This is a genomic window from Gemmatimonadales bacterium (assembly GCA_036279355.1).
Lineage (GTDB): Bacteria > Gemmatimonadota > Gemmatimonadetes > Gemmatimonadales > GWC2-71-9 > DASQPE01.
This window is the reverse complement of sequence record DASUJH010000013.1, coordinates 1-55,716: the sequence shown is the minus strand read 5'-3', so window position 1 is coordinate 55,716 and position 55,716 is coordinate 1. Positions and strand designations below refer to the sequence as shown.

58 protein-coding genes (1 of these 58 only partly in view) are annotated in these 55,716 nt (G+C 70.5%); 30 read left to right on the top strand and 28 right to left on the bottom strand.

What is annotated here, in order from left to right; genetic code table 11:
• Nucleotides 1–1,358, top strand: partial view of a hypothetical protein gene (locus VFW66_03010; GenBank protein ID HEX5385652.1) — the 3' portion only. The gene continues 178 nt to the left of window position 1, outside the view; the window shows 1,358 of its 1,536 coding nt (coding positions 179–1,536); the start codon falls outside the window, past its left edge; the stop codon is at nt 1,356–1,358.
• Here the strand turns inward: VFW66_03010 and VFW66_03005 are convergent.
• The 7 genes from VFW66_03005 to VFW66_02975 form a co-directional block, all read right to left on the bottom strand.
• Entirely contained in the window at nt 1,286–1,573 is a 288-nt protein-coding gene (locus VFW66_03005; protein ID HEX5385651.1) for a cation:dicarboxylase symporter family transporter, read from the bottom strand. The genes VFW66_03010 and VFW66_03005 overlap by 73 nt on opposite strands.
• A 157-nt stretch (nt 1,574–1,730) precedes the next feature.
• A complete protein-coding gene (gene tal / locus VFW66_03000) occupies nt 1,731–2,837 on the bottom strand; it encodes a transaldolase (protein ID HEX5385650.1) in 1,107 nt (368 codons plus the stop codon).
• Nucleotides 2,834–4,969, bottom strand: coding sequence for a transketolase (gene tkt, locus VFW66_02995; GenBank protein HEX5385649.1), 2,136 nt, complete (start codon nt 4,967–4,969; stop codon nt 2,834–2,836). Before tkt ends, tal begins: the two co-directional genes overlap by 4 nt.
• Nucleotides 4,970–5,033: 64 nt before the next feature.
• Nucleotides 5,034–5,762 carry a DUF1499 domain-containing protein gene (locus VFW66_02990; protein HEX5385648.1) on the bottom strand — a complete coding sequence of 243 codons (729 nt, stop codon included), beginning with the start codon at nt 5,760–5,762 and terminating at the stop codon, nt 5,034–5,036.
• A 25-nt stretch (nt 5,763–5,787) separates the two neighbouring features.
• A complete protein-coding gene (locus VFW66_02985) occupies nt 5,788–5,964 on the bottom strand; it encodes a hypothetical protein (protein ID HEX5385647.1) in 177 nt (58 codons plus the stop codon).
• Nucleotides 5,964–6,212 carry a hypothetical protein gene (locus VFW66_02980; protein ID HEX5385646.1) on the bottom strand — a complete coding sequence of 83 codons (249 nt, stop codon included), beginning with the start codon at nt 6,210–6,212 and terminating at the stop codon, nt 5,964–5,966. Before VFW66_02980 ends, VFW66_02985 begins: the two co-directional genes overlap by 1 nt.
• 11 nt (nt 6,213–6,223) lie before the next feature.
• Nucleotides 6,224–6,808 carry a hypothetical protein gene (locus VFW66_02975; protein HEX5385645.1) on the bottom strand — a complete coding sequence of 195 codons (585 nt, stop codon included), beginning with the start codon at nt 6,806–6,808 and terminating at the stop codon, nt 6,224–6,226.
• A 91-nt stretch (nt 6,809–6,899) separates the two neighbouring features.
• On the opposite strand from VFW66_02975, the gene pyrF reads away from it, so the two are divergent.
• The 6 genes from pyrF (at nt 6,900) to VFW66_02945 (ending at nt 12,200) form a co-directional block, all read left to right on the top strand.
• Entirely contained in the window at nt 6,900–7,697 is a 798-nt protein-coding gene (gene pyrF / locus VFW66_02970; protein HEX5385644.1) for an orotidine-5'-phosphate decarboxylase, read from the top strand.
• On the top strand, nt 7,694–8,602 hold the full coding sequence (locus tag VFW66_02965) for a MerR family transcriptional regulator (protein HEX5385643.1): 909 nt from the start codon (nt 7,694–7,696) through the stop codon (nt 8,600–8,602). Before pyrF ends, VFW66_02965 begins: the two co-directional genes overlap by 4 nt.
• Nucleotides 8,599–10,086, top strand: coding sequence for a phytoene desaturase family protein (crtI, locus tag VFW66_02960; GenBank protein HEX5385642.1), 1,488 nt, complete (start codon nt 8,599–8,601; stop codon nt 10,084–10,086). Before VFW66_02965 ends, crtI begins: the two co-directional genes overlap by 4 nt.
• On the top strand, nt 10,083–10,976 hold the full coding sequence (locus VFW66_02955; protein ID HEX5385641.1) for a squalene/phytoene synthase family protein: 894 nt from the start codon (nt 10,083–10,085) through the stop codon (nt 10,974–10,976). Before crtI ends, VFW66_02955 begins: the two co-directional genes overlap by 4 nt.
• 107 nt (nt 10,977–11,083) lie before the next feature.
• The gene (locus VFW66_02950) at nt 11,084–11,761 is read left to right on the top strand and encodes a lysophospholipid acyltransferase family protein (protein ID HEX5385640.1); all 678 of its coding nucleotides are present in this window, start codon (nt 11,084–11,086) and stop codon (nt 11,759–11,761) included.
• Nucleotides 11,754–12,200 (top strand): DUF2269 family protein, encoded by a 447-nt coding sequence (locus VFW66_02945; protein ID HEX5385639.1) that lies wholly within the window; start codon nt 11,754–11,756, stop codon nt 12,198–12,200. Before VFW66_02950 ends, VFW66_02945 begins: the two co-directional genes overlap by 8 nt.
• 40 nt (nt 12,201–12,240) lie before the next feature.
• Here the strand turns inward: VFW66_02945 and VFW66_02940 are convergent, their stop codons facing one another.
• The gene (locus tag VFW66_02940; protein HEX5385638.1) at nt 12,241–12,789 is read right to left on the bottom strand and encodes a nuclear transport factor 2 family protein; all 549 of its coding nucleotides are present in this window, start codon (nt 12,787–12,789) and stop codon (nt 12,241–12,243) included.
• Nucleotides 12,790–12,951: 162 nt separating this feature from the next.
• Between VFW66_02940 and VFW66_02935 the strand changes: the two genes are divergently transcribed.
• On the top strand, nt 12,952–13,272 hold the full coding sequence (locus VFW66_02935) for an HNH endonuclease signature motif containing protein (protein HEX5385637.1): 321 nt from the start codon (nt 12,952–12,954) through the stop codon (nt 13,270–13,272).
• A gap of 15 nt (nt 13,273–13,287) precedes the next feature.
• Here VFW66_02935 and VFW66_02930 read toward each other — a convergent pair whose 3' ends face one another.
• The 4 genes from VFW66_02930 to VFW66_02915 form a co-directional block, all read right to left on the bottom strand.
• Nucleotides 13,288–17,004 (bottom strand): multifunctional oxoglutarate decarboxylase/oxoglutarate dehydrogenase thiamine pyrophosphate-binding subunit/dihydrolipoyllysine-residue succinyltransferase subunit, encoded by a 3,717-nt coding sequence (locus tag VFW66_02930; protein HEX5385636.1) that lies wholly within the window; start codon nt 17,002–17,004, stop codon nt 13,288–13,290.
• Between the two features lie 96 nt (nt 17,005–17,100).
• On the bottom strand, nt 17,101–18,123 hold the full coding sequence (locus VFW66_02925) for a methyltransferase (protein HEX5385635.1): 1,023 nt from the start codon (nt 18,121–18,123) through the stop codon (nt 17,101–17,103).
• A gap of 9 nt (nt 18,124–18,132) precedes the next feature.
• Nucleotides 18,133–19,419, bottom strand: coding sequence for an MFS transporter (locus tag VFW66_02920; GenBank protein ID HEX5385634.1), 1,287 nt, complete (start codon nt 19,417–19,419; stop codon nt 18,133–18,135).
• Nucleotides 19,416–21,149, bottom strand: a complete 1,734-nt coding sequence (locus VFW66_02915; GenBank protein HEX5385633.1) for a glycerol-3-phosphate dehydrogenase/oxidase — start codon at nt 21,147–21,149, stop codon at nt 19,416–19,418. Before VFW66_02915 ends, VFW66_02920 begins: the two co-directional genes overlap by 4 nt.
• Before the next feature lie 15 nt (nt 21,150–21,164).
• On the opposite strand from VFW66_02915, the gene VFW66_02910 reads away from it, so the two are divergent.
• The 11 genes from VFW66_02910 to rsgA all read left to right on the top strand — a co-directional run bounded on the left by VFW66_02910 (nt 21,165) and on the right by rsgA (nt 30,332).
• Nucleotides 21,165–21,635 carry a class I SAM-dependent methyltransferase gene (locus VFW66_02910; protein ID HEX5385632.1) on the top strand — a complete coding sequence of 157 codons (471 nt, stop codon included), beginning with the start codon at nt 21,165–21,167 and terminating at the stop codon, nt 21,633–21,635.
• On the top strand, nt 21,632–22,918 hold the full coding sequence (locus VFW66_02905; protein HEX5385631.1) for an acetyl-CoA C-acyltransferase: 1,287 nt from the start codon (nt 21,632–21,634) through the stop codon (nt 22,916–22,918). The genes VFW66_02910 and VFW66_02905 overlap by 4 nt, the downstream gene beginning before the upstream one ends.
• Nucleotides 22,915–25,089 carry a fatty acid oxidation complex subunit alpha FadJ gene (fadJ, locus tag VFW66_02900; GenBank protein ID HEX5385630.1) on the top strand — a complete coding sequence of 725 codons (2,175 nt, stop codon included), beginning with the start codon at nt 22,915–22,917 and terminating at the stop codon, nt 25,087–25,089. The genes VFW66_02905 and fadJ overlap by 4 nt, the downstream gene beginning before the upstream one ends.
• Nucleotides 25,090–25,112: 23 nt before the next feature.
• Complete coding sequence (locus VFW66_02895; GenBank protein HEX5385629.1) at nt 25,113–25,943, top strand: alpha/beta hydrolase; 831 nt, start codon at nt 25,113–25,115, stop codon at nt 25,941–25,943.
• 25 nt (nt 25,944–25,968) lie between these two features.
• Nucleotides 25,969–26,550: a metal-dependent hydrolase gene (locus tag VFW66_02890; protein HEX5385628.1), complete on the top strand. Its 582-nt coding sequence runs from the start codon at nt 25,969–25,971 to the stop codon at nt 26,548–26,550.
• 95 nt (nt 26,551–26,645) lie between these two features.
• Nucleotides 26,646–27,080 (top strand): Asp23/Gls24 family envelope stress response protein, encoded by a 435-nt coding sequence (locus VFW66_02885; protein HEX5385627.1) that lies wholly within the window; start codon nt 26,646–26,648, stop codon nt 27,078–27,080.
• 10 nt (nt 27,081–27,090) lie between these two features.
• Nucleotides 27,091–27,471, top strand: coding sequence for an Asp23/Gls24 family envelope stress response protein (locus VFW66_02880; protein HEX5385626.1), 381 nt, complete (start codon nt 27,091–27,093; stop codon nt 27,469–27,471).
• A 3-nt stretch (nt 27,472–27,474) separates the two neighbouring features.
• Nucleotides 27,475–28,038 carry an alkaline shock response membrane anchor protein AmaP gene (amaP, locus tag VFW66_02875; GenBank protein HEX5385625.1) on the top strand — a complete coding sequence of 188 codons (564 nt, stop codon included), beginning with the start codon at nt 27,475–27,477 and terminating at the stop codon, nt 28,036–28,038.
• A gap of 102 nt (nt 28,039–28,140) precedes the next feature.
• Nucleotides 28,141–29,070: a proline dehydrogenase family protein gene (locus VFW66_02870; protein HEX5385624.1), complete on the top strand. Its 930-nt coding sequence runs from the start codon at nt 28,141–28,143 to the stop codon at nt 29,068–29,070.
• A gap of 9 nt (nt 29,071–29,079) precedes the next feature.
• Nucleotides 29,080–29,394 (top strand): hypothetical protein, encoded by a 315-nt coding sequence (locus VFW66_02865; GenBank protein HEX5385623.1) that lies wholly within the window; start codon nt 29,080–29,082, stop codon nt 29,392–29,394.
• Nucleotides 29,391–30,332: a ribosome small subunit-dependent GTPase A gene (rsgA, locus tag VFW66_02860; protein ID HEX5385622.1), complete on the top strand. Its 942-nt coding sequence runs from the start codon at nt 29,391–29,393 to the stop codon at nt 30,330–30,332. Before VFW66_02865 ends, rsgA begins: the two co-directional genes overlap by 4 nt.
• A 7-nt stretch (nt 30,333–30,339) precedes the next feature.
• Here the strand turns inward: rsgA and VFW66_02855 are convergent, their stop codons facing one another.
• Together VFW66_02855 and VFW66_02850 are read right to left on the bottom strand one after the other, a co-directional pair.
• Nucleotides 30,340–30,663: a nucleotide pyrophosphohydrolase gene (locus VFW66_02855; protein ID HEX5385621.1), complete on the bottom strand. Its 324-nt coding sequence runs from the start codon at nt 30,661–30,663 to the stop codon at nt 30,340–30,342.
• Nucleotides 30,663–31,226, bottom strand: coding sequence for a type 1 glutamine amidotransferase domain-containing protein (locus VFW66_02850; protein ID HEX5385620.1), 564 nt, complete (start codon nt 31,224–31,226; stop codon nt 30,663–30,665). The genes VFW66_02855 and VFW66_02850 overlap by 1 nt, the downstream gene beginning before the upstream one ends.
• Before the next feature lie 76 nt (nt 31,227–31,302).
• Between VFW66_02850 and VFW66_02845 the strand changes: the two genes are divergently transcribed.
• The 5 genes from VFW66_02845 (at nt 31,303) to VFW66_02825 (ending at nt 34,830) form a co-directional block, all read left to right on the top strand.
• Nucleotides 31,303–31,545, top strand: a complete 243-nt coding sequence (locus VFW66_02845) for a hypothetical protein (protein HEX5385619.1) — start codon at nt 31,303–31,305, stop codon at nt 31,543–31,545.
• Between the two features lie 11 nt (nt 31,546–31,556).
• Nucleotides 31,557–33,686 (top strand): dehydrogenase E1 component subunit alpha/beta, encoded by a 2,130-nt coding sequence (locus tag VFW66_02840; protein ID HEX5385618.1) that lies wholly within the window; start codon nt 31,557–31,559, stop codon nt 33,684–33,686.
• A gap of 72 nt (nt 33,687–33,758) precedes the next feature.
• A complete protein-coding gene (locus VFW66_02835) occupies nt 33,759–34,199 on the top strand; it encodes an antitoxin Xre/MbcA/ParS toxin-binding domain-containing protein (protein HEX5385617.1) in 441 nt (146 codons plus the stop codon).
• A 2-nt stretch (nt 34,200–34,201) separates the two neighbouring features.
• The gene (locus VFW66_02830) at nt 34,202–34,669 is read left to right on the top strand and encodes an RES domain-containing protein (protein HEX5385616.1); all 468 of its coding nucleotides are present in this window, start codon (nt 34,202–34,204) and stop codon (nt 34,667–34,669) included.
• Nucleotides 34,666–34,830 (top strand): hypothetical protein, encoded by a 165-nt coding sequence (locus tag VFW66_02825; protein HEX5385615.1) that lies wholly within the window; start codon nt 34,666–34,668, stop codon nt 34,828–34,830. Before VFW66_02830 ends, VFW66_02825 begins: the two co-directional genes overlap by 4 nt.
• Here the strand turns inward: VFW66_02825 and VFW66_02820 are convergent.
• Nucleotides 34,811–36,700, bottom strand: a complete 1,890-nt coding sequence (locus VFW66_02820; GenBank protein HEX5385614.1) for a protein kinase — start codon at nt 36,698–36,700, stop codon at nt 34,811–34,813. The genes VFW66_02825 and VFW66_02820 overlap by 20 nt on opposite strands.
• A 388-nt stretch (nt 36,701–37,088) precedes the next feature.
• Between VFW66_02820 and lon the strand changes: the two genes are divergently transcribed.
• From lon to VFW66_02805, 3 genes are all read left to right on the top strand, one after another.
• Nucleotides 37,089–39,665 carry an endopeptidase La gene (gene lon / locus VFW66_02815; protein HEX5385613.1) on the top strand — a complete coding sequence of 859 codons (2,577 nt, stop codon included), beginning with the start codon at nt 37,089–37,091 and terminating at the stop codon, nt 39,663–39,665.
• A 150-nt stretch (nt 39,666–39,815) separates the two neighbouring features.
• Complete coding sequence (locus VFW66_02810) at nt 39,816–41,006, top strand: histidine kinase (GenBank protein ID HEX5385612.1); 1,191 nt, start codon at nt 39,816–39,818, stop codon at nt 41,004–41,006.
• Nucleotides 40,987–41,796, top strand: coding sequence for a response regulator (locus tag VFW66_02805; GenBank protein ID HEX5385611.1), 810 nt, complete (start codon nt 40,987–40,989; stop codon nt 41,794–41,796). The genes VFW66_02810 and VFW66_02805 overlap by 20 nt, the downstream gene beginning before the upstream one ends.
• A 6-nt stretch (nt 41,797–41,802) precedes the next feature.
• Here the strand turns inward: VFW66_02805 and VFW66_02800 are convergent, their stop codons facing one another.
• From VFW66_02800 to VFW66_02765, 8 genes are read right to left on the bottom strand one after another with little or no spacing between them, the layout of a single operon-like run.
• Nucleotides 41,803–42,087 carry a metal-sulfur cluster assembly factor gene (locus VFW66_02800; GenBank protein HEX5385610.1) on the bottom strand — a complete coding sequence of 95 codons (285 nt, stop codon included), beginning with the start codon at nt 42,085–42,087 and terminating at the stop codon, nt 41,803–41,805.
• Nucleotides 42,084–42,317 (bottom strand): DUF2249 domain-containing protein, encoded by a 234-nt coding sequence (locus VFW66_02795; GenBank protein HEX5385609.1) that lies wholly within the window; start codon nt 42,315–42,317, stop codon nt 42,084–42,086. The genes VFW66_02800 and VFW66_02795 overlap by 4 nt, the downstream gene beginning before the upstream one ends.
• Before the next feature lie 44 nt (nt 42,318–42,361).
• On the bottom strand, nt 42,362–43,267 hold the full coding sequence (locus tag VFW66_02790) for a DUF2249 domain-containing protein (protein HEX5385608.1): 906 nt from the start codon (nt 43,265–43,267) through the stop codon (nt 42,362–42,364).
• Nucleotides 43,264–44,598: a hypothetical protein gene (locus VFW66_02785; protein HEX5385607.1), complete on the bottom strand. Its 1,335-nt coding sequence runs from the start codon at nt 44,596–44,598 to the stop codon at nt 43,264–43,266. Before VFW66_02785 ends, VFW66_02790 begins: the two co-directional genes overlap by 4 nt.
• Entirely contained in the window at nt 44,595–45,722 is a 1,128-nt protein-coding gene (locus VFW66_02780; GenBank protein HEX5385606.1) for a P-loop NTPase, read from the bottom strand. Before VFW66_02780 ends, VFW66_02785 begins: the two co-directional genes overlap by 4 nt.
• Nucleotides 45,719–46,081, bottom strand: a complete 363-nt coding sequence (locus tag VFW66_02775; protein HEX5385605.1) for a DUF488 domain-containing protein — start codon at nt 46,079–46,081, stop codon at nt 45,719–45,721. Before VFW66_02775 ends, VFW66_02780 begins: the two co-directional genes overlap by 4 nt.
• Nucleotides 46,078–46,284, bottom strand: a complete 207-nt coding sequence (locus VFW66_02770) for a DUF542 domain-containing protein (GenBank protein HEX5385604.1) — start codon at nt 46,282–46,284, stop codon at nt 46,078–46,080. The genes VFW66_02775 and VFW66_02770 overlap by 4 nt, the downstream gene beginning before the upstream one ends.
• Nucleotides 46,281–46,790 carry a heavy metal-responsive transcriptional regulator gene (locus VFW66_02765; protein HEX5385603.1) on the bottom strand — a complete coding sequence of 170 codons (510 nt, stop codon included), beginning with the start codon at nt 46,788–46,790 and terminating at the stop codon, nt 46,281–46,283. Before VFW66_02765 ends, VFW66_02770 begins: the two co-directional genes overlap by 4 nt.
• 173 nt (nt 46,791–46,963) lie before the next feature.
• On the opposite strand from VFW66_02765, the gene VFW66_02760 reads away from it, so the two are divergent.
• A complete protein-coding gene (locus tag VFW66_02760) occupies nt 46,964–49,012 on the top strand; it encodes a pyrroloquinoline quinone-dependent dehydrogenase (protein ID HEX5385602.1) in 2,049 nt (682 codons plus the stop codon).
• A 4-nt stretch (nt 49,013–49,016) separates the two neighbouring features.
• Here the strand turns inward: VFW66_02760 and VFW66_02755 are convergent, their stop codons facing one another.
• Nucleotides 49,017–51,500 (bottom strand): zinc-dependent metalloprotease, encoded by a 2,484-nt coding sequence (locus VFW66_02755; protein ID HEX5385601.1) that lies wholly within the window; start codon nt 51,498–51,500, stop codon nt 49,017–49,019.
• 141 nt (nt 51,501–51,641) lie between these two features.
• On the opposite strand from VFW66_02755, the gene VFW66_02750 reads away from it, so the two are divergent.
• Complete coding sequence (locus tag VFW66_02750; protein ID HEX5385600.1) at nt 51,642–51,971, top strand: EthD family reductase; 330 nt, start codon at nt 51,642–51,644, stop codon at nt 51,969–51,971.
• Here VFW66_02750 and VFW66_02745 read toward each other — a convergent pair.
• From VFW66_02745 to VFW66_02730, 4 genes are all read right to left on the bottom strand, one after another.
• Complete coding sequence (locus tag VFW66_02745; GenBank protein ID HEX5385599.1) at nt 51,964–52,293, bottom strand: hypothetical protein; 330 nt, start codon at nt 52,291–52,293, stop codon at nt 51,964–51,966. The genes VFW66_02750 and VFW66_02745 overlap by 8 nt on opposite strands.
• Before the next feature lie 46 nt (nt 52,294–52,339).
• A complete protein-coding gene (locus VFW66_02740) occupies nt 52,340–53,050 on the bottom strand; it encodes a helix-turn-helix domain-containing protein (protein HEX5385598.1) in 711 nt (236 codons plus the stop codon).
• A 66-nt stretch (nt 53,051–53,116) separates the two neighbouring features.
• Nucleotides 53,117–54,052: a hypothetical protein gene (locus tag VFW66_02735; protein HEX5385597.1), complete on the bottom strand. Its 936-nt coding sequence runs from the start codon at nt 54,050–54,052 to the stop codon at nt 53,117–53,119.
• A gap of 359 nt (nt 54,053–54,411) precedes the next feature.
• The gene (locus VFW66_02730; GenBank protein HEX5385596.1) at nt 54,412–55,299 is read right to left on the bottom strand and encodes a site-specific DNA-methyltransferase; all 888 of its coding nucleotides are present in this window, start codon (nt 55,297–55,299) and stop codon (nt 54,412–54,414) included.
• Between the two features lie 93 nt (nt 55,300–55,392).
• Between VFW66_02730 and VFW66_02725 the strand changes: the two genes are divergently transcribed.
• On the top strand, nt 55,393–55,716 hold a 324-nt coding region (locus tag VFW66_02725; protein ID HEX5385595.1), incomplete at its 3' end, for a hypothetical protein.

Genomic DNA, 55,716 nt, shown 5'->3' with positions numbered 1-55,716 from the left:
CCCGCGGACTCGATGTCGAACAGTACGTCCGCACGCCGCTCCCGGCGACGAGTCCCTTCCGGAATCCGTTCTTCTACCGCCCGGTCACGTACACGCTCTTCCTGCTTCCATTTTCCTTTCCCGCTACGCTCTACGCGGTTCCGCTCGCGCAGGGCCTCATCGTCGCCTTCTCGGTGTTGCTCGCGCTCCGCGCCGCCGGCCTCGCATCCTCCGCGACCGAGCTGGTGCTCCTCTTCCTCGGCCTTTCGCTCTTTACGAGTCTGCCATGGTACTCGGGCCAGCTCATGCCCGACCTCTTCAGCGCCGTGATGGTGCTGCTGCTCTACGCGCTGCTTAGTGGTTGGGATCGTCTCGCCAGATGGGAGCGGATTGCCGCGTGGCTACTGCTCGCCGGCGCCATCGCCGCGCACCTGAGCAACGTGCCGCTCTACGCGGCGCTCGCCGTAACGGCGGCTCTGGGCGTGCGGTTGCTGCGCGGCCGTTGGCCTTGCGCGCGGCGCCTGGCACTATCTGTCGCCGGCCCGTTCGCGCTGGCCGTGTCAGCGCTCGCCGGCTCGAACTATCTCTTCTGCGGGAAGCTCGTGCTCTCGGAGAGCAGCGATCTCTTCTATCTCGCCCGCCTCGTGGGCGACGGCACCGCCCAACGTTATCTCGCGGAGGCGTGCCCCGCCGCCGGCTACCTCCTCTGCGACGATCGCGCGAATCTCCCCGCCGATTCCGATTACTTCCTCTGGTCGCCCACCGGCCCCTGGAGCGCGCACCAGAACGACCCACGCTTTCTCGCCGAGGCGCCGGAGATCATTCGCGGCACTTTGCGGGCGCACGGCGCGCAGGAGCTGGCCGCCGCCGCTCGAAACACCGTGCATCAGTTGGGCATGTTCGGCGCCGATCTCGACCTGCTCCGATCGGATTCGCTGGTGCGCCCCGTGATCGTGCGGTTCGGGGAGACGACGGCTGCCGCGTACGCGCGGTCGCGGCAAGTGACAGGAGGCCTGCCGCTCCGTGCCGTGGGCGCAGTGCAGGTGACGGTGGTGTGGCTGAGTCTCGCGGCGCTCCTGCTGGCGCTCCCCGCCCTCCGGCGCCGCCGCGACGATCGAGTCTTGCTGTTCGCCGGCGTGATCGCCGCCGCCGTCGTGCTCAACGCGCTCGTGTTCGGCGCGCTCTCGGCGTTGCACGACCGATACGAGGCGCGGGTCATCTGGCTGGTGCCGCTCGCCGCGTGGGTCGCCGTGCGCGCATTGCCCGGCCGCCGCGAACTCGACCCCGGTCCGGTGTGCGCGTCGGCTCAGCCCGCGTTGCGCTCGCTCGCCACCGCGCCCACCGCGCCCACGTCGCACGCCGCGCCGACGCCCGCATAGGCCGGCGCCGGCTGCATCACGGGCGCCCCCAGCTCGCCTTCCCACCGCCCCGCCACCGCGCTCGCGAGACAGTTGCCGACCACGTTGACCGTGGTGCGCGCCATGTCCATCAGCGCATCGACGCCAAGGATCATCGCCACCGCCTCGATCGGCAGCCCGAAGCTCGGCAGCACGCCCGAGAGCACCACGAGCGAGGAGCGCGGCACACCGGCCACGCCCTTTGCTCGTAACGAGCAGCGTGAGCAGCACCGCGAGCTGCTGCCCAACCGTGAGCGCCACGCCCGCCGCCTGCGCCGCGAAGAGCGCGGCCACGCCGAGGTAGAGCGTCGAAGAGGAAGATCCGGCCGGTCAGGGAAATGCGGCGGAGCAGGCTCAGCGGACCGCCAGCGCTTCGAGCTTGGTTTCGATGGCCCCGAGCAGCGACGCGTACGACGCGGCGAACTTCCGCACGCCTTCGTCTTCGAGCTCCGCCGCCACCTGGCCGATGTCGATCCCGAGGCTGGCAAGCGCCTCGAGCCGCGCGTCCGCCTCGGCAATGCCGGCCTGGATCCGCACCTCCGGTTTGCCATGGTCCTTGTACGCGGCAAACGTCTCGGGCGGCATGGTGTCGACGGTGCGTGGTGCCACCAGCGGCTCGATGTAGTGCAGGTCGCCGTAGCGCGGGTCCTTGGTGCTGGTCGAAGCCCAGAGCGGCCGCTGCACGTGCGCGCCGTGCGCCGCGAGCAGCTCCCACCGTTTGTCGGCCAGCGCCCCCTCGAAGGTGCGGTACGCCACGCACGCGTTGGCGATGGCGATAGTGCCGCGGAGGCCGGCGGGGTCGCCCGCCTTGTCCAGCATCGGGTCGACCTTGGTGTCCACCCGGCTTACGAAGAAGCTCGCCACCGATGCGATGCGATCGAGGCTCAAGCCGAGCTTGCGCCTCACCTCGAGTCCCGCCTCGAACGCGCCGATTACCTCGCGGTAGCGCTCCACCGAGAAGAGCAGCGTGATATTGATGTTGACGCCGTCGGCGATGCAGCGCGTGATGGCCGGCAGCCCCTCCCGCGTACCGGGGATCTTGATCATCACGTTGGGATGGTCCACCGACTGCCAGAGCCGGTGCGCCTCGGCCACGGTGCCTTCGGTGTCCCTGGCCATCCCGGGCGAGACCTCGATCGAAACGAGGCCGTCCTGGCCGTCCGCACGCTGGTAGGCCGGCCGGAACAGCTCGCACGCCGCGCGCACGTCCGCCACCGCGAGCGCCTCGAAGATCTCGGCCGGCGATTTACCCTCGGCGGCGCCGCGGCGGATGTCGTCATCGTAGTGATCGCTGCCGAGAATCGCCTTCTCGAAGATCGTCGGGTTGGTCGTCATGCCGAGGAGACCGTCCTCGGCGATGAGGCGGGCCAGCTCGCCCGACGTCACGAGATCGCGGGTGATGAAGTCGTACCAGGGGCTCTGGCCGAGCGCGCCTAGCCGCACCAGGGGGTTGCCGCTCATCGCTCGTCACTCCGTCCGAGAAGCTGTCGCACCGTCGCCGCCGCGTACTCCGGCGTCAGCTTGAATTCCTGGAACAGGCGCTCGGCCGGCGCCGAGGCGCCGAAGCCGGGCATCGCGAGCATCACGCCCGCGTCAGTGAGGTACTTGCGCCAGCCGAACGGCGACGCAGCCTCGATGCCGACCCGTGCGCGCACCCCGGCCGGCAGCACCGACTCGCGGTATTCCGCGGGCTGCCCGTCGAACAGTTCCCACGAGGGGAGCGACACGACTCGTGCGCGAATGCCGCCGGCCAACAGCCGGTCCGACGCCGCGAGTGCGATGTGCACCTCGGAGCCGGTTGCGATGAGAATTGCGTCGGGCACGGCACCCGCCTTGCCGCCGGGCGGATCCCAGAGCACGTACCCGCCGCGGCCCACGCCCCCGGCCGGCGCGTACTTCGTGCGGTCGAGCACCGGCACGTTCTGCCGCGTGAGCACCAGCAGCACCGGCCCGTTCCGGTGCTCGACGGCCACGCGCCACGCCTCGACCGTCTCGGTCGCGTCGGCGGGGCGGACGACCGTCATGCCCGGAATGGCGCGCAGCATCGCGAGCTGCTCGACGGGCTGGTGGGTCGGTCCGTCCTCGCCGAGGCCGATCGAGTCGTGGGTGCCGATGTAGATCACCGGCAGCCGCATGAGCGACGCGAGCCGGATGGCCGGCTTCATGTAATCGGTGAAGATGAGGAACGTGCTGCCGAACGGCCTGACACCGCCGTGCGCCGCCATCCCGTTCATCACGGCACCCATGCCGTGCTCGCGCACGCCCCAGTGCACGACGCGGCCGGGGCCCGACGGACCGAACGTTCCACCTTCCTTCAGTGTGACACCGGTGCTGCCGCCCAGATCGGCGGAGCCGCCCACCAACTCGGGCAGGGCGCGCGAGACGACCGGCAGCACCAGCGCCGACGCCTTGCGTGTGGCCATCGGGCGCTCGTTCGCACCGAACGTCGGCAGCTCTCGATCCCAGCCCGGCGGCAGCTCGCCAGCGAGGCGGCGCTTGAATTCCGCGGCGTCGTCCGGAAACTCGGCGGTGTACTCGGCCAGCCGCTCACGCCATGCGGCCTCGGCCCGCTCACCCCGTGCTCGCGCGCCGCGGAATCCCTCGTACGCCTCTGGCGGCACGGAGAACGGCGGCTCGACCGGCCAGCCCATGATCTCCTTGGTGCGGCGGATCTCCTCCGCCCCGAGGGGTGCGCCGTGCGCCTCGGCGGTGTTCCGCTTGGTCGGTGCGGGATCGGCGATGATGCTGCGCAGGATGATGAGGGTGGGGCGCTGGCTCTCGGCGCGCGCCGCCTCGAACGCGCGGGAAATGGCGGCGAGATCGTTTGCATCGTCCACCCGCAGGACGCGCCAGTCATACGCCTCGAACCGGCGCCCCACGTCCTCGGAGAAGGCGAGCGCCGTGTCGCCGTCGATCGTGATGTGGTTGTCGTCGTAAATGATGGTGAGCTTGGCGAGCTTGAGATGGCCGGCGAGGGACGCGGACTCACTCGCCACGCCCTCCATCATGTCGCCGTCGCTCGCGATGGCCCACACCCGGTGGTTCACGACCTCGTGCCCCGGCCGATTGAACCGCTGGGCCAGAAGCCGCTCGGCCATTGCCATGCCGACCGCGTTGCCGACGCCCTGGCCCAGCGGTCCCGTGGTGGTCTCGACGCCCGGCGTGTGCCCACGCTCGGGATGGCCCGGCGTGCGCGAGCTCCACTGGCGGAAGCCGCGGATGTCGTCCAACGTGAGCTCGTACCCCGCGAGATGCAGCAGCGAGTACTGCAGCATCGACGCGTGTCCCGCCGAGAGCAGGAAACGGTCGCGATCGGGCCAAGCGGGGTCCTGCGGATTGTAGGTGAGGAACCGGGTCCAGAGCGTGTACGCCAGCGGCGCGAGCGCCATCGGCGTCCCCGGATGTCCGGACTGCGCCTGTTCGACCGCGTCCATCGCAAGCGCGCGGATGGCGTCGATGCCAACCCAGGGATTGACGGCGGAATCGGGAGCGGCGCCGGGCGCCGCGTCCCGGGCCACGCCGGGAGGAGAAACGTCGGTCTTCAGATCCGGCTCCTTTCCGCCGCCGGGGAAAACGCGGCAGCGGACACTCACGCCCCGCTGCTCGTCCGCAAGTTAACCCCGCGGTCCGGGCAGCGGAGAACGCCGTGGACGCACGTCACGCGGCGGATTTGCTGCCGGCGAGCCTCCCGAGATACTGGCGTATCCGGCGGGCGTTGGTGCCGACGTCGCTCTTGCCTACGCGCGACACCGACCGCACGTCCACCCGACTTCCGCCCGAGTCGGGGCGCACGCGCACCACGACGTCATCCTTGAAGCCGAACCAGCCGGTGGTGGCGGTGGCCTCGATGCGGCCGGCAGCCGAGTCCGTGGCCACGACGTCCCAGCCCGCCGCCCGCGCGGCGGCGAGCGCGCGATCGAAGGCTGCGCCGGGCGGCGCGCTCAACTCGAGCGGGCGAATGTCGGGATAGGCCTGGTGCTGTTGCGCGGCGATTTCCTCGCCCCCGTACGCGGCGGGGTTCGGCGCACTGGCGCGAAGCGGCAGCACTGCCACGAACTCGGGCGGCTGCGCCGTGTCGGTCGTGATGTCGTGAATGGGAGGGACGCTGCGGGCCACGCGCAGCCAGCGCCATGGCACGAACGCGGCGATGCCGCCCAGGATGACCGCGGCGACAAGCGGCCCGGTGAGCCGAGGCCCGCCGCGCGCCGGCAGGAGCAGCAGCGCCACGGCAAGAAGGCCGGCGGCGATCCCGACGTACGCGCCCCAGCGCATGAGCGAAAAGCCGGTGCCGAACCGCCAGAGGCCGAGCCGCGCCCCCGGACCGGAGATGAGCAGCAGCAGCGCGGCGAGCGCCGCGAGCAGTACCACGAGCCAGCGGAGTCTCATGGGTAATCGGACCTCGGTCGGAGTGTCAGAATTCCCGCCGCTTCATTTCCTTGAAGAGCCGGGTGGTCTCCGCGTCCTGCTCGGCGGGGCGTTGCCGCAGCGTGGAATCGAATTGCGCGGCATGGTCCTGCTTGGGGGGAACGATCTTCTTGGCGTTCTTCCGGGCCAGCGCGGCGATGCGCTGGTCTTCACGCTTCGACATCAAGCCTCCGTGGTGGAGTCGGGATCGGCGGGCGGCGCCGCGCGATCGATGGCGCGGCGGAGCGCCTGCTCCTGCTCGTCGCTGAGCGGCGCCGCGCCCGGCCGTCCGGCCTGCAGCAGGGCGCCGAGCACCAGCCCCTGATCGCGCCGGGCGCAGGTGGTGCAGAGGTCCTCGGTGTAGAATCCGTCCCCCTGCTGCTGGGCCAGGAATACTTCGGCTTCGCGTTGGCCGCACCGCTGGCACAACATGTTTCGCATCCTCACGCGCGGCGGAGCGTTCCCGCCGTGTACTCTTGCCGATACGCCCTGAGCGCCGCGCGGAGGTCGTCGGTGGTCGGCGGCCCTCGCATTACGCGCGGCAGGTGGCCCGGGCCAACGATGACGTAGCCGATCGAGCGGTCCGCCACCGGCAGCTCGAAATGGAGCCGCGTCTGCGGATCATAGAGCAGATCCCGGCCACCCACGCGAGAGAAAAACTGGAACCCTTCCCGCTGCGCGACGCCGCGGGCGGCCGGCAGCCCCGATGCGAATGCGCGGCTCGCGTCGGAGTGGGCCGGACCGAACGCGACCACCACGAGCCGCTGCACCACCACCGGCTCGACGAGCAGCCGCAGCGAGTCGCTCAGCCCGCGCAACACCCCGCGGAGCGAATCCGCCTCGGCCCGCGTCGCGGCCACCGCCGAATCGAGCGCCGGCGTCGTGAAGAGGAGCGCTTGCTTGTCGCCGTCGACGATCGTGACACTCCGCGGACGTGCCACAGCGAACGCCGCGCCCGCCGCAACGATCCCGAGCGCGGTCAATCCGAGCGCGTGTCCAAGCGTCACCGGCATGCGCCCCTGCGGCATGTGCCCCCGTGCGGCATGTACCCTCGCGATGTGCTGCAAATTAACCTGCCGATCGCTTGCACGCCCCTTCCTGATACATAGATTGCCGTCCGTGACCGAGCCGCGCCTTCCGCCCGCTCCCGCCGCCGTCGCCGCTCGAGACCGGCTCATCGTCGCCCTCGACCTCGACACCCCGTCCGAAAACGAGGCGCTCGTTCGGCACCTCGGCGCCGCGGCCTCGTTCTACAAGGTGGGCTGGATTTCGCTCGCCGCGGGCGGCTTCGCGCTGGTTCCGGCACTCATCGAGCAGGGCAAGCAGGTCTTTCTCGACCTCAAGATCTTCGACGTGCCCAACACCGTGCGGCAGTCGATCGCCGCGGTGGCGCGGCTCGGCGTGCGGTTCGTCACCGTCCACGGCAACCGCGCCATCGTCGAGGCCGCCGTGTCCGGACGCGGCGGCAGCGCGCTCGAGATCCTCGCAGTCACCGTCCTCACGAGCCTTACGGGCGACGACGCGCGCGAGATGTACGGCCTGCCGGACGGCACCACGCTCGACGATCACGTCGTTTCCGTCACCCGTTCGCTCGTGGCGCTCGGCGCCGACGGCGTCATCGCCTCCGCCGAAGAGGTCGCCCGGCTCCGCGCCGCGGTGCCTGCGCGCACCACCATCGTCACACCCGGCATCCGGCTCGCCGGCGAGGCCACCCACGACCAGCGCCGCGTGGGCGCGCCAGACGACGCGATTGCGGCGGGCGCCGATTATCTCGTCGTCGGCCGCTCGATTTACCGGAATGCGGACCCGATCGCGCAGGTCGAACGCTACGTCGACGCGATCGAGCGCGGGCTCGCCGCGCGCGAGCGTGGCGCGCGTGGCCCCGGCGAGCGCCCCGCCTCCCGACCCCAGCCGTGATCCAGCCGGAACGCACCTATGAGATCAACGAGGTCGCGCGGCTCACCGGCCTCACCCCGGCCCGGCTCCGCGCCTGGGAGCGCCGATACCAGGTCATCCGCCCGCACCGGATGCCGAACGGCTACCGGGCCTACACCGGCGATCAGGTCACACTGCTCCGCGCCTTTGCCCGCCTCACCACCGCGGGCGACCGCATCGGCGAGCTGGCTTTGCGCCCGCGCGACGAGGTGCTCGCCCGCGCCGGCGGCCGCGAGCCCGACGGTTCGGCGCATGGCGCGCTGCTCGACGCCGTAGCGGCGCTCGACCGCGAGCGGCTCGAGGCGCTCATCGCCCAGCAGCTCTCACTCCGCGGCCTCCGCGCGTTTGCCGAGGAGGTCGTGCCGCCGCTTGCCTGCGCCGTCGGCGACCGCTGGGCCGCGGGAACGCTCCCGGTTTCCGCCGAGCACTTGGCGAGCGAGGTAGTGATCCACGCGCTCAAGGCCGGGCTTCGTGCCGGCCGCGCCGATGGTCCGCTCGCGCTCGCGGCCGGCCTTCCCGGCGAGCGCCACGAGTGGGGCTTTCTGAGCGCGCTGACGCTGGTGCAGGCCGAGGGCTGGCGCGTGCAGTACCTAGGGCCGGACTTGCCGCTCGACGACATGGTCGAGGCCGCGTGGAAGCTCCGGCCGGCTGCGGTGGCGCTGAGCGGGAGCACGAGCGGCATCGTCGAGGCCAGCCTCGAAGCGCTCGTGGCTCTGCCACCGCGACTGCCGCCGGGCACCGCGGCCGTGGCCGGCGGCGCTGGCGTCGATGCGCACTCGGCGCTGCTCCGCACCTACGGCTATCGCATCGGGCCTCCGGCCTTTTCCGCCTCGTTCCGCGCGCGCGATCGCGCCGCTGCGGCCGCTCGGGAGCCCGCCTCGGGGTGACCGCCGCTCGACCCACCGCCATCGTCATCGGTGCCGGCATCGGCGGGCTCGCGGCCGCGGCGCGCCTCGCGCACCAGGACTTTTCGGTCACCGTGCTGGAGCGCCACGCCGTGCCCGGCGGCCGCGCCGGCCTCTGGGAATCCCACGGCTTCCGCTTTGACACCGGTCCCTCGTTCGTGCTCATGCTGGAGTACTGGCAGCAGCTCTTCGAGGACACCGGCCGGCGGCTCGAGGACTACGTCTCGTTGGTGAGGCTCGACCCCAACTATCGCATCCACTATCCCGACGGTTCCACGCTCGAGATGACCAGCGCGCTCGACACGCTGGGCGAGAACATGGAGCGCCTGGAGCCCGGCGCGGGTGCGGGGCTCCGGCGCTTTCTCGCCAGGAGCGGCGAGCTGTACCGGAGCGGCCTCGCCTTCGTTTCGCGCAACATGCACACGGCGCGCGCCATGTTCACCCTGGAGCACGGCGCCATGCTCCTCGGCACCGGCGCGCTCGGCGACCTGCGCCGCCTGGTGGGCCGCTACGTGCGTGACGAGCGGCTGGTGCAGGCGCTCACCTTCCAGTCCCTCTATCTCGGGCTCTCGCCCTACGAATCGCTTGGCATCTACAGCCTGCTGCCCTACACCGAAATCGCGGGCGGCCTCTATTACCCGATGGGCGGCATGCACGCGCTCCCCCGCGCGCTGGAGCGCCTCGGGCGCGAGCTCGGCGCCGGGTTCGAGTTCGGCCGGGGCGTGGCGCGGCTCGAGCGATCCGGACGTCGGGTCACGGGCGTAGTGCTCGACGACGGCACCCGGCTCGCCGCGGACCTCGTCGTCGCGAACGCCGACCTGCCGTACGTCTACGAGCGGCTCCTGGGCGAGCCGTATCCCGGCATCGCGAAGAAGGAATTCAGCTGCTCGGTGGTGCTGCTCAACCTCGGCGTGCGCCGCACCTATCCGGCGTTGCTTCATCACAACCTGATCGTTCCGGCCGCCATGCGCGAAGCGTGCGAGGACATCTTCCACCGGCACCGCATGCCCGAGGAGCCGCCGCTCTACGTCTGCGCCCCGACCCGCACCGATCCCGGCGCGGCCCCGCCGGGTTGCGAAATCCTCTTTGTGCTGGTGGTGGCACCGAGTCAATCTCCCGCGCGGCCGATCGATTGGACGACAGAGGGTCCGAAGGTCGAGGAGCGCACCCTCGCACGGCTCGAGGCGTTTGGCCTCACCGATCTGCGCGCGAACATCGTCACCCGTCGCCGCTTCACGCCGGCCGATTTCACGGCCGCCTTCGGCAATCTGCGCGGCGAGGCATTCGGCCTCGCGCATGGGCTCAGGCAGATCGGCTATTTCCGCCCGCACAACCGTCATCCCAACCTTCAGAACCTCTACTTCGTCGGCCAGAGCACCCATCCGGGATGCGGTCTGCCGATGGTGCTCATCTCCGCGCGGTGCACGGTGGATCGGGTGATGGCGGAACGGGCGGTGTGGCAGTGAGCGTGGCGCTCGTGGAGAGCTATGCGGAGGCCGAGCAGATCACGGCCGAGTGGGCGAAGAGCTTCTACTTCGCGAGCCGGTTCCTGCCCGCGCCCAAGCGCCGCGCCGTCTTCGCGCTCTACGACTACTGCCGCCACGCCGACAACCTGGTCGACGAGCGTGGCGACCTCTCCGCCGCCGAGGTGCGCGCGGCGCTCGACGCCCTCGGCCGCCAGGTGCGCGCGATGCATGCCGGCCGCGCCCCCGCCAATCCGCGCTGGCTGGCACTCGCCGATACGCTGCGCCGATTCCGCGTGCCGCTTGCGCCCATGCTCGACCTGCTCCAGGGAGTCGCCCTCGACCTGGAGCCGGTCGCGTTCCCCGACTTTGCCGCGCTCCACCGCTACTGCCGCCTCGTGGCCGGCGGCGTCGGCCTCATGCTCGGTCCGGTGCTCGGCGCGCCGCGCCGCTTTCGCCAGCCCGGCGTACAGCTCGGGGTGGCGATGCAGCTCACCAATGTGCTGCGCGACGTGGGCGAGGATCTCGATTCCGGCCGCCTCTACCTCCCGGCCGACGAGCTGGCGGCGTTCGGGATCGATCGCGCGGCGCTCGAGGCCCGGCGAGTGACACCCGCGTTCAGCCGATTCATGCGGTTCCAGGTCGCCCGCTCGCGCCGCTGGTTTGCCGAGGGCGACCGGGTCATTCCGCTCTTTCCAAACGATGGCTCCCGCCTCACCGTGCGGCTCTTGCAGACCACGTATGCCGGCATTCTCGATGCGATCGAGCGCCTGGGCTACGACGTCTTCCGTACCCGCGCGTACGTTTCGTCGCCCCGCAAGCTCCTTCTCCTGGGCCGCGCCGTTTGGAGCGAGCGCCGGCCGCTCACCGCGTTCCTGGAGCGCACCGCCTGAATCGGGCCCAGGTTGAGGCGCGCGCGTCGTATCGGCCGCCGAGGCCGCTCGCGCTCCGCGCATTTGCGCGCTACGTTCGCGGGCAGTTTTCCCGTTACTTCACCACCGTGCGCTGGGCCGCGCTCGAGAACCCGGCCGGCTGGGATCGCGCGGTCCCCACGGTCTGCGTCGCGAATCACACGAACTGGTGGGACGGCTTTTTCGCGTTCCTCCTTTCGCGGGCCGCCGGGTGGGACGGGCGCCTTCTCATGGACGCCGGGCAGCTCGCGCGTTACCCGCCGTTTCGGCGCGTGGGAGTGCTCCGGATCCGCCGCGACCCGCCGCGCGCCGCGTACGACGACCTCCGTGCCGCCGATGCCGAGCTTCGCCCCGGGAGCGTCCTCTGGATCTTCCCGAGCGGTGCGCGCCGCCCCGAGCGCGAGCGGCCGGCGCGTTTCGAGCGCGGCGCCGCGCACCTGGTGCTCGCGCACGGCGCGCCGGTCCGGATCTGTCCGGTTGCATTCCGCTATGGATATCTCGGCGAGCAACTGCCCGAAGCGTTCGCGCTCACGGGCCGGCCGTGGATCGTGGCGGCGGGGCAGGGCACCGACCGCCGCGCGCTCACCGAGGAGCTGGAGCGCGCGGTGGCCGGCGCGGTCGACCGGCTCGACGCCCGGCTCGCCGCCGAATCGTTGAGCGACTTCCGCCTGCTGGTGCAGGGCAGGCTTTCCGTGAACAAGCGCATGGACCGTTTCCGCCATGCTGTCGGCCTGCTGCGGGGGCCGTTCGAGGCGCGGAATGGATAGGGGCGTGCTCCGCGCGCTGCACGTCGCGGGCGCCGTCTTGCTCCTGGGCAATGTCACCGTGACCGGCCTCTGGGCCGCGCTGCTCTATCGCTGGCGGCGCTCGGTACCTTTCCGGGTCGTGGCCCGCGCCATTCTCTGGGCCGATCTCGTATTGACGTTGGGCGGCGGCACGCTGCTCGTCGTTTCGGGCGTCCTGCTGGTGCGCGCCGGCGGCTACTCGGTGCTCGACACGCCGTGGCTCGAGCAGGGCATCGGCGCGCTCGTGGTGAGCACGCTGGCGTGGCTCCTGGTCCTGCTGCCCGACCAGTGGCGCATGGAGCGCCTGGACCCGGCGGACGAGGCCGCACTCCGCCGGGTCTTCCTGCGCTGGAGCACGGTGGGATGGGTGGCGACGGTGGTTCTCTACGCGGGATTGTGGGCCATGGTGACCCGGCGATGAACAGATCGGCGCGCGCCGGGCAACGCGGTGGCCGCAGCAATCACTTTGGAAGGCGCATCCGGCGCGAGGAGTACGACACCGCTCGCGCCGCCACAGCCGCCGTGCTGTCCGCCGATTCGTCCGCGGTCGAATCGTCCCCGTCGTCGTTCCAGATGTCGGCCGCCACCGCCCAGCTCCCGCCGACCGGGCGATCGAGGGTGATTACGTACTTGCCCGACTCGGCCTCGTCCTCATCGTCGGCGGGGATGTAGTATCGGCCCACCACATACCCGGTACTCGCGCCCGCCCCGATGACGACGCTCTGCATCTCGATGCCCTGCTCCATGCCCTGGCTCCAGAAACGCCGGATCGCCGCCCGGCCCCGGATCAGATCTCGCCCCGGCGGCAACAGAATGCCGTTCGCGTCGTAGAGCGCCGCCATCGCGTCGGCATCGTCCCGCCGGTAGGCCGAGACGTACCGCTCCATCACCGCCTCGATCTGGCGGCGGGCGAGCGGGTCAGCCGGGCGCTCGGGTCCAGGGCATGAGGCCGGTGCGGCGGCGAGCAGGCTGAGCGCGGCGGCAAGGGGGAGCAGGGGCCGGTGTGCCATTTTGGCGCCGATCTTGCTATATTCCTGCGTTGTTTTGAGAAGCGGTCCGCATCGCGGACCCTATGTTCAACCCTTACGGAAACCTTTGTGGCACGTAGATCCAGAAATCGTTCCTCCCGAGCCGCTCCCCCACCCTCGTTCCGCCGCTCCCCTGGGCGTTCCATGCAGTCCCACCGCGACTGGCTGCTTGAGCAGCATGGACCGGTGTGCGCCTATTGCGGAGCGAGCACGAGCCCCGACACCATCACGCTCGACCACGTCCGCCCGCGCCGCGGGCAGACCGCCTATGATCGCCCGGACAACCTCGTCCTGGCTTGCCGCGCGTGCAATGCGGCCAAGGCGGACACGCCGCTGCTCGCGTTTCTGATGATGAAGCGCGCTCGCGGCGTCTTTTTGTTGCACTACGGCGAGCACCTCTCGGAACCGCTCAAGGACATGATCCGCTCGGCGTCCGAGCGGCCCATGCAGGCGGTGGGGCAGTAGCAAGGCAGGCAGCGATCACGCGCTGAGCGGCGCCGGGCGTCCGGCGCCGCGCACTCCCTCAGACACAATACGGCTCTGCTCCGCGGCGTGCGCCGCCGGATACCCTTCGGCGGGACTCGCCCGCTCCGGCCGGCCCACGTACCCCAGCTCCGCGCGCGCCGGCATCAGCTCGGCGAGCTTCGACTTGAGGTACGCCCACGCGCCCATGTTGCGCGGCTCTTCCTGCACCCAGACCATCTCGTCCACGTTCGCGTAGCGCGCCAGCACCACCCGCATCTCGGACCAGGGGAACGAGTACAGTTGCTCGACACGCACGATCGCCGGGCGATCTGCCTCGTCGAGCTGCTCGGCCTCGGCCAGCAGGTCGTAGTAGATCTTCCCGGTGCAGAGGACGAGACGGCGGATCCGATCGGCCCTGGGCGCCGCCCACGGATCATCCAGCACCGGGTGCCAGGCGCCCTCGGCCAGATCACTCAGGCGTGAGGCGGCCGCCGGCAGGCGCAGAAGACTCTTCGGCGTCATCACGATGAGCGGGCGCTGGCGCGTGCGGCGGGCCTGGCGGCGGAGCAGGTGGAAGTACTGCGCCGGCGTGCTCGGGTTGGCGACGCGGATGTTGCCTTCGGCCGCGAGCTGCAGGAAACGCTCGAGGCGGGCGCTCGAATGTTCCGGGCCTTGACCCTCGTAGCCGTGCGGCAGGAGCAGCGTGAGCCGTGTGGTGAGTCCCCACTTCGAGAGCCCCGCCACCAGGAACTGGTCCACGATCACTTGGCCGCCGTTGATGAAGTCGCCGAACTGCGCTTCCCAGAGCACCAGCGCCTCGTGCGCCGACGCGCTGTAGCCGTATTCAAAGCCCAGTGTCGCGAGCTCCGAGAGCGGGCTGTTGTGCAGCTCGATCGGCGCGAGCGCGCCGGAGAGCCGCTGGATCGGGGCGTACGTCTGTCCGGTTTCCGCGTCGTGCAGCACGAGGTGCCGCTGGCTGAACGTGCCGCGCTCGGTATCCTGGCCGGTGAGCCGCACCGGCACGCCTTCCACCAGGAGTGATGCGAGGGCCAGCGCTTCCGCGTGAGCCCAATCGATCCTGCCCTCGGGGCCCGTCGCCGCGCGCCGCCGATCGAGCTGGCGCTTGAGCTTGGGATTTACGGTGAACCCCTCCGGCCAGGTGAGCAGTTGTTCGTTGAGCGCCGTCAGCGTCTCGGCCGGCACCGCGGTCGATACCTCCTGACCCGGGTTCTGCTGTTTCTTGGGCTCGGGCACCGTGCCGGGGCCCAGGCTCGCGCGGAAGTGCTGCTGCGCGTCGACCAGCCGCTGGTACGCTTCCTCGTATTGCCTCTCCGCATCGGCGACCGTGGTGACGCCCTCGGCCTCGAGCTGCTCGGCGTACCGGGCCCGCACCGTCGGCAGGTTCTTGATCAACTCGTACATCGGGGGCTGGGTGTAGGCCGGCTCGTCACCCTCGTTGTGCCCGTGGCGGCGGTAGCCCACCAGGTCGATCAACGCATCGCGCCGGAACATCTCCCGGTACGCCATCGCGAGCCGTACCGCGGCGAGGCAGGCCTCGGCATCGTCCGAGTTGACGTGGATGATCGGCACGTCGAAGCCCTTGGCGAGATCGCTCGCGTAACGGGTCGAGCGCGCGTCCTGCATATCGGTGGTGAAGCCCACCTGGTTGTTGGTGATGATGTGCAGCGCGCCGCCGGTGCCATAGCCCCTGAGCGCACTCAGGTTGAACGTCTCGGCCACCACGCCCTGTCCGGCGAACGCGGCGTCGCCGTGGATCATCACCGGCAGCGCCACCGCCGAGTCGTGATGCGCGCGGCGGCCCTTGCGCGTGGTCTGGCGCGCGCGCGCCCGGCCGCTCACCACCGGGTCCACATACTCCAGGTGACTCGGGTTGGGCGTGAGCTTCACTGCGACGGACTTGCCGTTGCCCAGCGCATAGACGCCTTCCGCGCCGTGGTGATACTTCACGTCGCCGGTGCCGCCCTCGGGCGTGAGCTGGCCGCTCTCGACGTGCCGCCCGCCCTCGAACTCCGCGAAGATCGTCTCGTAGGGCCGCCCGATCGTGTGCGCCAGCACGTTGAGCCGCCCGCGATGCGCCATGCCGATCACCACCTCGCGCGCGCCGTCCGCCGCCGCCAGCTCGAACGTCGTGTCGAGCATCGGCACCAGCATGTCCACGCCCTCGATGGAGAAGCGCTTCTGGCCCAGGTACGCCTTGTGGAGAAAGCGCTCGAGCGCCTCCACCCGGGTGAGCCGGGTCAAGAGCCGGAGCTTCTGCTCGGGCGTGAGCGGCGTGCGAAACGCGCCGCTTTCTATCTTCTCGCGCAGCCACACCCGTTCCTCGTGGCTCGCGATGTGTTCGACCTGGTACGCCATGGTGCCGCAGTACGTCGCCTGCAGGTACGGGTACGACTCGGCCAGGGTGCGGCCGGGCACGTAGACCCGCAGCACATTGGATGGAATCGCGGCCATCACCTCGGGCGTGAGTCCGAGCGGCAACGGGTCGAGCGCCGGATCGCCGAGCGGCTCGGTGCCCAGCGGATCGACTCGCGCCGCAAGATGGCCGTGGGTGCGGAACGCCTTCACCAGCGCCATCGCCGCGGCGACGTGATACAGCATGTCCGGCGCGACGGTCTCGGGCTGCTTCGGAAGCTGTGTCGCCGCCGGGGCGAGCTGGTAGCTGGCCGGTGCCAGGTGCAGGCTCTCGGCGACCAGCTCGTAGAAGCCGTCTTCGCCCTGAAGCAGGTGGTCGAGCGTGGCCAGGAACGCACCCGATTCCGCACCCTGGATGACGCGGTGATCGTAGGTGCTGCTCACCGTCATCACCTTGCTCACGCCGAGCTCGCGCATCCGCTCGGCGTCGGCCGCGGCGAATTCGGGCGGGTAGCCGATGGCGCCGACCGCGATGATGCTCCCCTGGCCCGCCATGAGTCGCGGCACCGACATGACGGTGCCGAGTCCGCCGGGGTTGGTGAGCGACATGGTGGCGCCGGCGAAGTCGTCGGGCAGGAGCTTGTTCGTGCGCGCCTTGTCGACCAGCGCCTCGTAGGCAGTGTAGAAGGCGGAGAAGTCCATCGTCTCCGCGCGCTTGATGACGGGGACCACGAGTCCGCGGCTCCCGTCCTTCCGCTGCACGTCGACCGCGAGGCCCAGGGCGATGCCTTCGGGCTGGACCCGGTAGGGCGTGGCGTCGTGCACGAGGAGCGAGTGCCCCATCACCGGGTGCCGCTTGGCCGCCTGCACCAGGGCGAAAGCGATGAGATGGGTGAACGAGAGCTTCTCGGTCCGTCCCGCCGTCGTGAGCCGCGCGTTCAGCTCTTTGCGCCGCGCCTCGAGTGTGGCGACCGGCAGCGTGCGGAAGGTGGTCGCCGTCGGGACGCCCAGGCTCTCGTTCATATTCGCGACGAGACGGGCGGCGGGGCCCTTGATGACCGAGGCGCCGTGCGGGACGTCGGCGGGGGCGGGGACAGCCGGCCGGACAGGCGCCGAGTCGATCGGTGCCGCTACCGGCGCGGCCTCGTCCGCTGCCGGGCTCGCGTGGCCGCCGGCGCGCCCAACCCCCTCCCCGCCCGTCCGCCCGTCCGCCTCCGGCCGCCCGTCCGCCTCGCCCACCACCCCGCTCTCGAACAGCGCGCGCCAATCCTCGCCCACGCTGTTGGGGTCGCGCAGAAATTCCTCGTACATCGCTTGCGCGAAGCCCGCGTTGGCCGTCTCGAATATGTTGGGATCCACAGCCTGCTCCCGCCGACGAAGAGGCGAGCGACACGGCGGCCGCTCGCCTGACAAGGCTCCCTGAGGGGTGAGGGAAAAATAACGACGCGGAGAAGGCTACGCGGGGGTTGCCTCCAGAATCATCGTCTCCGGTGTGGCCGGCACGGCATGCGCAAGGTGGAACCCGGCGCCGCCGAGCAGGGCACGGTATTCCTCGATGGTCCGCTCCTTTCCACCGGTGAGGAGCAGCATGTGCACGTCGATCACCTTGGCGGGCGAGGGCTCGTTGCCCTCCCTCACCGCATGCTCGACGAGGAGCAGCGCCCCATTTGCCGGTACGGCACGGCGGCAGTTGGCGAGGATCGCGTGGGCGCGCTCGTCGTTCCAGTCGTGGATCACGTTGCGCATCACGTACGCCCGACAGCCGGCGGGCACCTGGCGGAAGAAGTCGCACGGCTCATATGCACTGCGCTCGGCGAGGTCGCCGCCGAGGATGCCGCGCTCGCGCGCCCGGTCGAGCACGTCGGGCTGATCGGCCAACACGCCACGGAGCGCGGGGTGGGCGCGCAGGATCGCGGCGAGCAGCATGCCGTTGCCGCCGCCCACGTCCATCACGCTCTCCCATGCGCCAAAGTCGTACGCCGCGGCAATGGCCGGGCCGGTGAGCGCCGACAGGTCGCTCATTGCGTCGTCGAAGACGCGCGCCGCGTCGGGATGCTGGCGCAGGTACTCGAAGCTGTCAGTCCCGTAGATCTCAGTGCGGGCCGGAAGCCCGGTCCGGATGCTGTGAAGAATCTGGCCGTATGGCGCGAAGCAGTAGTCGCTCCCCCGGAAGACGAGGATGGCGCGTACCGACCCCGGCACGCCGGTGCGGAGGCATTCGGAACGCGGGCTGTTCGCAAAGGTGCGCGGCGCGGTTTCCTCGAATACGCCCTGGCTCGCCAGGTATCGGAGGACGCGGTAGAGCGCAGGCTCGTTCACCTCGAGCGCGCGGGCAAGATCACCGGTCGTGCGCGGCCCTCCGTGCAGCAGGTCGGCGACGCCGAGCACGGCCGCGGCATGAAGGGTCTGATGCAGCGCAAGGCCGTTGAAGGCCATGCCCATGAGCTGGGCGGACGCGGCGTTGGCAGTGGCTTGCATTTCCGTTTCCTATGCCTCCTCGGGTGTGAGCGGCCGGTGGAGCGGTTTCGCCTGCGGCGCCGCGTACCGGTAGGGCCCGAGCCGCGTCATGAGCAGCGCCGCCGCGAGCGTCACGGCGAAGTACCCCACGAGCGGCGCGCGATACGAGCCGGTGCGATCGAATCCCGCGCCCATGAGAAACACCCCCAACCCTCCGGCGAGCACGAAGCTCCCGAACGCGAGCCCGAACGCGGTGCCGAGCGCCCGGAGGCCGAAGTAGCGACTCATGAGAAACGCGATGATATCAACTTCGGCGCCCAGCGCGAGCCCCGCCATGAACCCCGCGGCCAGTGCCGTCTGTCCGGTGGCGCCGGCCGCGAGCAGGGCCATGCCGGCCGCTGCGAGGCAGAAGATGATCGCGGAGACGTACGGCGCGAACAATCGATCCAGCAGATAGCCCGAGCCGGTTCGGCCGGCCAGCAACGCGATGCCCACGACCGAGCTCGCAAGCGCCGCCGCGTCGGCGGTCATCCCGCGGTCGCGGAGCAGCGCCGGCATGTGCAGGACGGTCGCTTGCGTGCTCGCGCTCACGACCGAAAACGCTGCGACCATGAGCCAGAACTCACCGCACCGCCAAGTCTCGCGCCATTCCAACCCCGGATCGCGTGCGGGCACGCCGTCCGCCCCGGCGGGAGCGCGGGCTCCATCGGGGAGGAGCCCTTTCCGGCGGGGCTGTTCCACCAGGACGCCGGCGGCGACCGGCAGGGCGATCGCAAGGGCCGCCCCGCCCACCGCTGCGAACGCGGCCCGCCAGCCGAGCGTCGTGATGAGCCGCTGCACCAGCGGCGGCATCACGATGGCACCGAGCCCCAGGCCGAACATCATGAGCCCGAGCGCCAGCCCGCGCCGGCGATCGAACCAGCGCGAGATCAGGATGCTGTACGTAATCGGCCCGGTCGCGATGCCGAGCAGGCCCAGCAGCGCGTAGAAGAGGTAGAGCTGCGAGAGATGCGTGCCCAACGTCAGCGCCGAGAGCAGCAGCACGCCGAGCAGCAGGATGCTGCCCACCGTGACGGGGCGGGCGCCGTAGCGGTCGGCCAGCCGGCCGACGAGCGGTGCGCAGCAGGCGGCGACGATGCTGTGGAGCGTGAAGGCCAACGAGATGGCCGCGCGGCCGGCGTGGAATTCCTCGCGCAGGGGCGTGAGGAAGACGCCGAACGAGTACACCGTGATCGGCACGCCCGAGAGAAAGAGTCCGATCGCGGAGCCGCAGACGATCCACCAGCCGTAGAAGACCGGAGGGCGGCGCTCGGTCATTCCATGCCCCGATGCGTGTGCGGACACTCGCCCGTTCCGGAGTCCGCCCCCGCCACGATCTGCTCGTACCGCTGGACTTCCTCCGCCATCCGCTCGGCGTCCCATCCGAGCTCCTGCCCCATCAGCTCGGCCACGCGCCGTGCGGCGCGCAATCCCTGGTCGCGGGTCTCGTAGTAGACGTGCACCCGTCGGACGAGCACGTCGGCCACGCGCTGCGCCAGCTCGCGTCGGGCCATGTGCACCACTTCGGCCTCGATGGCCGGGTGCTCGGGATGAAGCCGGCGCTGCAACGCGCGATAGCTCGATGCGAGGTTCAGGATGCCCGCCGCCTCGGTGCCATAGTGCGCCACCAGATGGTCCGCGGTTTCGGGCGTGAGGCCGAGTTCCAGCGCGCGATCGCGGAAAAGTCGAAAGTCGTGGGTCTCGCCGCCCGGGAGCGGCTCCACGTCGGTCGGCGCCGGGTGCAGCTCGCGCTTCACACCGCGGCGGGCGAGCAGCCGCACCGCCCGGTCCACCGCCTCACGTGCCATCACGCGATAGGTCGTGAGCTTGCCGCCGGCCACGGTGAGCATGCCGCCCGGCCCCTCGCTGATCGCGTGCTCGCGCGAGCGGCTCGACGGCCCGCGCTTGCCATCGGCCGCGAGGAGCGGGCGGAGCCCGGCCCACGTGGCGCGGAGATCCTCGACGCCGAGCCGCGCGTTGGGAAAGCGGGCGTTGACCGAACGAAGGAGATAGACCACATCCTCCGGCGCCGGTGCCACGGCATCGGGCGATTCACCGGTGTCGGTGTCGGTCGTCCCCACGTACGACAGCTCGCCCCAGGGGAGCGCGAAGAGTACCCGCCCATCGATCGGGCTCAGGAAGGTGATCGCTTCGCGGTGCCCGATGCGGCTCCGCGGCACGACGATGTGGACGCCCTTGGTGGGGCGGAGCAGGGGGCGCGCCGCCGGGTCCTCCATCCGGCGAAGCGCGTCGGCCCAGGGGCCGGTCGCATTTACCACGAGAGCCGCGCGCACCGTCCCGGTCTCCCCCGTGAGCCGGTCCTCGACCCTCGCGCCCACCACGTCCGGGCCGTCGCGCACGAGCCCGCGCACGGCGAGATAGGTCCCGATCCGCGCCCCGTGAGCGATGGCCGCGCGCGCCGTCGCCAGCACGAGGCGGGCGTCGTCGCACTGGGCGTCGAAGTAGCGCGCGCCGCCCACCAGTCCCCGCACGCGAAGCATCGGCTCGCGTTCGAGCAGGGCGCGCTTGCCGAGCATGCGGTGCCGGGCGACATTGCGGAACAGCGCGAGCAGATCGTACAGCCACATGCCGGCTGCCAGGCGCCAGAGCGAAATCCGGTCGCCCTGGTGCAGCGGAAAGACGAACGGCAGCGGCCGCACGAGATGTGGCGCGGTGGCGAGCAGCACCTGGCGCTCGCGATTCGCCTCCAGCACCAGGCGCCAGTGGCCCTGTTCGAGGTACCGGAGTCCGCCGTGAATGAGCCGGCTCGAGCGCGAGCTGGTGCCGGCGCCGAGATCATCCTGGTCCACGAGGATCGTGCGCAGCCCCCGCATCGCGGCGTCCCGCGCGATCCCCGCGCCGGTAATGCCGCCGCCGATGACCAAGAGATCCGCCGGCTGCGCGCCGAGCGCGCGCAGGTCGGCCCGATGTGAGGAGTGGCCCGCGTGCCGCTGAGTCCCGTTGCCCGCCTTCCCCGTCCCAGCACTTGGTTCTTCTGGCAGGCTCATTTCATCCACCCCGGCATGCGCGTGCTCGACCTCGCTTGCGGCGAGGGACGCCACGCGCTGGCCGCTGCCGCGCTCGGCGCCCAGGTGATCGGTCTCGACAACGACTCCGAGAAGCTGGCCGCGGCGCGCGACGCGGCGGCCCGCCTCTCGCTCCGGGCGGAGTTCCGCTGCGTGGACCTCGAGGGCCCCTGGCCTCCACTCGGCGCATTCGACGCGATTCTCGACTTTAATTATCTGGATCGGGCGCGGATGCCCCAACTGGTCGAGTGCATCGCACCCGGCGGCGTGCTGTTCATGGAGACCTATCTCGTGGCGCAACGTGAGCAGGGCTGGGGCCCGACGAGCGCCGACCACCTGGTGCATCCGGGTGAGCTCGCGCGCCTGGTCGACCCGCTCGAGGTGCTCCACGGCCGCGAGGTGATGGAGCCGGTGGATGCCGAGCGCTGGCGGGCGGTCGCGAGCGTGATCGCAAGAAGGCCTGAATGATAACGCCGAGGCGGGTCGCGGTCGTGGCCGGGGTCCGCACCCCGTTCGCCCGGAGCGGCACCATCTTCCAGGACGTGCCCGCCGTGGCGCTCGCCCGCCACGCCGCGCGCGAGCTGCTCTACCGCACCGAAATCGATAGCCGCGAGATCGACGAGGTCATCCTGAGCCAGGTGGTGCCCTCGGTGCTCACGCCCAACGTGGCACGCGAGGTGAGCCTCCTTCCACAGCTCCCGCCGAGCGTGCCGGCCTATACGCTGAACCGCGCGTGCGCCTCCGCGGCCCAGGCGATCGACAACGCCGCCGACCAGATTACCCTCGGGAACGCCGACGTGGTGCTCGCGGGCGGCGTCGAGTCGCTCTCCGATATCCCCGTGCTCCACTCGCGGCGCATGAGCCGCATCCTGGTGGCAGCGGGCCGCGCGAAAACCGTGAGCGCGCGTGTCGCAGCCATGGGCCGTGCGCGCCCGCGGGACCTCGTGCCCGTAACCCCCGCCATCGCCGAGCCCTCCACCGGCGAAACCATGGGTCAGAGCGCGGAGAAAATGGCCAAGGAGAATTGCATCAGCCGCGACGCGCAGGACGGCTACGCGCTCAGAAGTCACCAGCTCGCCGCCGCCGGCACGGCCGACGGGCGGCTCACCTCCGAGATCGTGCCCTGGTTCGGCGGCCCCGACATGGACCAGGTGGTGACGAGCGATAACGGCATCCGCACCGACACCTCGCTCGAGCAGCTCGCCGCACTGCCGCCGGTGTTCGACCGGAAGTACGGCACCGTCACCGCCGGCAATTCGTCGCCGCTCACCGACGGCGCCGCGGTCGTGCTCCTCATGAGCGAGGCGAAGGCGCGCGCGCTGGGCTATCCGCCGCTCGCTTTCATCAAGAGCTACGCGGTGGCCGCCGTCGACCCGGGCTGGCAGCTCCTCATGGGGCCCGCGCTCGCGGTCCCCAAGGCGCTGGCCCGCGCCGGCGTGCCCTGGTCCGCGCTCGGGCTCATCGAAATCCACGAGGCCTTTGCGTCGCAGGTACTCTCGAACGTCCAGGCGTGGGGCTCGAAAGCGTGGGCCGACCGCCTGGGACTTCCGGGTCCGGTAGGCGAGGTCGACTGGGGCCGCACCAACGTGATGGGCGGCTCGATCGCCATCGGCCACCCGTTCGCCGCGACCGGCGCCCGCCTCGTCACCACGCTCGCGAACGAAATGCGGCGGCGCGACGTGCAGTACGGCCTCATCTCGATCTGCGCACAGGGCGGTATGGGCTACGCCATGGTGCTGGAGCGGCCGTGAGCGCGCTCGATGCGGTCAACGACAACGGAATCGCCGTCGTCACGATCGACGTGCCCGGCGCGCCGGTCAATACGCTGGGCAGCGCGGTCACCCGCGAGTGGGAGGAGCTGCTCGAGCGGCTCCGCACCGACGGCACCGTGCGCGGCATCGTGCTCATCTCCGCCAAGTCCGACAGCTTCATCGCCGGCGCCGATATCGAGGAGTTCACCCGGCTCGACGGCCGCGCCGAGGCGGAAGCGCTGAGCCGGAACGGCCAGGCGCTGATGGACCGGGTGGAGCAGTTCCCCAAGCCGATCGTCGCCGCGATTCACGGCGCCTGCCTGGGTGGCGGCTTCGAGCTGGCGCTCGCCTGTCATTGGCGGGTCGCCACCGATCACCCGAAGTCCCAGATCGGCCTGCCCGAGGTGAAGCTCGGCCTCATTCCGGGCGCGGGCGGTTGCGTTCGGCTCCCGCGGCTCATCGGCGCGCGCGCGGCACTCGACATTATTCTCGGCGGCAAGGCCGAGCGGGCGGACAAGGCATTGCGCCTCGGCATGGTGGATGAGGTGGTGCCGCGGAGCATCCTGCGCCAGGTGGCGCTCGCCGCGGCCGACCGGCTCACCCGCGAGCCGCCCGCGCGCAGCGGCTCCGGAGCGGTTCGCTCGCGGCGTGCCCGGCAGAGCGGTGCGTCGGCGGCGCTGCTCGACGGAACACCCGTGGGACGGCGCCTCGTCTATCGAACCGCGCGGCAGCAGGTACTCAAGCGCACAGGCGGCCACTATCCCGCGCCGCTCGCTGCGCTCGAAGTGGTGCGCATCGGGCTCGAGCAGGGCGCCGACGCCGGCCTCCGCGCGGAGCACCAGCGATTCGGCGAGCTTGCGGTGAGCCCGGTGTCGCGCAAGCTGGTGCAGATATTCTTTGCGACGACCGCGCTCAAGAAGGACGACGGCGTGCCGCCGGGCACCGATGCGATGCCGCGCAAGGTGCGGCGCATCGGCGTGGTGGGCTCGGGCTTTATGGGCGCGGCCATCGCCGGCACCGCGGTGCTGAACGCCGAGGTCGAGGTGCGGCTCAAGGACGCCGAGCTCGAGCGAGTGGGGCGCGGGATCAGGGCGGCCACCAACATCCTCGATGAGCGGCTCCGGCGGCGCCGGCTCGCCCGCCCGCAGCACCAGCGGCTCGCGGCACTCCTCTCCGGCAGCGCCGACTATAGCGGCTTCACCCGCGCCGATCTCGTGATCGAGGCGGTGTTCGAGGATCTGGAGGTGAAGCGCACCGTGCTCGCCGAGGTCGAGGCGGAGATCGGGCCCGAGGCGGTCTTCGCGAGCAACACCTCGACCATTCCCATCCGCGAGATAGCGGCCCGCGCCGAGCGGCCGGAGCGGGTGATCGGCATGCACTTCTTCTCGCCGGTCGAAAAGATGCCGCTGGTCGAGGTGATTCCGCACGGCGCGACCGACGCCGCAACCATCGTCACCACGGTGCGCTTCGGCCGCAAGCTCGGCAAGACGATCATCGTCGTGCGCGACCATCCGGGGTTCTGGGTAAACCGCATCCTCTCTCCGTACCTCAACGAGGCGGGCGTGCTGGTCGAGTCGGGCGTGCCCATCGAGCAGATCGACCGCGCGATGACCCGGTTCGGCTTTCCGGTGGGCCCGATCGCGCTGCTGGACGAGGTCGGGCTCGACGTGGCGCAAAAGGCCGCCCGCGTGATGCACGCGAGCTTCGGCGATCGGCTCGCGCCCGCCGGTGCGATCGCCAAGCTCCTGGCTGAGGGACGCTTCGGCCGGAAGAGCGGCGGCGGCTTTTACGCGTACCGCGAGGGACACAAGGCCGGCGCCGACCCGCGCGTCTATCGGCTGGTGGGCGTGAAGCCGGTCGAAGGCAGCTCGGCCGAGGAGGTGCAGGACCGCTTGATCTATCCGATGCTCAACGAGGCGGCGCTCGCACTCGAGGAAGGCGTCGTCCGCTGCCCGCGCGATGGCGACATCGGTGCCGTGTTCGGTTTCGGCTTCCCCGCGTTTCGCGGCGGCCCGTTCCGCACCATCGATGATCTGGGCGCCGCGCGCGTCGTGGATACCCTCGACCGGCTCGCCGCCGCGCAGGGCGCACGCTTCGCGCCGGCCCCGGTGCTGCGCGACATGGCGGCGCGCGGGGCCCGCTACTACCCCGACGCCCGCTCCGCTTCCTGAACGATTCCCGGCATTCCTCTCGCGTGCGCCGCGCCGTGATTTCGACACTCGGCATTCTCGCCTTCGGCTATGCCGGCGCCGTGGCGTGGCTCAGTTGGCACGAGGATGCGCTGATCTTTCCCGTGGATCCGCGCTCCCGCACCCTCGTGCCGCCCGATCCCGCATTGGGCCTCGAGCCTGAGCGCGTCGAGACCGTGACGGCCGATGGCGTCCGCCTGGTGGGCTGGCTGATGCGGGACGCAAGCCCTGACCCGTCCGCGTTGTGGATGCTCATCTTTCACGGCAACGGCGAGAACCTCTCCAGCGCGGGCCGCCCCCAGCACTACCGCGCGCTGCGCGCGCTTGGGCTCAACCTGCTCACCTTCGACTACCGCGGTTACGGCGAAAGCGAGGGCCGACCGAGCGAGGCGGGCGTCTACCGCGATGCCGATGCCGCCTACGCGTACCTGCGCGATTCGCTCGGCATCCCGCCCGAGCGCATCCTGATCTTCGGGCACTCGCTCGGCAGCGCCGTGGCGGTCGATCTGGCGAGCCGGGTGCCGGCTCGCGGCATCGTGATCGAAGGTTCCTTCACGTCGGTTCCCGAGGTGGCCCAGCGGATCTATCCGTTCTTTCCAGTGCGCCTGCTCGCGCGGAGCCGATTTTCCTCGATCGACAAGATCGGCCGAGTCGCGATGCCGAAGCTCTTCCTCCATGCTTCGGTCGACCGGATGACCCCGCTCGCGCTGGGTCGCCGGCTCTACGATGCCGCGGCCGAGCCAAAGGCGTTCATCGAGCTGGCCGGCGGCCATGCCGACGCCTACGACGCGGACTCGGCCGCGTACTTCGGCGCCATCGCGAGCTTCCTGCGGTGACCGCGCATGGGGTGAGCACGGCAGGGTGAACACTCCGTCGCACCTCATCATGACGGCCGCGCTCAAGAAGGCGTGGGGCGTGCCGCGCGAATGGTCCGCCGTGCTCTGGGGTTCGGTGGCGCCCGACATCCCACTCTATCTGCTCACGTTCGGCACCCTCGGCTGGATGCACTGGAAGCTCGGCTGGTCGGGCGAGCAGACGGCCCGGCTGATGTTCGGCCAGCTCTACTTCCACAACCCGTGGTGGATCGCCGCGCACAACCTGCTGCACGCGCCGATCCTGCTCCTCGCCGGGCTTGCCGCCACCCGGCTCCTGCGCCCCAGGGCGCCGCGTACCGCGCACTGGCTCTTCTGGTTCTTTGCCGCCTGCCTGCTGCACAGCGTCGTGGACGTGCTCACCCACTACGACGACGGGCCTCTCGTCTTCTTTCCGTTCGACTGGACGTTCCGGGTGCACAGCCCGGTGAGCTACTGGGACCCGGCGCACCACGGCCGCGAGTTCGCCCGCGCCGAGATGGCGTTCGATCTGGTGCTGTTGCTTTACCTGGCCGCCGGTCCGCTCGCCCGGCGATTTACCCGTCGCGGCAAGCGGGACCCGGTGACGTGAGAGCCGTCACCGCGCCGATGTCGCGCGGCCCACATGCTCGTGGATTGTCCGCGCGCGCCGCGCACCCCTATGCTCTCACCCGAAGGAGGCACATCGTGCCGGACCAGACAGCCGCGCCGCGAGCCACCGAGCTCACCGGTGATCACGGCCGAACCACCATCGCCGATGTCGTCGTCGCCAAAGTCGCCGGCCTCGCCGCGCGCGAGATTCCCGGGGTCCACGAGCTGCTCACGCAAGGTGTGAGCGGCACCATCGCCGGGCTGGCGCAGCGCGTGGCCGGCGGCGACACCCGGGCGCACGGCGTCCGGGTCGAGGTGGGCGAGCACGAGGCCACGGTCGATCTGCGGGTCACCGTCGAGTACGGGGTCAGCATTCCCCAGGTGGCGGAGGCAGTCCGCCGCAACATCATCGATCGGGTGGGCGGCATGACCGGCCTCATAGTGCGGGAGGTGAATATCGACGTTACCGACCTGCACTTCCCCGATGAGGAGCCGGCGCCCGGGCAGCCCGGGGTGTCGCGGGCGGCGTGAGCCGCAACGCGTGAGCCGCACCGCGCCGCCGGATGCAGGGCAGGGCGTGCGGCCCGAGCCGAGCCCGTCGCTCGCCGGAGACGTGCAACTCGCCCGCTGGGTGGCGCACGCGGCGAGTGCGGTGCCCGGGGTCGCGGGGTTGAGCGGCGGCTGGTTTCTCGAGAGCGCGACGTTCGGCCCGGGCGACGTGGTCTGCGGCGTGAGGGTGCGCCGTGGCGATGGCGCGCTTTCGTTCGACCTGCACCTCATCGCCGAGGCCGCCGTGCCCGACCTGCTCGATCTGGCGCGGCGCGTGCGCGCGGCCGTGCGCCGCTCGGTCGAGGCGCTCGGCGCCGCGCGCGTGGCCGATATCGACATCGCGATCGATGACCTCAGCGCAAGCGGAGGTTAGCGGATGGACAGGCTCAATCGGGTGCTGGTGCTGATCGCCGACGTCGTGCTGCTCTTCGTGGCCGGCTCGGTCGCGGCGGTGGCGCTCGGCGCCGTGCCGCCGTCGTTCCGGTACACGCCATGGCTTTCGAGCGGCGTCGCGGCGCTCCATGGCGCTTCATCGGCCGTGCGCGCCTGGACCGCGGTGATCGCCGCGCTCGTCTTCCTGCTCGCCCTCGCGTTCGCCTGGTTCGAGCTGCGCCCGCGGTCCGGCCGGCGGCTCGTCATCAAGGACGACGATCTCGGTCAGGTCACCGTCGCGCGCGACAGCGTCCGCGAGATCGCAATCCACGAAGCCCGCCGCGTACCCGGCGTGCGCGACGTGCGCGCCCGGGTGAGCGGCGCCGCCGACGGCTTCCGCATCGAGCAGCACGTGACGGTGGATCCTTCGGTCAGCGTGCCCGAGCTGGCCCGCGCCCTGCAGGCCCGCGTCAAGCAGGCCGTCGAGCACCACATCGGTCGTCCCGTGGCCCAGGTCGACGTGGAAACCCGGCTCGCGCGTCCGGCCCCACGCCGCCGCGTCGAGTAGCCCCGCCGCTTGTTCGCGACCGGCCCGCCGCCTAGCTTCGGTTCGGCTGGGTCCGCGTGGTAAATGATGAAACCGCAATAATATACGAGCCCGCTTGTGATCATGCGTCAGGGACTGCTCTGGCTCTCCGAGCAGCAGCGCGTCTTCGACTTCGTGCGGCGGAACGGGGTGGCCCGCCGGTTCGCCTCCCGCTTCGTGGCCGGCGAAACGGTCGAGCAGGGCGTCGCGGCCGCTCAGGCACTCGCGGCGCGCGGCATCAGGGCATCGCTGGATCTCCTGGGTGAAAGCGTCACCGCCGAGCAGCAGGCGACCGCCGCGCGCGATCAGTACCTGCACCTGCTCGACCGGGAGGCCGCGTGTGGCGTCGAGGTCAACGTCTCCATCAAGCTCACCCAGATGGGGCTCGACATCGACGAAGCGCTCTGCGCGGCCAACCTCACCGCCATCCTCGAACGGGCGGAGCGCGCCGGTGGATTCGTGCGGATCGACATGGAGGGCTCGGACTACACCCAGCGCACGCTCGACTTCTACAAGCGGCGGCTGCACGACCGCTTCGGCGCCCATTGCGGCGTCGTCATCCAGGCGATGCTGCGCCGCTCGGCCGCGGACATCGACGACCTCATCGCGATGCGCGCGCGCGTCCGCCTCTGCAAGGGCGCCTATCTCGAGCCGCCGGACGTCGCCTTTCCCGACAAGGCCGACGTAGATCGCAACTACCACAAGCTCATGGAGCGGCTGCTGGCGGCGGGCAACTACCCCGCCATCGCCACCCATGACGAGGCGATGCTCATCGACGCACGGCGGTTCACCGCGGCGAACGACATCGCCGCCGACCGGTTCGAGTTTCAAATGCTCTACGGCGTGCGGCGCGACCTGCAGGAGCAGCTCCGCCGCGGCGGGTACCGCATGCGGGTGTACATTCCGTTCGGGACGCAGTGGTATCCCTATCTCATGCGCCGGCTCGCCGAGCGGCCCGCCAATATCGCCTTCATGCTCGGCAATCTCGTCAAGGAGTCGGCGCCGGGGCGGTAAGGAGCCCGTGTGAGCGAATTCACCCTGGGCGGTTATATGGCCAAGCACGATCGGGCCGCCGCCTTCGGCGGCTCCGATGGCCACGCCTACTCCGCCGCCATCTACGTGGACGAAGAGCCGGACGCGCGCGGCCGGTTCGGCGCGGCGCTGCTCTTCGTGCGCTGGTCGGCCGCCGGTGATCGGCCGGTGGGGCACGTCGAATCCCCGGTGCTGGCCTGGGGCAAGACGCCGGCGGAGGCCGACGAGCGGCTCCGCGCGCTTTCACTGTACGATGTGAAGGCCGCGCTCGACGAAGCCATCGCACACGCGCCGGGAGAGTGGTGACGGCGCTGCTCGGCCGCGTGCTCGGGCGCGACGGCGCGGTCTATCGGGTGGCGGCCCCGGAGGGCGAGGTGCGCGCCGTGGTGAGCGGCGCGCTCAAGCGCGCGCATGAGGAAAGCCGCGAAGGCGCGCGCGACCGCGAGGCGCCGAAGGTGGTGGTGGGCGACGTCGTCCGGCTCGAGCCCGAGCCGGGCGGCGAGCTCTTCCGCATTGCCGGCGTCGAGCCCCGGCGCTCGCTGCTCGAGCGGCGCACACCCGAAGGCCGCGGCACCCGGCCCGTCGCGGCCAACGTGGATCAGGTCGTCGTGGTGGCGGCAACCGTCGATCCCGCGCCGGTGCCTCAGCTCTTCGATCGGCTGCTGGTCCTGGCCGAGGCCGACTCGCTCCCCGCGATCGTGATCGTGAACAAGGTCGATCTCGACCCCGGCACCGCGCTGGCCGAGCGCATGCGCCGCGCGGGCTATGAGGTATTCGGCACGAGTGCACGGACGGGAGAGGGCCTCGATGCCCTGGCCGACCGGCTGCACCGGCGGACATCCGTCGTGACCGGGCCATCGGGCGTGGGAAAGTCGAGCCTGCTTAACGCCATCGAGCCGGGGCTCAGGCTCCGCACCGGCGAGATCAGCGCCAAGCTGCGGCGCGGCAAGCAGACCACCGTCTCGGCGGTGATGATTCCGCTCGCGCAAGGCGGGTTCCTGCTCGACACGCCGGGTTTCAGCGAGGTCGGCCTGTGGGACGTGGTGCCGCGCGAGCTGGCGAGCTGCTTTCCCGAAATGCGGCCCCTGATCAGCCGCTGCCGCTACGCCGACTGCCGTCACCTGGCCGAGCCGGGCTGCGCCGTGCGCGACGCCGTCGACCGCGGCGAGGTCGCCGCCGACCGCTACGAGAGCTACCGCGCGCTGCTCGGTGAGGCCGTGAGCCAGCAGAGCGCCTGGGAGTAGCCGGCCGTCAGCCCGCCGGCTTTCTGGTCCAACGGTTCCGGTCCCGCCGCTCCACCTTCTCCATCATCCGATCGAATGCGGCGTCGAGGTCGATGCCTTCACGGTTGGCCATGCAGATGAGCACGAACAGGACGTCGGCCATCTCCATGCCGAGATCGCCTTCGGGCTCGTCGCGCTTCTTGGTCTTCTGGCCGAAGCGGTGGTTCACCTCGCGCGCCAGCTCGCCCACTTCCTCGGCCAGCCGCGCGACGTTGGTGAGCGGATGGAAGTAGCCCTCTTCGAACTGGCTGATCCAGGCGTCGACCCGCCGCTGCGCCTCGGCGAGCGACATCAGGCGAGTGCCTGCGCCGGCGAGCGCTTGGCTGCGGTGGGCACACCCGTCCCGAGCGCCTCGATCAACGCGCGCATGAACTGAGGGAGGTCCGCCGGCGTCCGCGATGAGATGAGATTGCGGTCCACCACGACCGGGCTGTCCTCCCAGAGGAGCCCCGCATTGACCAGATCGTCCTTGATCGCCCCGACGCTCGTGCCGCGCCGGCCGCGCACGATGCCCGCCGAGATCGGCACCCAGCCGGCGTGACAGATGAAAGCCACCGGCTTTCCGGCCTCGAAGATCTCGCGGGTGAGCGCGAGCAGCTTGGGCGAGCGCCGCATGATGTCGGGCGCGTAGCCGCCCGGAATGACGAGTCCGTCGAAATCGGATCCGGAGAGCGCATCCACCTGCGCATCGACCGTGATCGGATAGCCCTTCTTACCCTGATAGGTGCGCTCGCCGGTGCCGGCCACGACCGTCCTCGCGCCCTCTTCCTCGAGCCGGATCTTGGGATACCACAGCTCGAGGTCCTCGTACAGCGGACCGGCAAAGAAAAGCACCGTGATTCCCTGCAATGACATGTTGCGCCTCCTGTTAGCGTGGGCGGAATATAGGGCGACCCTCACCGGCCCGCCCCCGCCGCACTATCTTCCGTGCATGCGCTCCCGCGACCGGATTCTCGCCAACCTCGATGGCATCTATCGAGATTCGTACGATCGCGCCAAGGCCTCGGGCGAGACCAATCGCATGGTGGACCTGGAGAGCGCCTACATGCGCGACCAACTCATGCTCGAGATCCTGCTCGACATCCGGGATCTCTTCTCCGTGGCACCCGCAGCGAGCGGCGGCTCCGCGCTCGAGCGGCTCCAGGCCCTGCGGCGCCTCACCTCGCGTCCCTGAACCGGAGCTCCATGGCCACACGCGCTTCCAGCCGAGCCCGCGCCGCCGCGAAGCCTCTGGACAAGGCTGACCTGCTCGAGCTCTACCGCATCATGCTGCTCTCGCGGCGCATCGACGACCGCGAGATCCAGCTCAAGCGCCAGAACCGCATCTTCTTCCAGATCTCGGGCGCGGGACACGAAGCGGTGCTCGCCGCTGCCTCCCGCGTGTTCCGGCCCGCATACGACTGGTTCTATCTCTACTATCGCGATCGCGCCCTCTGTCTCGGCCTCGGCATGACGGCCACCGAGCAGCTCCTCTCGGCCGTAGGTGCCGCCGCCGACCCGAACTCGGGCGGGCGCCAGATGCCATCGCACTGGGGCTACCGGGACCTCAACATCGTGAGCGTCTCAAGTCCTACCGGCACGCAGTTCCTCCAGGCGGTAGGCGCGGCCGAGGCGTGGCTGCGATACACCGGCGTGCCCGCGCTCGCCGAGCGCGATGACCGCTATCACGCCGACGAGGTGGTGCTCTGCTCCACCGGCGACGGCACCACGAGCGAGGGCGAGTTCTGGGAGGCGCTCAACACCGCCTGCAACCTCGCGCTTCCGGTCGTGTTCCTGGTGGAAGACAACGGCTACGCGATCTCGGTGCCTGTCGAAGTGAACACGGCGGGCGGATCCATTTCCAAGCTCGTGACCGGCTTTCCCGGACTGTTCATCGAGGAGGTCGACGGCTGCGACCTGCTCGCGTCGTACGAGACGCTGGCGCGGGCGCATGAGTACTGCCGCGCTCGAAAGGGCCCCGCGCTGGTCCATGCGCACGTCATCCGGCCCTACAGTCACTCGCTCTCGGACGACGAGGTGCAGTACCGCACCCCCGCCGAGCGCCAGGCCGATGCCGAGCGCGACCCGCTCCGCCGCTTTCCCGCCTATCTGCTGGCGGAAGGCATTGCCACTCAGGCAGAAATCGACGCGGTGAAGGAGCGGGTCGACGACGAGCTGCGGAGTGCCACGGAGGCGGCGCTCGCCGCACCGCAGCCCGCGCGTGACACGGTCTCTCACCACGTCTACTCGATGGAGGTGGACCCCACCTCCGAGCAGTTCGACACCGAGGACGACCCCCACTTCACGGGCGATCCGACGACCATGGTCGACCTGCTCAATGTCTGCTTGCGCGAGGAGATGGCGCGCGACCCCCGCATCCTCGTCTTCGGCGAGGACGTGGCCGACTGCAGCCGCGAGGAAAGTCTCGGCTCGGTGAAGGGGAAGGGCGGGGTCTTCAAGGTCACCTGGGGCCTGCAGCGCGCCTTCGGCAGCGACCGGGTCTACAATTCGCCGCTCGCGGAAGCCAACATCGTGGGGCGCGCCATCGGGCTCGCGCAGCGGGGGCTCAAGCCCGTGGTCGAGGTGCAGTTCTTCGACTACATCTGGCCGGCGTACATGCAGCTCCGCGACGAGCTGGCCACGATGCGGTGGCGCTCGAACAACGCGTGGTCCGCGCCGGTCGTAGTGCGGGTGAGTTACGGCGGATACCTCAAGGGCGGCGGTCCGTACCATTCGCAGACCGGCGCCGCCGTGTTCACCGGCGTGCCCGGGCTCCGCGTGATCTGTCCCGCCACTGCGCTCGATGCGAACGGCCTGCTTCGCACCGCCATCCGTTGCGAGGACCCGGTGCTCTTCCTGGAGCACAAACACCTCTATCGCCAGGCCTACAACAAGGCGCCGAATCCCGGCCCGAACTTCATGATTCCGTTCGGCAAGGCAAAGGTGGTGCGCGAGGGGAGTGATCTCAGCGTGATCACCTACGGCGCCGTGGTGCAGCGCGCGCTGGTGGCGGCCAAAGAGCTGGAGGCCGAGCGTGGGCTCAAGGTCGAGGTGCTCGATCTGCGCTCGCTCTCGCCGGTCGACTGGGCCGCGATCGAGGCCTCGGTGCGGAAGACCAACCGCGTGCTCGTGGCCTACGAGGATGCACTCTCGTGGGGGTACGGGGCGGAGATCGCCGCGCGCATTGCCGACCAGTCGTTCGCATGGCTGGACGCGCCGGTGCGCCGCCTGGCCGCGACGGACACCTTCGTGGCTTACGCGCCCGAGCTGGAAGAAGTGATCCTGCCGCAGGTCGGAACCTTGAAGCAGGCGATGAGCGAGCTGGCGGAGTTCTGATCGCTGGGCTTTCCCAGTGGACCAGATGGGCATAGATTAGTGCTCATCTGGTCCACCCGCGCCTGAGGGCCCATGACCGACATCCACAAGGTCGCCGAAATCCTGGGCGGCAACCTCCTCCGCGAGCGGGTGCGCACACCCACCGAGCTGCTTCGCCGGTTGCAGCGGGGGCTCCCCGCAAGCACCGCGCGCCGGGTCGCGCGGTACGTCGGCCGCTCGCCGGCCGAGGCACGGCGGGTCGAGCGTGTGGTGGCGCCGCGGGCCACACTCGAGCGGCGCCTCCGGGATGGGCAGCCGCTCACCCTGGAAGAGAGCGAGCGCGCCGAGCGCATCGCGCGGCTCATGGCGCTGGCCGAGCGGGTGCTCGAGTCGGCCGAGGAAGCCCGCGCCTTCCTGCAGACGCCGCACGCGCTGTTCGGCGGGCGGCCGCCCATCGAGCTCGCCCGCACGGACCTGGGCGCGCGCCAGGTCGAAGACGTGCTCTGGAAACTGGAGTACAGCCTGCCGGTCTGAGCGTGCTCGCGTATCGCACCTGCAAGGTCAAGTACGCGCCGCTCGACGGCACCGGCGCGGCGGAGCGGGGCGGCCGCTGGAACTCGCGCGGGCGCCCCGTCGTATACGCGGCCGTTAGCTACGCCAACACGCTGCTCGAGATCCTGGTGCACCGCGACGGCATACGCCTGCCCGGTGCGCACCACGTGGCGCAGCTCGACGTGCCGGACGGCGGGGTCGAGCGGCTGGCATCCGAGTCGCTCCCGGGGTGGGATGCCGAGGCATCGGCCGCGGCGCGCGCGTTCGGTGATCGCTGGCTCGCGGAACGCCGGAGCGTGGCGCTTCTCGTCCCCGCGATGGTTGCCCGTCCGTTTGAGCTGAACGTTCTCGTCAATCCTCTCCACCCCGACTTCGCGCGGGTGCTTGAGATTCAGCGCATCACCGTGCCGTGCGACGCCCGTCTGGCCGCCGGCGGGCTCGCCACTCCATGACGGCGCACGACGGCCGCCGTGCCGAAGAGTCGTTCGATCCCGAGAGCTGGGCCGACCTTCGCGCCCTGGGCCACCGCATGGTGGACGACATGCTGACTTGGCTGGAAACGGTGCGGGAGGTGAGGCGGATCGGAGCCGAGCTCAGCGCATCGCTTCTCTGACTTCGCCCGCCGCTGCGATCACGTTGTCCACGTCGCGCGAGAGCGCCTTGGCCTGCTGGGTGGCGTTGGTGAGGTCGCCCAGGACCGCATCGACGCCGGCCGAGCGGAGCCGGAGCAGATCGAATCGCACGTTCTGCATGGCGAGCACGCACGATTCGAGATGGCTCGCCACGAGACTGCGCCGGCTCCGAAGATCGCTGACCGTGTCGCGCTGCTTTTCGAGCAGCGCCAGCCGGCGGGCGCGCTCCGCGTCCTCCGGCTCCCGCTGGATGGCGGCGATACGATCGTCGAGATGGGCGAGGCCGCCGCTGTCCAGGTTGCTGTCCATCGCGTGCAATGTGCGCGCGAGGTCGGTGGCGCGGTTGTAGAGCCCGTCTACGGTGGCTGCGATCTCCGGCAGCAGCTCGCGCTCCGAGGCCGGCAGGCGATCGAGCAGCTTGTAGATCGCCTGCCGATCGCCGTGGGCCTGCATGATGACGGCGAGCTGCGCGCCGAACTCGTCCGCCTTGGGCGGTGCGAGCTGGCGCGGGAGTTTGCCGCCCTTCACCTGGGTGGATTCGAGCGCGTCCGGCGCGGGAGGGCGCATCAGCACGTCCCGCCAGCTATAGCCGGCCTGCCAGAGGAGTCCGTACCCTTTGAGCAGACCGATGCCGATGGCCGCGGTGGGGATCAGGAACCAGGGGTCCTGGATGCCGGTGGCGATGTTGATGAAAAAGAGGCCGCCCGAGACCGCCGCCCACCGGGCAAACTTCGCCCGCACCCTGAGCACGATCTGAGGCTCACCGGTGTCCGGAACCGCGCGGTCGTCGGTGGCGAGCGGGCGGGAGGTCCGTTGAATCGGTGCTCTGCCCGGGCTCGGTCTTGCGGTGCCCGGGCGCGTGCCGGGGCGCGGCAGACCCGGGCGCCCCGTGCCCGCCGCGGGGCCGGCGAGCGAGCGCCGGGCCGTGCCGTCGCGCGGCCTGCCCCCGGGCGCCGCGCGCCAGCCGAGTCCGGTCGGCCGGTAGCCGCCGACGTTCCGGCTCTCGAGCGCGCGGCGGAGCGCGTCGGCGCTGGGCCAGCGGTTCTCGGGATCCTTCTCGAGGCATCGGCTCACTGCGAGCGCAAGATCTTCGGGTGCGTCCGGGCGGTGCATCGCCACGTCCGGCGCGGGCTCCGTGATCTGCTTCATCAGGATGCCGGCAACCGTGGGCGCCTGGAACGGCAGCTCGCCCGTGAGCATCTGGTAGCCTACGATGCCGAGGCTGTAGAGATCGCTCCGGCCATCGATCTCACGCTCACCGGCCGCCTGCTCCGGGCTCATGAACGAGGGCGTGCCGATGGCGACTCCCGCACCGGTGAGCGTGGCGCCCGAGCTTCCGGAGAGCGCCTTCGCGATGCCGAAGTCGGTCACCATCACCCGGCCGCGGGTGCCCTCGAGCAGGATGTTGTCGGGCTTGATGTCGCGATGGATCACGCCCAGCGCGTGGGCGGCGCTCAGTGCGTCTGCCGTCTCGCGCATGATCCGGCGCACCTCTTCCACCGGGAGCCGGCCCCGCCGCTTGATGCGTGCGGCCACCGACTCGCCGTCGACGTAGCCCATGACGAAGTAGACCAGCCCCTCGCCGTCGCCGACGGTGTGGATCGGCACGATGTGCGGGTGAGAGAGGCGCGCCGCCGTCTGCGCCTCGCGGGTGAAGCGCTCGCGGATGTCGCTCTGGAAGGCAAGCTCGGGCGGGAGGACCTTGATCGCGACCCGGCGCTGCAAGCGCTCGTCGCGGGCGCGGTAGACAACACCCATGCCGCCGCGACCGATTTCCCCCTCGACGGTGTATGCCGTCCCGAGCGCCTTGGCAAGGCGTACCGGCAGCGGCTGGTCGGGTGGGTTGGTCATCGCGTGCGTTGCCTCACAGGTTCAGCCGAGCCGGTGCGCTAGATCGGTCGGGGGTCGAGCAGGGCGGGCAGCGCCATAGACGCGAGGAATCTGCGCGTATGTCCGGCCCGCGGCAACATGCGGGCGGATGCCGGCGCGCAAGCCGGCGCTCGCGGGCATCGCTGATCCGCATCCGGTGTCAATGTGGCAGCGCGTACTTCGCGGCCCGACATTTCAGGTATCTCAGGCCTTCGGCAGCACGAGGCAGGGGAACCGAGCCGCTCCGTAACTTGTTTAGGGGCAACAGCGAGTCGGCCCCCATGCATGGCACGCTGGATGCTTCGAGGGGCCGGCTCGCGTTTCATGCGTCATCCCGCCCTGCGAGGGGCATTGAGGAGCGATAGACAACATGGCTGAACGGCTGACCCTGCCGGTCCTCCCCTTGAGGGAGGTCGTACTCTTCCCTGGCGTCACCGCCCCCATCGGGGCCGGTCGGCCCGCCACGCTGCGCGCCATCGAAGCGGCACTCACCACGCCCGAGCGGCTGGTGTTCGCCGTGTCGCAGCGCCAGAACGTGGAGAGCGTCACCCCTGAAGCGTTGTACACCATCGGCACCATCGCGCGCATCGGGCAGATGCAGCGCGGGCTTTCGGGCATGCAGTTGCTGCTCCACGGCGAGCGGCGCGGGATCGCGCTGCACTACGGCGAGAAGGACGGCTACCTGCAGGCCGTGGTGCGCGATGCCGAGGAGCTATTGCCGCTCAACGCAGATGATGCGGCGTTCGTGGCCCTCCATCGCGAGGCGCGGCTTCGGGCGGCGGAGCTCGGGCAGAAGTCCGGGTTGCCGGAGGAGGTCGTCCAGCAGGTGCTGGCCGGCGTCAACGAGGCCGGGCGCTTTGCCGACCTCGTTGCCGGCTACATCGACATCACCCCGCAGCAGCGGCAGCAGCTCCTCGAGACTCTCTCGGTCGAGGAGCGGCTCCGGCGCGTGCTGGTGCACGTGCAGCGGCAGATCAGCCTGCTCGACGCGCAGGAGGACATCAAGTCGCAGGTCCAGGAGGAGCTGGGCGAGCGGCAGCGGGAGATGTTCCTGCGCGAGCAGTTGAAGCAGATCCGCAAGGAGCTGGGGGAGGACGAGGAGGGGAGCAGCGAGTTCGAGGAGCTGAAGCAGAAGCTCGAGGGGCTCGACCTCCCGGCCGAGGCCCGGAAGGAAGTGGACCGCGAGCTCGGGCGGCTCAGCCGGATCGGTCGTGAGTCGATGGAGTCGCAGGTCATCCGGACCTTCCTCGAGAACATCGCGGAGCTGCCATGGAACGTGCGCACCCAGGACCACCTGGACCTGCGCGAGGCCCAGCGCATCCTCGATGAGGACCACTATGCGCTAAGCGACGTGAAGGACCGGGTGCTCGAGTTCCTTGCGGTGCGGCAGCTCAGGGGCGCGGCGCGGCGCTCCGCCAGTCACGCCGAAAGCGACGAACCCGCCACCGACGGCAAGGGTGACGAGAAGGCCTTGAAGCACGATGCCGAAGTCGCGGCGGGCGAATCCACGGACACGCCGGTGGCCACCGCCACGGTGCCCGAGCCCAACCGGCCGGTCGCGGGCAACGAGGACGACAAGGTCTCCAAGGGCCCGATCCTGCTCTTCGTCGGACCCCCGGGCGTCGGCAAGACGTCCATTGCCAAGTCGATCGCGCGAGCGATGGGGCGGAAGTACGTCCGCATCTCGCTCGGCGGCGCGCGGGACGAGGCGGACATCCGCGGCCACCGGCGCACCTACGTCGGCGCCATGCCCGGCCGCATCGTGCAGGGAATGAAACAGGCCGGCACCAAGAATCCGGTCTTCCTGCTCGACGAGGTCGACAAGCTTGGCATCTCGTTCCAGGGCGACCCGGCGAGCGCGCTCCTCGAGGTGCTCGACCCGGCCCAGAACGATTCGTTCGTGGACCACTACCTCGGCGTGCCGTTCGACCTGAGCGAAGTGCTGTTCATCTGCACGGCCAACTTCATCCAGAGTATCCCGGGTCCGCTGCTGGACCGGATGGAGACGGTGGAGTTCTCCGGTTATACCGAGCGGGAGAAGCAGCAGATCGCGCGGCAGTATCTGATCCCGCGCCAGTTCATGGAGAACGGTGTCACGCCGGATCAGCTCGAGATCACCGACGAGGCATTGGCGGAGGTGATCACCGGCTACACCCGCGAGAGCGGGGTGCGGCAGCTCGAGCGCGAAATCGGGCGGCTCGCGCGGAAGGTGGCGCGGAAGATCGCCGCGCGCGACGTCGAGCGGCTCACCGTCGACAAGGCGATGGTGGATGATCTGCTCGGGCGGCCGCGGGTACACCCCGAGAAGGCGGCGCGGGAGGACGAGGTCGGAGTCGCGACCGGGATGTACTACACGCCGACGGGCGGTGACATCATGTTCGTCGAGGCGAGCACGATGCGCGGCAAGGGCGAGCTGGTGCTCACCGGCCAGTTGGGCGACGTGATGAAGGAATCGGCCCGGGCGGCGTGGACGTACGCCCGCTCGCACGCCGCCGCGCTTCAGATTCCGGACGAGATGTTCGACCGCGACATCCACGTCCACGTGCCCGCCGGCGCCATACCGAAGGACGGTCCCTCGGCCGGCGTCACGATGGCTTCGGCCATCGTCTCGGCGATGAGCGGCCGCGCGGTGCGGCACGACATCGCGATGACGGGCGAGATCACGCTTCGGGGGCGGGTGCTGCCGATCGGCGGCGTCAAGGAGAAGGTGCTGGGCGCCGTGCGGGCGGGGATCACCCGGGTCATTCTCCCCAAGGAGAACGAGCCTGACCTCGAGGATCTGCCGCAGGAGGTGCGCGACAAGCTCGACGTCTTCCTGGTGCAGGAGCTGGGCGAGGTGCTGGCGCTCACGCTCAGGGGAGCGTCGTTCCGCGAGGGACGGCTGCTCTTTGGCGACGAGGTCAATCCGCGGGACGTGGTGCCGCTCTCGCAGGGGTTCCGGCACTAGGCGTCGCAGGGAAACGCCGCCGCGAGGGCGCGATTGCGCAACGGGCTCCGCCGCCAGGCGGAGCCCGTTGCGTACCCGCTCGTCCCGCCGCCGTCCCGCTCATCCCGGAGGCCATTGCCGGGGCCGCGCGCGGCCGGTAGAGTCGACGGCGTGACCCACGCGCGCGTGCAGCAGTTCCGTCTTGCCGGCGAGGGCCCGGCCTTCTGGCTTGGCGCGCTCGCGATCTGGACGGTGCTCGGCACCCTCTCATTCTCCTACCGCTATCTCGACGACCTGACACGGGACCACGCCGGCACGCTCGGCATGCGGATGCTCGAGGAGTTCACCTCGGCGTACGTCGGGGTGGTCCTGATTGTCGGAGTGGTCTGGCTGGCGCGCCGCCACCCGCTCACCCGCGCCACCTGGTACAGGGCCCTGCCGGTGCACGCGGCGGGGTTTGTCGCCTTCACGATCGCGTTCACCACGCTCCGCTGGGCCAGCCGCAGCGCGCTCGCGCCGCTCGTCGGCCTCGGCCCATACGACTACGGCCGGTTCCCCACCCGCTTCTTCATGGAGGCGCAGAACGACGTCATCTGCTACGCCCTCGTGCTCGGCGCGCTCGCGCTGCTCGACGCGCACCGGAGCCGCCGGGCGCGCGAGCGGCGGGAGGAGGAACTGCGCCGCCACCTGGTGGAGGCCCAGCTCCGGAATCTCCGGCTCCAGCTCCAGCCGCACTTCCTGTTCAACGCGCTCAATACGATCTCGCAAACCATGTATCACGACCCCTCGGCGGCCGACGAGATGATCGGCCATCTGGCCGAGCTGCTGCGCCAATCGCTGCGCACGACGCAGACGCAGGAGGTACCGCTCGCGGAGGAGCTGGAGCTGCTCGAGTGCTACGCGGCCATCATGCGGGCCCGCTTCGGTGACGACCTCGCGATCGTGATCGACGTGGCGGCCGACACGCTCGGGGCGCTGGTACCCTCGGTCCTGCTGCAGCCGCTGGTGGAGAACGCGGTGCGGCATGGGAACGCCACGCGCGTGGGTCGCGGCCGCATCGACGTGCGCGCCTGGCGCGAGGGCGGGCAGCTGGCGCTCGAAGTCGAGGACGACGGCGCGGCGAGCGAAGCCCGCGACGGCGCCGATGGCGCGGCGGCGGGAGCGGCGCGCACGACACCTGGAGTCGGGCTCACCGCGACCGCAGAGCGGCTCACGCTGCTCTTCGGCAGCGATCACGAATTCCGCGTGGGGGCCGTGCCCGGCCGGGGCTTTGTCGCGGAAATGCGCCTCCCGTTCCGGCTGGCGCCTGCTGCCACACTGGACCGCCGGCCGCTCGCACCGCATGCGCACGCTGATCGTTGACGACGAAGCGCCGGCGCGCCTCAAATTGCGCGCACTGCTCGGCGCGGAAGCGGACGTCGATATCGCGGGCGAGGCGAGGAACGGCGCCGAGGCGGTGGAGCTCGTGCGGTCCACCAAAGCGGACCTCGTGTTCCTCGACGTGCAGATGCCGCTGCTGGACGGCTTCGGTGTGGTGGAGCAGGTGGGTCCCGAGGCGATGCCCCCGGTGGTGTTCGTGACGGCATTCGACGAGCACGCGGTGCGCGCCTTCGAGGTCCATGCGCTCGACTACTTGCTGAAGCCGGTCACACCGCAGCGATTCCGGAGCGCGCTGGCGCGCGTGCGAGCGCACCTGGCGCAGCGCTCGGCGAGCGATGCGGCCGCCACCGTCGAGCGACTGCGGGAGCTGCTGGCTGGCGCGGGGCGGGGCGGCTATCTCCGGCGAGTGATGGTGCAGGATGGACGCCGCGCGCTCCTGCTCCCCGTCGAGCAGATCGAGCGAATCGAGGGGGATCGGAACTACGTTCGGCTGCACGCAGGCGCAGGCGCAGGCGCGGGCGCGGGGGCAGGCGGGGCCGCCGTGGCCTACATGCTCCGCGCCACGCTCGGTGAATTCGAGCGGCGGCTCGACCCGCAGCAGTTTCTGCGGATCAACAAGGGCGACATCGTGCGGCTCGACGCGATCCGGGAACTGCACCCCTGGTCGCACGGCGACTACCGCATCGTGCTCGCGAGCGGCGCCACGCTCACCTGGAGCCGGCGGTACCGGAGCCGTGGCGGCGACGCGTTCGGCCCCGGCGCGCGGTGCTGAGGACGCCTACACCCGTGCGTTGCGGTCGATCATTCCCGGATGCCAGGCCGGGTCCCACGCGAGCCGCGTTTCCACCGTCTGGATGCCTTCCACGGTCAGGGCGGCCCGGCGAATGCCGTCCGTGATGATGCGTTCCATGGGGCACCCGGGCACGGTCAACGTATGGACGATCCGTGCGGTCCCGCCGTCGATTTCCATCTCGTACACCAGCCCCATCGTGACGATATCGAGCCCGACCTCGGGATCAATCACCGTGGCGAGCGCCCGGCGCAGGTCGTCGAGTCGGGTCATCGCCGCGTGATCCGAACGCGCCAGACCTCCGGCCCCTCCGCCTCGTACAACCAATCGAAACTCTCCGGCCGCTCCGCCGCGAACTGGTAGCGAAGCGGACGGGGGTCGTGGTCGTTGATGATCACCAGCGATTGCCCGCCGGAGAGGTCGTCGAAGGCACGGAAGATGGCCGGGTGCTTTTCGCGAGGCGGAATCAGGCGAACGTCGAGTTCGAGCGTTTGAGCTGACATTGATATGGTTCTCCCAAATGAAAAGAAGTGGAGTCGTGTCGTGGTCACGTGGCGCGGCGGATCCGCACGAGCACGCGGTCCTGCCGGGTCTCATCCACCTCGAAGTCGAACCCGCGCTCCACCAGAATGGGAAGCAGGAAATGCGGCACGCGCGCGTTCACCTGGACGAGCGTGTGACCTGCGGGAAGGGTCTCGAGGGCGGTGAGCGTGTGGAGCATCGGTTGGGGCGGCTCGAGGTTGCGGACGTCGAGCCAGACCATGTCGCCGGGTAGCTCCTGCGGGCCTGGCGTGGTCGGAGCGCGCGGAGGCGGCTCGCCGACAGCGGCTGCCGGCGCGGGCTCCGCCTCGGCGCCGCCCGGGCGCGCATTGTTCTTTGCCGGGCGCCAGAACCAGACCGACCAATCCCCAGCATCATCGGCGCCGGCCTCGTGGACGAGGCCGTGCTTCGCGAGTACGGCGTAAAGCGGTACCGGCTCGAAGATCGCGCGCACCCGGAGTACCTCCTCCGGGCCCAGAGCGCGCACCGCTCGCATGATCGTCGCGAACGGCTCGCGGCCGGCGCGAAGATCTTCCCGCACGTCGACCACGACGACGCGCCGCCCGCCCGGGTGGCGACGCTCCGGGGGCTCGGCGCTCGCTGCGCGTGCCCCGGAGTCCGAGCCGTCGAGCGGAGTTGGGGGTGCGGCCGGATTCCGCCCGGCCGGCGTCGAGCCGATCCCGAGCGCCGCGTTCAGCTCCGCCGCCAGTCCCGCGGCGCTCACGTGGGCCATCCGGGCCGCCTGCTCGACCGTGACGAGGCGCGCCATGACGCGCCGCATCGCGGGAATCCGGAGCTTGGCGAAATGGGGTGAGTGGCGGGCGAACACCTCGACCAGCGTGTCGTCGCGCGCGAGCACGTCGCTCACGCGGTCGGTGGGAGCGATCGGGCGGGGGGCTGAGGGGGTCTTCATGCTGGCGCTCCCCTGCCGGCCCTGGTGGGTACGCCGCCGAGTGCCAGGGGCGCGGACGCGGGGCGGCCGAGTACCACGCGTGCGAGCTGCAGCGCGAAGACGAGCACACCTGCGAGGAGCAGCACCGCGCCGCATCGGGCCGCATGCACCGAGCCGGCGAGGATTCCGCCGGTCAGCAGAACGATGGCGGCGGTCATGAGCCCGAGTTGCACGAGCGCGAGGCGCGCCGAGTAGAGCTGCGCTACGGCCGGCACAGGCTGCCTGCCCATGCGGTCGCGGAAGCGAGCCGTCCACGCGAGCAGCGGCACGATCTTGTAGAACATCCCGGCGACATAGAGCACGACCCCTCCGAGGAGTCCCACCGCAACGTACGCGGTGGCCACGCGTGCGAGCGGGCCCGCCCCCGCAAGCGCGGCCGGCCCGAGGACGGCGCTCACGGCGAGAAACGCCAGGGCGACCGCGGCGAAGCGCAACCCGACATCGATGTCCCGCCGCATGCGTGCGTGATAGAACGCGCCGGCCTGCCGGAGGAAACACGCGAGCCCGCCCTCGAGCAGCAGGGCGCCGGTCCAGACCGGGATTCGCCGGCCGGTCACGAGGCCGGCGCCAAGGACCGCGACGCCGGCGGCGAGGAGCGCGAGCGCGCGCCGCGTCCAGCGCGTGTCCGCGCCATGCGCCAGCAGGAACATCGGCAGCAGGCGATGCGAGATGCCGACGATCATGATGAGGACCCACCCCACGATCGCGACGTGCAGGTGCGTGGCGAGCACGCGGAGGCGGGTCGCCGCGATGAACCCGGTGTGCAGGTTGTGGAGCAGCAGGATGCCGAGCCCGAGCGTCGAGGCGAGGAATGTGAGCGCCAGCGCAACGGCGGCCCAGGTCACGTCGCGGGTCCGGGCACGCGCCAACGACGCGGCGAAGTTCGCTCCGGCGAGCACGACGCCGGTGCCCACGAGGGTGATGCCGGCGTGTCGCAGCGTCATCCCGCCCGTCGCGATTCCCACGGCGAAGAGTGCCACCCCCGGCACGAAGGTCCAGAAGCCGGCCTGCGCCACCACGACGGAGCGCACCGGAACGCCGAGCGCCACCGGCAGGAACTGGTAAAGCGCGCCGAAGATCGCCGTCGTGAGCCAGCCGAGCGTGAAGAGGTGCGTAACGCCCGCGACTCGCGGGTTGAGGTACGCGCCCGCCGCGAGCGCGGGCGCGATCCACACGACGCCGGCAGCCCCGGCCAGGAGGTAAAGCGTCGCCGCCGCGAAGTGCTGGCCCGCGAGTCGGATCGAGGCGGGAGCCGGGGTGAGCACGCCCGGCGATTTCGCGGCGCTCGTCATGCCGGCCCCCCGGGTGCGGCGTCCGGGCGCACGTGGCGCCACCCGAGCCCCGCCGCGACGCCGTGCGCGACGGCTTCGAACGCGCCGGCCGCTGCGCTCGTGGGGCGCGCAATGACCGTCGGCGTGCCGGCATCGCCTTCGGCGACCATGCCCGGATCAAAGGGCACCTCGCCCAGCAGCGGCACCGCGAGCTCATTCGCCAATGTCGGGCCTGCGCCCCGCCCGAACGCGCCGGTCATGTTCTCCACCACGCCGAGCACCGTCACGTCAAGCGCGCGGAACATCTCGGCGGCTTTGCGCGCCTCGGCGGCGGCGACGCGCGGCGGCTGGGTGACGATCACCGCGCCGGAAAGCACGATGGTCTGCGCCAGACTGAGCGGCACGTCGCCGGTGCCCGGCGGCAGATCGATCACGAGCACGTCGAGCTCGGGCCACGCGACCCCGCGCGCGAACTGGCGCACCGCCTTGGACACCATCGGCCCGCGCCAGATGGCGGGCGATCGCTCGCCGAGAAAAAAGCCGAAGCTGATGAGCGGCAGGCCGTGCGCCTCGAGCGGCACGATGTGCTTCTCGGGGCTCAGGCGCACGCGGCGAGCGCCGTCCTCGATGCCGAGGAGCATGGGAAGGCTCGGACCGTAGATGTCCGCGTCCAGCAGCCCGGTGCGCAGCCCTTCGCGCGCGAGCACCACGGCCAGATTGGCCGCAACGGTGCTCTTGCCCACGCCGCCCTTGCCGGCGCCGACCGCGACCACGTGCTTCACCGCGGCCAGGCGCACCTGGTCCGCCCACGGATCCCGGCCGCCGGTGCCCCCGCGCGGCGGCTCGGCACCCGGCGGCACGATCTCAACGGCCACCGCGGTCGCGCCGATCGCTTGCAGGGCCGCCGTGATGCTCTCCCGGAGCTTCAGCGGCGTGCCCGCGTCGTGGGTGCGGACCGCGAGCCGCACCTTCGCGCGCCCGTCGCAGACGCTCACGTGTTCCACCATTCCGAAGGAGACGAGATCGCGGCTCAGGCCCGGATAGCACACGTGGCGCAAGGCATCGCGCACGCGCTCGCTTGTGAGCGCCGGCTCCGGCGCCGGGCGCTGGCGATCGTCCGGTCGAGCAGCGTCCCGCTCCGTCACGACGGCCCCCGCCGCGCCAGGTATTCGCGAAGCGCGAGCGCCGCATTGTGCTCGGTGTCCCGCGCGCCGTACACCAGCGTCACGGGCCCGTGGCGCGCCGCCTCCCGGAGCGGCGCGAGGGCCTCGTCGTGCGCGCGCAGCTCGGCGAAGTAGCGACGCTTGAACTCCGCCCACTTCGCCGGATCGTGGCCGAACCACCGCCGGAGCGCCGGGCTCGGCGCCACGTCCTTGAGCCATGCGTCCAGCCGCAGATCGGCCTTGCGAACGCCGCGAGGCCAGAGACGCTCCACGAGAAACCGGCGGCCGTCCGCCCGGTCCGGCGCCTCATAGGCGCGCTTCAACCGGAACTCGCGCGTCATGTCCCCTCGGCCGCCGCGCGGACAGCCGTACACAGCACGTCCGGGTCGATCCCGTCGCGGCGAGCGGCCGCCTCAACGCTGACGGACCCGCCGCAGCACGGGTCCACGCCGAAGCGCTGGAAGACGGCGCGGGTCGCGGGGTAGCGTTCGATGATCTCATGCACCGTTGCACTGCAGTCCAGAACTCGCGTGTTTGTCGTCATACTTTGCTCCTCGCATGCGTGTCAGGGGTGTTGCGGGCGCCCGGACCAGGCGCCCGCAGCGCCGTGTCGGCGAACGCCGTTTCGTCCAGCGGCCCGAGCGCATCCATCAGCGGGCAGTCGCCGGTGGGGCCGTGGGCCCGGCAGCGGCCCGCCAGGTGCGCAAGCGCGCGCCTGATCCGGTCGAGGTCGCGCATCTTCTCGTCGATCTCGTGGATCTTGCGCGACGCGCGCGCCTTCACGTCGGCCGCCGTGGTGTGCGGATCGAGCCGGAGCGCCAGCAGCTCGGCGATTTCGGCCAGCGTGAACCCCAGCTCCTGCGCGCGCCGGATGAAGCGGAGGCGGTCAAGCGCCGCGGGCGTGAACTCGCGATACCCCGAGCTCCGCCGGGCGGCGGCCGGCAGCAGGCGGCGGCGCTCGTAGTAGCGGACCGTCTGGACGCCGACGCCGGCGCGGCGCGCCAGCTCGCCGATGGTCATGTTCCGGTTGCGGGTTGCCGGTTCCGTCATGGTGCCTCTCCGTTCGTTCCTCAGCATAGACCTTGTACCGTGGTATAGAGTCAAGGGCCGATTTCCGCGCCATCCGCGCGACTGGTCCCGCCCCGGTCCCGGTCGTCCCGGATCGCTTGGCCCCCCACCCGGCCGCCGCTATCGTGTGCGGCAGCACTCACCGGAAGGCTTCCGTGATCCGTTCGCCGATCGCCGCCGCGCTCGCCGCACTCGCGATGCTGGCCGTGCCCGGCCTCGCGCTCGCCCAGCAACACCCCCCGGAGGCAGCGGCGCCCGCGGCCGGCTCAGCGGCGGCCGCCGGTGACTGGCCCGAATACGGGCGCGACGCGCTCGGCAGCCGGTGGTCGCGCCTCACGCAGATCAATCGCGAGAACGTTCAGCGCCTCGTGCCGGCATGGCACATCCATACCGGCGAGTCGGATCCTGAGCACGCAGCCAAACATCGGACGTCGTTCGAGTCCACGCCGGTGGTGGCGAACGGCACGATGTACGTCACGACCCCGACGGGCCGAGTCCTGGCGCTCGAGCCGGAGACCGGGCGCACGCGCTGGACGTTCGATCCGCACATGGACCGTTCGATACGATTCGGGGACTTCGTCAACCGTGGTGTGAGCACGTGGACGGATCCGGAGGCGAGGCCGGGCGCCGCATGCGCGCGTCGAGTGTACGACACCCCGATTGACGGGCGACTCATCGCGCTCGACGCGGTCAGCGGCAAGCCATGCGCGGGATTCGGAACGGGGGGGACGGTCGACCTGCACCGGGGGCTCCGCAACGCGCCGTACGAGCCCGCGGAATACGAGGTCACGTCCCCGCCCGCCGTGGTGAACGGCGTCGTCGTGGTGGGCTCCGCCGTCTCGGACAACAATCGCGCCCATGCGGCGAGCGGCGAGGTGCGCGGATACGATGCGCGCACCGGCGCACTGCGCTGGACCTGGGATCCGGTGCCCCAGCGTCCCGACGATCCGGCATACGCTACCTGGCAGGGCGCGGGCGCTCATCATACCGGTGCCGCGAATGCGTGGTCCGTCATCGCCGGCGATCCCGCCCGGGATCTCGTCTTCGTGCCGACCAGTTCGCCGAGCCCCGACTACTACGGCGGCGAGCGGCTTGGCAGCAACCGGTACGCCAACTCGGTCGTGGCGCTCCGCGCGTCGACCGGCGCGCTGGTCTGGGCATTTCAGACCGTACATCACGATCTCTGGGACTACGACAACGCGGCGCCGCCGGCGCTGGTGACGGTGCGGCGCGGCGGCCGCGATGTTCCGGCAGTCGTGGAGGCGACGAAGACGGGCATGCTCTACGTGCTGAACCGGGAGACCGGCGCGCCGCTCTTTCCCGTGGAGGAACGGCGGGTCCCGCCGAGCACCGTGCCCGGCGAGCGCGCGTGGCCCACGCAGCCGTTCTCCACCCTCCCGGCGCTGAGCCCGGGGCGGCTCGATCCGGACAGCGTGTTCGGCCTCAACGGCGCTGACCGCGCCGCCTGCCGCGCGATGGTGTCGGGGCTTCGGAACGAGGGGATCTTCACGCCGCCAAGTTTCGATGGGACGGTGGCACTGCCGGCGAACGTTGGAGGCGCGCACTGGGGCGGTGTTGCGTACGATCCGGGGCGACAAATCGTGGTGGCACCGGTCAATCGAATCGCCGCGGTGGTCCAGCTCTTTCGTGCGGAGACGGTGCCGGAGGACTCGCTGCGCGCCACCGGCGAGCGGCTGGGCTACGAAACCACGCGCATGCGGGGCACGCCGTACATCATGCGTCGGCGATTGCTGCTCGCGCCGTCCGGGATTCCGTGCACGCCACCGCCGTTCGGCGCGCTGGTCGCCGTCAGCCTCGCAACGGGCAAGAAGCTGTGGGAGGTGCCGCTCGGCTCGCTGAACGGATTCCTCCACCCGGCACCCGCGGATTCGGCTGCGCTCGCCGGGCTCGGCTCGCCCAACCTGGGCGGTGCGATCGCGACGGCGGGCGGCCTCGTGTTCGTCGCGGCGACGCTCGACCGCCAGCTACGCGCCTTCGACATCGAGACCGGGCGCGAGCTCTGGCATGCGTCGCTCCCGGCCGGCGGCAAGGCGACGCCGATGACATTCGAGGGACGCGACGGGCGACAGTACGTCGTGATCGCGGCCGGCGGCGACGGCGAATACTTCGGGAGCGGGGATGACGTCCTCGCGTTCGCGCTGCCGCCGGCGGGTTCCGACCCGAGGGGAGTCGGCGCCGAGTAGGGAGTTACGGAAATTGGGCGCCATCCCCGAACGGATCGCCCGGCGGTGCGGGAAGCGGCGCCGCCGACGGCAGCCGCCGGTCCTTCTGCCAAGCCGCGATCTCGGCGGCGATCGCCTGCCAGTGGGCGCGGCCGAGCACCGAAGCTGCGGTCCCGCCTCCCGTCGCGCGACCTCGCGCCGCGGCCTCGCCGTGGAGCGTGCCGAGCGTGAGCTCGACCGTGGCGCGGACATCGGGCGCGGCGGCGGTATCGGCGGCGAGCTCGAGGAGGCGGCCGACCAGGACGCGTTGGACGGCGCGGCGGAGCCCGGCGTCGCGCGGATTGCGGTCGGCCCGGGTATCCCACACACTCCGCTTCACCTGGGCCAGCAGCTCCGGGAGGCCGAGCGCCGCGGGATCGTGGGCGGACTGCTGCACAAGGCGCGCGAGCCGCTCGCGCTGGAGGATTGGGTCGAGGATGAGCCCGGCGAGCGTGGCCGCCGCACCGAACTCGTCGAACTCGGGCCTGGTGCGCGACGCGAGCAGCTCGCTCGAGGTGTCGTAGCCGAACGGGCGCGGCCCGAGCAGTGTGAGAATCGTGTCCGGGATCGCGAGCTCGGCCGGCTGAACGGCGGCGAGGAGCTGCGCGAGCGCTGCCCGCTGCCGCGCGCCCGGCACGGGCCGCGTCGCCTGCTGGCCGTCTCCCGCGACGGCGTTCTGGTACTCGACCCCGCCGATCGTCTTGGCGGCCGACGACGCGGCGAAGCGGTGGAAGAAGTAGAGCCGCGCGAAGCGCTCCTGCAGCGTCGCCACCGGCTCGCCCGGGTGGATGCTGGCAAGACCGAAGCGGCGCATCGCGGCGCGGCGGACCGCCATCTGGCGGGCGAGGAACTGCTCGGGCGTGGCCTCGTCGTCCCAGAGGCTCACCCGCGGGTCGCTGGCATAGTCGGGCCGCGCGTCGTCGTCGCTCAGGAAGAGCAGTCCCTCGCGCAGCCCTTCGGCCACGATGGCGCGGAGCGAATCGGCCTCGTGCTCAGGCGGGAAGATGCCGTAGCCCCAGCGGACGGAGAGGACGTCGTAGTCGCCAGGCCCGGTGGCGTAGGGGTCGCTCACGTCGATGTCGCCCTTCTCGTCGAGCGTCACGCGCGGCGCCGGATAGTCCATCACCGAGCCGCGCCCCGGAGTCGCGGCGCCGTAGGTCGACGCGATGTAGTTATGCGCCATGCCGAGCGTATGGCCGATCTCGTGGGCGGTCACCTGGCGCACGCGGCCGAGCACGAAGTGCGTATCGGCGGCGGTCTCGGCGCCGGCGAGTGCCGCTACGATGCCGTACGACGTGCGCCCGCGGTGTGAATCGAGCCGCGCCATCCCCTTGATCATCTCGCCGGTGCGCGGGTCGATGAGCCCGCCGCCGATGCTCCAGCCGATCTCGTTCCGGTTTTCCCACTGCACCACGTTGTAGCGGATGTCCATGGGGTCCACGCTGTCCGGGAGCAGCTCCACGCGGAAGGCGCCTTTGAGACCAGCCTTGTCGAACGCCTGCGTCCAGAAGCGCGCGCCCTCCAGCGCCGCAGTGCGGAGCGGCTCGGGGATGCCGCGGTCCACGTAGTACACGATCGGGTTCCTGATCGGGCTCGAGGGATCGGCCGGGTTCACCCGCGTCAGGCGATGGCGCGCGATCCAGCGGCGCACGAGCGGCTGGTCTACGGGCTGGGCGTAGTCCTTGAACGTGATGCCGAAGTAATTCATGCGCGGGTCGAGCTCGCGCGGCCGGTAGCCGCTGTCGGGCAGCTCGGTGAGTGTCACGTGCTGGCGCAGGGTGAGCGAGCGGCCGTCGGGCGCGATGGCGGAGGCGATATGCCCGGGGCGGTCGCGCGCCTCGAAGGTGAGCGCGGCCTCGAGCTCGGTGTTCCTGGGGAACGCGCGCGTGTCCGGCTCGTAGATGTACGAGCGATCGCGCGAGAGGACGTACGCGCCCTGCTTCGCATCGGCCAGCGCGCCGGTCACGTCGATCCAGTCGTGGATCAGGAAATCGGTGGCGTCCACCAGCACCCGCCCGCCTTCTTCCGCCGCCAGCGGCAGCGCCGCCACCGCGCTGGGCGCGAACGCCTCGGCGACCGACCGCGCGTGCGCCGGGTTATCGGTGAAGCTGCTCCGGTAGTTCCAGTTCTCGAAGATCACCACCTGCTTGCGTCCGTGTGGCTCGAAGCGGGCGACGTTGCAGTTGCCCGTGGCGCCGCGGTCTAGCCCCACCGGATTCGAGCCGAGGCCGGCGGCGAGGGTGACGCAGTCGAGGAGGCGGATGCCGTCGCGCGGGAGCTCGAGCAGGAGCTGGCCGGTTTTCGGGTCGAGCACGAACGGCACGAAGCCGTCATGCCGCACGAGGCCGGCGGTGCGCGCCGCGATCGTGGGGAGCGGAGCCGGCGGCGCCTGGGCGGGTGCGGCCGGCGCGGCCGGATTCTGCTGCACGGCGAGTCCCGCGGCGGCGAGCGCGAGCGCGGCCAGCATCATGGCGACGAGCACCTCGAGTGGGGAGTGAGTGGTTGCGGCGCGCCGTGCGGGTAGCGCGTGCCGCCGGACGGCCCTACGCTTGGGGGCCCGCCGCGGAAGGCCGCGGCCGGGCTGGTCCTTCACCCTCGGAGGAACGCATCAATGCCGACCCCGCAAGCTGCCGTCGTCGTCCTCTACAACGCGCCGCGCGATCCGGCGGCCTTCGAACGCTACTATGCGGCCACGCACATCCCGCTGGTCGAGCGACACGCGAAGGAGATCGGCTTTACCAGGGCAGAGCTGGTGAAGTTCACGGGTGGATTGGACGGGTCCGCGGCGCCGTACTACCGCAAGGCGGAGCTCTGGTTTCCCTCGGAGGACGCGCTGCGCAAGGGGATCGGCACGCCGGGATTCCAGGCGGTGGCCGGAGACCTCGCCAACTTTGCGACGGGCGGCGTGCTCGCCGCGATCTCGGTGGAATCGCCTAGCTGAGCGGACGCCGCGCGAACGCCGCCTCGAGCGCCGTGATCATCCGCTCGAGGCGGGTCATCGCGGGCTCGTCGGGTGCGGGGCCTGAACCGATCCAGACCGCGGCCTCGCGGGCGATCGCCTTCACCTCGGCAAGGCCGCACGAGCCGGCCGAAGCCGCGAGTCCAAGCAACAGCTCCTTGAGCGAACCAGCGGCGCCCGCGGCATCGCGGCCGAAGCTCGCGATAGCGCGGCGCAACTCGGCGAGGTGCTCGGGCGCCTTGGCGACGCAGTCGAGATGCGACTGGCGCCTCAAATTGGCCTGATTGGCCGTGGCGTTCATCATAGGGACCTCACGGGGGAGTGAGCGCTCCGAACCGGCGGGAGCCGTGCTAGACGGAGCTTCGCCAGCGCTCGAAGGTCAGCCGGGCCGACGCCACGAAGGCAGGCGCGGTGCTCCAGTGGCCATGGACGTCCGAGTCCTTCCGATAGGCGAGCACCGCACTCCGTTCATCCACGATACAGACGATCGGCGTTCCTGGCCAGTCAAAGGCTGTTCCCGCGGGGCCGCCGGGGCGCGGCTCGACGGCGCGGACGGCAGCAAAATCAAGGCTTGCCGGCCCGGTCGAGAGGAGCGCAATCGCGGCGCCGGCCCCCGCGGCGCGCCGGAGCACAGGTGCCAGCAGCGGATACGCCTCCGGCGGCGCGAGCAGCCACACGCTCCGAGTAGCCCGGGCAACGTCGTGCGAAATGAGCTGAAGGACCGCGCGGGGAGAGGAGACCTCGACCACGGTGGGGGGCGCCGGCACCGCGAGCGCGTCGAGATCGGCGCTCAGCCGGTCGAGGGCCTGGCCGTGCTCGTTGGCGATGCGCCCGACGAGCGCCGTCGTATCCTCGGGCTGGTAGCGCTTGGGGCGGCCGCCTTCTACGCGCGCCGCGCCTTTGGTCACGAGCCCCTCGAGGGCGCTGTACACGTTGGCGCGGGCGAGCCCCGCTGCACGCGCAATGGCGTACCCGGTGCCGGGGCCGCCCGTGAGCAGCACCTCGTAGACCAGGCTTTCAGTGGGAGTAAAGCCGAACGGGGTGAGATCGATTCGCGGCATGTCCCGTAGTTTGAGATGCTACGCCGCGTGGGTCAAGCTCCGAGGCCGATCACGTCCTGCTGCTGATCACGCGTATTCGATGTACCAGCCGAGCAGCTTGGCGATGAGTGACAGGCGGAAGGTTACGTCCGCCTCGCGCTCGTCCTGGCTCTTGGGGTCGACGAGCAGCGGATACCAGTGGTAGGTGATCTTATTGAGCGCTTTCGGCTGACTGCGCAGCGCCTTGGGCGACCAGACGCCGCGTTCGTCGCAGTCGCGGAGCAGGCGGGCGAGCACGCGAGTGGCCACCGGTGCGGTGTGCAGCGCACCGATGCGCGCGAGCAGCTCGATGTAGTAGAGCGCGAGCGGAATGTCGGCCGCCATGCCCTTGGAGTCGGCCACGATCGGGTCGCCCAGGAGCAGGTGGGCCGGCTTCACCAGCTTGCGGCCGAGCTGTACGGCGAACGCCTTCTTCGGCGCGGGCTGCGCGAGATAGTGGCCGAGCCGCTCGGTGAAGCCCGCCCGCTCGCGCTGCAAGTTCGGCATCGCGGCGATCATTGCGACCGAGTACCAGCTTGGCGGGTGCGCCTCGGGGTGGAGCACCATTGTGGCGCCCGACTTGGTGAAGGGTCGCTCGGCCAGCGGGCTCCGGAGAAACTGGGATATGCCGTTCGCGATGCGATGGCCCGAGCCGCGGAGCCGCGGGTCCTCGCCATGGCCCGCCTCCGCAAGGGCGGCGGAGGCGGCCTCGCGGATCTGTTCGCGCACCCACTCGCCGGCGGCCGGCTCGGCGGCCACGAGCTTCTGCGATTCGAAGAGCAGGGCCGGGTTTTCGTCTCGGCTCAGGAGGCGGAAAAGGATGCGGTCCGCCAGCTTGAACCGGCGATCATCCAAGGGCCATGCGAGCTGGAGGAGCCGGCGGTACTGAGGAATGGTGCCGACGTCCTTGATTCCCTGCGCCGCCGAAGGGGCGAGGCCCAGGAGATTCCCGCCCCAGACGCCGGTGTCTTTCTGCTTCTTCACGACCGCGAGAGCGGCCTTGGAGGTGAGGATGGCGGCCCCGGCAGCCTGGAGGGCTTCGGGCGGAGCGTATCCTTCGGGCGCCAGCTCGCGGTAAGTCCGGTACCGGATCGACGCGCCCCCGTGCTCAACGAGCCACGCGAGCGGAATCCGGTGCTGGTTTGGCAGTTCCAGAGGCGCTCCGGGGCGACGATGGGGCCCGAAACCGATGGCCGGGGATTAAACGGGCGCAAAGATACTCGGGGACTTGGAGTTACGCTACTCGGCCCGGCTCGGCAGCCGGGGATGGGTGAGCTATGAGGCTGAGCGGCAGGGAGTTAGATACGCACCCACGGCTGGCGGCGGCGTTTGGCTAGTCCGTCTCAACCGCCGAATGTGATCTCGATGCCGGCCTGGAACTGGCTGAACCTCTGCTTGAGCTGATCGAAATAGTAAGGCTCGATTTCGTAGCCGACGCTCGAACGATAGGCCTGAATTGCTCCCTGGGTCGTGCTGCCAGACCCGACAAAGGGGTCGAGGACGGTATCGCCGACGAAGGAGAACATGCGGATCAGCCGGTAAGCGAGTTTGACCGGGAAAGGTGCCGGGTGGCCCTTCTGACCGCTGGCGCCCGGAATGTCGGTCCAGATCGATCGGAACCACGCTGCATGGTCGTTCTTGTCTATCAGGCTCAAGCGACGCTGCTCTTCAGTCGGACTACGGTACGCCCCGGGCTTTCGGAAAAGAAGGACGTATTCCACGTCATTCTTGATGATAGCGTTGGGTTCATACGGCTTTCCGAGAAATGCCGCTCCGTTCCCTTCGACCTCGGTGACGGCGTTCGCGATCTTATGCCATAGAATCGGGGTCAAGTAGTCGAACCCAATCCTGCCGCAGTGCGAGGCGATGTCAGCATGGAGAGGAACTACACGATGACGCCCCCCCGACTTGCGGGGTAGACACACATCGCCGACGACCACGCAAAGCCGGCCGCCCGGGACGAGCAGGTCGAAACAGCGCCTCCAGACCTTCGCCAGCTCAAGTTGGAACCGCTCGTAATCTTGGACAGCGCCGAGCTGAGCTGGTCCGGCCGTTCCCTCGTAGTTCTTCAGAGTCCAATAAGGTGGAGAAGTGACAACCAGATGTAACTTCCGACCCGCATCCAACTCAAGCATGGATCGCGCATCGCCGAGGTAGAGCTCATGGCGGGTCCCAAGAAGGGCCGGGCGCGCCGCAAACGCGGCGTCCCGCTCCGCGAATTTGCGCGCCACCGTGGGCTCCCGGCTACCGACTATCTTCCGCATGCGCCACAATATAGTGCTTTCCACCAAACCTCGAGTACCCAATTCACGCGAGATGATCGAGTGACGCTCGAAGACGTAGTGGACGCGGTCATGCTCAGGCCCGTGCAGTCACCCGATCGGCTCTTGGCCCTGGCGAATTATGTAAAGGCTCAGCTCGCAGAACACGGTCTGCCGAACGCATCTGGCGGCACCGGCGGTGAACTTTGCGTTCCCGGCCTCGCGCGCCAGAAAAACTGGGACGTTGCGTATGAGTTTGCGGGAAAGTACCGCCTGCTGATTTCTCTCAAGTCGATGTGGAGCAACGCGGCTGGCACAGTTCCGAACCGAATCGACGACCACATGGGCGAGATCGCGAACGTGCAACAGCTCCATCCGGAAATCGTC

Bases quoted from the DNA above. Each gene is read 5' to 3' on its own strand.
- VFW66_02980 (HEX5385646.1), bottom strand. From the start codon at position 6,212: ATGTTGTGCCAGCGGTGCGGCCAACGCGAAGCCGAAGTATTCCTGGCC.
- tal (HEX5385650.1), bottom strand. From the start codon at position 2,837: ATGAGCGGCAACCCCCTGGTGCGGCTAGGCGCGCTCGGCCAGAGCCCC.
- VFW66_02915 (HEX5385633.1), bottom strand. From the start codon at position 21,149: ATGAGCCTGCCAGAAGAACCAAGTGCTGGGACGGGGAAGGCGGGCAAC.
- VFW66_02805 (HEX5385611.1), top strand. From the start codon at position 40,987: ATGCGCACGCTGATCGTTGACGACGAAGCGCCGGCGCGCCTCAAATTG.
- VFW66_02940 (HEX5385638.1), bottom strand. From the start codon at position 12,789: ATGGCACACCGGCCCCTGCTCCCCCTTGCCGCCGCGCTCAGCCTGCTC.
- VFW66_02870 (HEX5385624.1), top strand. From the start codon at position 28,141: ATGCGTCAGGGACTGCTCTGGCTCTCCGAGCAGCAGCGCGTCTTCGAC.
- VFW66_02835 (HEX5385617.1), top strand. From the start codon at position 33,759: ATGACCGACATCCACAAGGTCGCCGAAATCCTGGGCGGCAACCTCCTC.
- VFW66_02910 (HEX5385632.1), top strand. From the start codon at position 21,165: ATGCGCGTGCTCGACCTCGCTTGCGGCGAGGGACGCCACGCGCTGGCC.
- VFW66_02925 (HEX5385635.1), bottom strand. From the start codon at position 18,123: ATGCAAGCCACTGCCAACGCCGCGTCCGCCCAGCTCATGGGCATGGCC.
- VFW66_02795 (HEX5385609.1), bottom strand. From the start codon at position 42,317: ATGTCAGCTCAAACGCTCGAACTCGACGTTCGCCTGATTCCGCCTCGC.
- VFW66_02945 (HEX5385639.1), top strand. From the start codon at position 11,754: ATGGATAGGGGCGTGCTCCGCGCGCTGCACGTCGCGGGCGCCGTCTTG.
- VFW66_02935 (HEX5385637.1), top strand. From the start codon at position 12,952: ATGCAGTCCCACCGCGACTGGCTGCTTGAGCAGCATGGACCGGTGTGC.
- VFW66_02845 (HEX5385619.1), top strand. From the start codon at position 31,303: ATGCGCTCCCGCGACCGGATTCTCGCCAACCTCGATGGCATCTATCGA.
- VFW66_02990 (HEX5385648.1), bottom strand. From the start codon at position 5,762: ATGAGACTCCGCTGGCTCGTGGTACTGCTCGCGGCGCTCGCCGCGCTG.
- VFW66_02855 (HEX5385621.1), bottom strand. From the start codon at position 30,663: ATGTCGCTCGCCGAGGCGCAGCGGCGGGTCGACGCCTGGATCAGCCAG.
- VFW66_02800 (HEX5385610.1), bottom strand. From the start codon at position 42,087: ATGACCCGACTCGACGACCTGCGCCGGGCGCTCGCCACGGTGATTGAT.
- VFW66_02920 (HEX5385634.1), bottom strand. From the start codon at position 19,419: ATGACCGAGCGCCGCCCTCCGGTCTTCTACGGCTGGTGGATCGTCTGC.
- VFW66_02825 (HEX5385615.1), top strand. From the start codon at position 34,666: ATGACGGCGCACGACGGCCGCCGTGCCGAAGAGTCGTTCGATCCCGAG.
- VFW66_02755 (HEX5385601.1), bottom strand. From the start codon at position 51,500: ATGATGCTGGCCGCGCTCGCGCTCGCCGCCGCGGGACTCGCCGTGCAG.
- amaP (HEX5385625.1), top strand. From the start codon at position 27,475: ATGGACAGGCTCAATCGGGTGCTGGTGCTGATCGCCGACGTCGTGCTG.
- VFW66_02775 (HEX5385605.1), bottom strand. From the start codon at position 46,081: ATGACGCGCGAGTTCCGGTTGAAGCGCGCCTATGAGGCGCCGGACCGG.
- VFW66_02850 (HEX5385620.1), bottom strand. From the start codon at position 31,226: ATGTCATTGCAGGGAATCACGGTGCTTTTCTTTGCCGGTCCGCTGTAC.
- VFW66_02975 (HEX5385645.1), bottom strand. From the start codon at position 6,808: ATGCCGCAGGGGCGCATGCCGGTGACGCTTGGACACGCGCTCGGATTG.
- VFW66_02765 (HEX5385603.1), bottom strand. From the start codon at position 46,790: ATGACGGAACCGGCAACCCGCAACCGGAACATGACCATCGGCGAGCTG.
- VFW66_02985 (HEX5385647.1), bottom strand. From the start codon at position 5,964: ATGTCGAAGCGTGAAGACCAGCGCATCGCCGCGCTGGCCCGGAAGAAC.
- VFW66_02905 (HEX5385631.1), top strand. From the start codon at position 21,632: ATGATAACGCCGAGGCGGGTCGCGGTCGTGGCCGGGGTCCGCACCCCG.
- VFW66_02745 (HEX5385599.1), bottom strand. From the start codon at position 52,293: ATGATGAACGCCACGGCCAATCAGGCCAATTTGAGGCGCCAGTCGCAT.
- lon (HEX5385613.1), top strand. From the start codon at position 37,089: ATGGCTGAACGGCTGACCCTGCCGGTCCTCCCCTTGAGGGAGGTCGTA.
- VFW66_02740 (HEX5385598.1), bottom strand. From the start codon at position 53,050: ATGCCGCGAATCGATCTCACCCCGTTCGGCTTTACTCCCACTGAAAGC.
- VFW66_02770 (HEX5385604.1), bottom strand. From the start codon at position 46,284: ATGACGACAAACACGCGAGTTCTGGACTGCAGTGCAACGGTGCATGAG.
- VFW66_02785 (HEX5385607.1), bottom strand. From the start codon at position 44,598: ATGACGAGCGCCGCGAAATCGCCGGGCGTGCTCACCCCGGCTCCCGCC.
- VFW66_02840 (HEX5385618.1), top strand. From the start codon at position 31,557: ATGGCCACACGCGCTTCCAGCCGAGCCCGCGCCGCCGCGAAGCCTCTG.
- VFW66_02790 (HEX5385608.1), bottom strand. From the start codon at position 43,267: ATGAAGACCCCCTCAGCCCCCCGCCCGATCGCTCCCACCGACCGCGTG.
- VFW66_02820 (HEX5385614.1), bottom strand. From the start codon at position 36,700: ATGACCAACCCACCCGACCAGCCGCTGCCGGTACGCCTTGCCAAGGCG.
- VFW66_02750 (HEX5385600.1), top strand. From the start codon at position 51,642: ATGCCGACCCCGCAAGCTGCCGTCGTCGTCCTCTACAACGCGCCGCGC.